The sequence below is a fragment of the Pseudomonas azerbaijanoccidentalis genome, assembly GCF_019145495.1.
Taxonomy (GTDB): Bacteria; Pseudomonadota; Gammaproteobacteria; order Pseudomonadales; family Pseudomonadaceae; genus Aquipseudomonas; species Aquipseudomonas azerbaijanoccidentalis.
Genome location: NZ_JAHSTU010000004.1, coordinates 566,050 through 623,720, shown reverse-complemented (window position 1 = coordinate 623,720; position 57,671 = coordinate 566,050). Strand labels below are relative to the sequence as shown.

The following is a 57,671-nucleotide window of genomic DNA, read 5'->3' as shown; positions in this document are numbered from 1 at the left end:
TGATGTTCTGCGAGGACGCGGCCCGACGCTTGAACATCGCCCTGAAACGCTCTCCCGGCATCAACGGCTTTCACATTCGCGTGATTCACGCGGAAAGTTTGCATGCCCACGATGCCGTCGCCGAAAGCCGCTGGCGTCGGGAGGACGTATGATCAACTGTCAGGCATTGCGTTGGGGTGCGCCGGGGCAGCCCCTGACACCGCCCCTCGATATCCAACTGCAACAGGGCAGTTTCACCGCCGTAATCGGTGCCAACGGTTCCGGTAAAAGCAGCCTGTTGAAAGTGATGGCCGGCCTGCAAAAACCGCTCTCTGGAAACGTTGCGCTCAAGGCACCGCGTAAAAGTGGGTTGTCGTTCCTGCCTCAACAACAGCACCTGGACCGCCAGTTTCCCATCAGTCTCCAGGAGCTGGTCGCTGCGGGTTTCTGGGGCAGTCAGCAGTCGGCGGAGCAGCGTCGCCAACGTCTTCACACCGTGCTGGAAAACTGGTGCTTAAGCGGCCTGGAACAACGTCCGCTGATGGCGCTTTCCGGTGGTGAATTGCAACGTGCCCTACTCGCTCGATTGAGCTTGGCCGATGCGCCCTTGCTGTTGCTCGACGAACCCCATGCGGCGCTCGACGAGCTCGGCCAAGCGCTGCTGTGGAAGCATCTGCACGCGTGGCATGCCGAAGGCCGAACACTGGTTGTGGTGTGCCATGACCTGACAGCCGTGCGCCAACACATTGCACAAACACTGCTGATAAAAAGCAGTGGCTGCCTCTTTGGATCGAGTACAGATCTCATACGCCAACAACCCCTCACGCAGGTGGCGTGATGCTCGTCGCTGCTCAACTTTGGCAACCGTTCCACGAGTTCGTGTTCATGCGCAGGGCCCTCATCGGTGGCCTGGTCCTGGCATGCGCCACAGCTCCGTTAGGCGTATTTTTGATTCTGCGAAGAATGAGCCTGATCGGTGATGCGGTAGCTCACGGTATTCTTCCAGGTGCTGCATTGGGTTTCTGGTTCGCAGGTTTGAGTCTCCCCGCATTGACCGTCGGCGGCCTCGGAGCCGGTCTGGGCATGGCCGGTTTGGCGGCCTGGATTACTCGCCGCACCGGCCTGCGGGAGGATGCCAGCCTCGCTGCGATCTACCCGATTTCCCTGGCCGCCGGGGTGCTGATACTCGGCTTGGCGGGTAAACGTCTGGACCTGTTACACCTGCTCTTTGGCTCGGCACTGGCAGTCGACGGCCCGACACTGACCGGGATGCTGTGGGTCTGTGGGGTGAGCCTCGTGGCCATGCTGCTGATCTACCGACCCTTGCTCCTGGACACCCTCGATCCGCTTTTCCTGCGAACCGTCAGCCGCCTCGGACCTGTCGCCCATGGCGTTTTCCTGACGCTGGTGGTGCTGAATCTGGTGATTGGATTCCAAGCCATCGGCGCCTTGATGGTGGTGGGCCTGATGATGCTGCCCGCTGCTGCCTCACGTTTCTGGAGCCGTCGTTTGCCGGTGCTGATTGCGATCGCTGCGTTGCTGGGCAGTCTTTCGGTGTGGCTTGGCTTGCTGCTGTCGTTCTACTACTCGCTGCCCAGTGGCCCGGCCATCGTGCTGGTGGCTGGCAGTTTGTACTTGCTGTCGGTGGTGTTCGGGCCGGTGCACGGTCTGCTGCGCCGCCCTCCTTCGCTCACATCCCCATGAGGTGTTACCCGATGCGCGCTTTATTCGTGCTGTTCAGTTTGATGTTGTCCATGTCACTGTCCGCGGCGGAAAAACTTCAGGTGGTCACCAGTTTCAGCATCCTCGCCGACATGACCCTGCAGGTCGGTGGCGACCACGTCCAGATCACTAACATGGTGGGGCCCGACGCCGACGCTCACACCTACGAGCCGACGCCGGACGACGCCCAGGCGCTGCTCAAGGCAAAACTGATCATAAAGAATGGCCTGGGTTTCGAGCCTTGGCTGGATAGACTGGTGACCAGCACCGAAACCAAAGCGCCAGTAATGAGCGCCAGCCGCGGTGTTATTCCAAGAGACCTGGATGAAGACGGCGAGACCATTCCCGACCCCCATGCCTGGCACAATCTGGCGAACGCCGAGTTGTACGTCAGCAACATCACAAAAGCGCTTATCGCTGCAGACCCTGCGAACCAGGCCGACTATCAACGCAACAGTGCCGCCTACCTCAAACAGATTTACACCCTGCTTGCCGAAGCCAAAACCAAACTCGGCGCGCTTCCTCCAGGCAACCGCAAGATCGTCACCTCACACGATGCCTTTGGCTATCTCGGCCAAGCCTACGGGATCGACTTCATGGCCCCACAAGGGTTGTCCACCGAGCGTGAGCCTTCGGCCGCGGAAGTCGCTGCGCTGATCACCCAGATTCGACAGGCCAAGGTCAAAGCCGTGTTCATGGAAAACATCAAAGACGCACGCCTGCTCAAACAGATCGCCGACGAAAGCGGCGCAAAGATTGGCGGCACGCTGTACTCCGATGCGCTCGCAGCAAGCGGTCCGGCGAGTACCTTTACCGGGCTGTTCGAATACAACCTGAACACCCTGTACAACGCGTTGAGCAAACCATGATCCGCAAGAATCCCTCGGGGGATTTACCGCGGATAGCCGAGTCCGCCTATGTGGATAAAACCGCAATCATCTGCGGCAAAGTGGTGATCGGCGAGAACGTATTCGTCGGTCCCTACGCAGTGATTCGCGCCGATGAAGTCGACGAGACCGGGGACATGCAACCCATCACCATTGGCGCCAATTCGAATATCCAGGACGGTGTGGTCATCCACTCCAAATCCGGTGCAGCGGTGACCATCGGCGAGTTCAGTTCCATCGCCCATCGCTCGATCGTTCATGGCCCCTGCACCGTCGGCAATCGGGTGTTCATCGGCTTCAACAGCGTGTTGTTCAATTGCCACGTTGGCGATGGCTGCGTGGTACGCCATAACTCGGTGGTCGACGGGCGAGACTTGCCCAAGGCGTTCTACGTGCCCTCCACCACACGCATCGGGCCGAACACGGACCTGTCGCAATACCCGCCGGTGAGCGTCAGCGCCTCGGAGTTTTCCGAGGACGTGGCGCGTACCAATGTCGACCTGGTACGTGGTTATAAAGCCCTGCAAAACGAGTTTTGAAATGCCTCGACAAATGTCTACATGACAGCGGACCGGGTTTGGTTCTATGGTTTATCCGCTAGCGCGTGTGATCGAAGCATTCGAGAACAACAATCATGATCCAGATCACCCTGCCCGATGGTTCATTGCGTGAGTACGACCAATCACTGACCGTGCATGAAATCGCCGCGAGTATTGGCCTGGGGCTGGCCAGTGCGGCGGTGGCAGGACGCGTCAACGGTGTGTTGGTGGATTGTGAATACATGGTCCAGGCCAATGCCCGGGTCAGCATCGTGACGCCGCAGGAACCAGACGGCCTGGAGATCCTGCGCCGCTCCTGCACGCTGATGCTGGCGATGGCCGTCAAGCAACTGCACCCACACGCACAGATGCGTGTGGGCTCGGCATTGGGTGACGGGTTCTTTTGCGAGTTCGCTGTCGAGCGCGCCTTGGCAGCGACCGACCTGCCGCTCATTGAAGCGCGCATGCAATCGCTGGCGGCGACCAACCACTCAATCCGACGCCGCGCGACATCCTCCTCTGAAAACCTCTCGCTCTATCGCCTCGGTGACACCGAGTACTGGACCACTGGCCCGCATGTGCCCACTACCAAGGTGTTACAGGCATTCGCCCTTGATCACATCAGCGGCACCCTGCAGCAACGGGTCTATGGAACCTGCTGGTCCAGCCACCAGGAGCTGCAATATTGGCGTTTGCCGGCGCATGTCATGGTCGTCAGCATGGATGACCGCCAGGCAACCTACGCACACGCGGTCACCGAGACCTTACGTCGTGGCGGCGTTCGCGCCCTGGCAGATCTGCGCAACGAAAAGGTCCGCTACAAGATTCGCCAGCACAGCCAAACGGTGCCGTATCTGGTCGTGGTTGGGGAGAAGGAACAGGCCGGCGGATTTGTCAGTGTGCGCAGCAACAGCGGGGAGGATTTTGGCAGGATGAAGGTCGAGGCAGTGTGTGAGTGGTTGAGTCAGCCGGGGATAGCCGGGGTCTGAATGGAAACCTTCGCAGGCAAGTCGGCAACCCGGCTTGCCTGCGAAGCGTTTTAAGCCCGTGGTTTGACGGTGCCGCAATCCTGCCCTAACCACACGGCGCGTGTATCGAGGCTGCCCTTCTGCTGAATGCCGGTGGCATTGAATGTGCCGTTGACCTTGGTGGTGAACTCACGGTCACTCAGGAACGTAGCAACACCCGCACCTTGCGCTTTCGGGCAGCTGAAACGGAATTTCCACTGATTGCCGGTGCGCTCGGTAATTTCCTGTTTGCAGCCCGATTGCGGGTCGGTCAGCGGAATGTTATCGGACTTGACCTGCTCCGGCGTCAGGCATGCGCGAATGCCTTTGCCCCCCATGGTGATGCCCTGTTTTTCCAGCTGCGCGCGCTGTTCAGGGGTCATCTGGCTTTGTATCTGACCGAGGATCAATTGCAGATCCGGCAGGTTCTGGTCATCAACCTTCATGTTGCTTGAGGTCAATTCCCACAAACCCGGCTGCAGCATCTGCGCCTGAGCGGCCACAGGAAGTGCCAAACCCAGCGTAATGGCCAAACCCAGCAGACGAACGTTCATCGTGTAACTCCTGATCAGTAGTGGCCGTTAGACGTCAGCCGCGCGCTTCGGTTCATGGGCCAATTAAATAGCGACATTCTGCCCGGAACATGGTCTGTTACACATTGAATCTTCAGGAGCAAGGCTACCCTCCATGGATTATTTCGGACCGCATATTTTCGGCTACACCATCGCCCTGCTGCACTCCTTGGGCACCATCGCAGCAATCCATGCCGTGTTGACCGTTCGAACCGCCCAAGGCTCGATCGCCTGGGCGCTGTCACTGGTCTTCATGCCCTACCTGACCCTCATTCCCTATCTGGTGTTCGGCAGCAGTACCTTCGATGGTTATATCAAGGCCCGGCGCCAGGCCAACGAAGAAATGCGCAAAGCCATCTCCGAGCTCAACTGGCGGCCGTGGGTCGAAGAAGCACTTACCGCTCGCGCCTCCACCGCCTACGCGTCATTACGCGCCATGCCGAAGCTCGGACGCATGCCCTGCCTGGCCAACAACGACGTGCGACTGTTGATCAATGGCCGGGCAACCTTCGACGCGATTTTCGATGCCATCGGCCAAGCCAAAGAAGCGGTACTGATTCAGTTTTTCATCATTCACGACGACCGCCTCGGCCAGCGCCTGCACAAACTGTTGCTGGAAAAAGCAGCCGAAGGCGTGGCGATCTACCTGCTCTATGACCGAATCGGCAGCCACTCCCTGCCCCACAGCTATGTGCAGTCACTGCGCGATGGCGGTGTCGAGGTCAAAGCCTTCGCCACCCGCAGCGGCTGGTGGAACCGCTTCCAGGTCAACTTCCGCAATCACCGCAAGATCGTCGTGGTCGATGGCATTGTGGGCTTCGTAGGCGGGCACAACGTGGGCGATGAATACATGGGGGAGAAACCACCCCTGGCGCCCTGGCGCGATACCCATGTGCAAGTGCGCGGGCCGGTGGTGGCTTGCATGCAGGAATCCTTTGCCGAAGACTGGTTCTGGGCGGCGCGTTCTTTACCGCCATTGATCCTGCCGGAGGAGTACCCGGACGACGGCGTACTGTGCCAAATGCTCGCCAGCGGTCCGGCGGATTCCTACGAGACCTGTTCGCTTTTCTTCGTCGAAGCCATCTACGCGGCGACTGAACGCGTATGGATCACCAGCCCCTATTTCATTCCTGACGAGGCTGTACTCGCGGCCCTGCGTCTGGCGGTCCTGCGCGGGGTGGATGTACGGATTCTGCTGCCGTCGCGGCCCGATCATCGCATCGTCTACGCCGCGTCCAGCCTTTATGCCTTCGAAGCCGTGCGCGCCGGTGTGCGGGTGTTCCGATACCAGCCCGGTTTCCTGCATCAGAAAGTGGTGTTGATCGACAGTGAGATCACCGCCATTGGCAGTGCCAACATGGATAACCGCTCGTTCCGATTGAATTTCGAAGTGATGTTGCTGACGGTCGACAGTGCATTTGCCGCGCAGGTGGAGCAAATGCTCAACGACGACTTCGCCCAGGCCCACGAAATCGCCAAAGAAGAAGGCCGGGAAACCCACCGCCTGCAACAGGTCGGCATGCGGGTTGCCCGGCTTATTTCACCCATCCTTTAAGGGGTGTAGATATCGTCCCGCGTCCATGGCAGTTCATGACTGCCGTCGGCGTGGGCCTTCACCGCGAGAATCTGGTGCAGGTTGATCCAGCCCCGGGCGAAGGCGTAGGCGCATCCCGCCAGGTACAGGCGCCAGATACGCAAGGCCTGTTCCGGCACGAGTTTGCCGGCCGCTTCAAGGTTGTCTTCCAGACGTTCGCTCCAGTGATCCAGCGTGCGCGCGTAATGCAGGCGCAGGCTCTCGACATCGACGATTTCCAGGCCTGCCTCACTGATCTCTGCAGAGATCATCGACAGGTGCGGTAGCTCGCCGTTGGGGAACACATATTTCTCGATGAAATCCCCTGCACCGCGTCCCACTGGCCGACCGTCAGTGTGTTTGGCGGTGATCCCGTGGTTCATCACCAGGCCGCCCTCTTTCACCGCGCCGAAAAGGGTTTTGCAGTACTCGGGAAGGTTGGCGTGACCAACGTGCTCGAACATGCCAACGCTGACGACTTTATCGAAACGACCGTCCTGCGGCAGATCGCGATAATCGAGCAATTGCAGTTCGACCAGATCCTCCAGACCTTCAGCCTTGACGCGCTCCCTGGCCAGCGCAAGTTGTTCCTTGCTGAGCGTAATGCCAAACACTTTCGCCCCGAACTCACGGGCCGCATAACGCGCCAACCCACCCCAACCGCAGCCGACATCCAGAAGATAGTCGCCGGGTTGCAGTCGTAACTTACGGCACAGATGGCGAAATTTGGCTTGCTGAGCCTGCTCCAGGGTTTCACTGCCGGTTTCGAAGTAAGCGCAGGAATACGCCATGTCGCTGTCGAGCCACAGCTGATAAAAGGCGTTAGAGAGGTCGTAATGGTAGGAAATCGCCTTGGCGTCGGTTTCCTTGTCGTGGACGGTACGGACAGGCTGGCTGTCGTCGTCTTCATCCAGCAACGCCTGACTCCATTCATCGCAGACGCGGATCACGTCACTGATGGAGCCCTCCAGCTCCAGTTTGCCCTCGACGAACGCTGCTCCAAGCGCGTCCAGGCTGGGATGGGTGAACTGGGTGACCATTTGTGGGTCCTTGACCACAATCGTGACGCTGGGCGTCGGCCCCAGATTGAATTCATGGCCGTCCCAGAGTCGCAGGCGTAGCGGTAACTGCAGATTCTGTAAGGCCGGTGGAAGTTGCGCGAGCATGGAGAATCCCCCTTGTTTCAGACGTCTGATCAGAGGGTAGACCATCTTGGAAAAATAGCAGGCTATCGAATTAATAGCCGTTTTCTATGATTCGCGTTGTACCAACTCACACGCCGCGAATACACAAAATGCCGTGCCCTCACCTTAGATGACTGCGGACACGGCAGACAGTTCTAACGATCTAGCGACACCACAGCGCAGCGGTTTAGAGCCGTTTGCGGCGCCAGACTCAATTCTCATCCTTCAGTTTCAGCAACGGCTCCTGAAATCGCAGCAAGCGCCCGGCGTTGCCCAGCACCAGCAATGTGCTGAGGTTATGCAGCAGCGCCGCAATCATCGCGCCTGCCGCACCGAGCCAGCCGAAGGCGGCGAAGGCCACGATAGCCAGCCGAAGGCGGCGAAGGCCACGATAGCCAGCGTCCAGCCCAAACCAATGATCACATTGACCTGTAACGTCTGCCGGCACTGGCGACTCAAACGCACGCAGGTCCCGAGCCGGCGCAGGTCGCTGCCGATCAACACGATGTCGGCCGACGCCAGGGCAATGTCCGCCCCGCCCGCGCCCATCGCCACCCCGACCACGCCGGCCTTGAGGGCCAGGGAATCGTTGATGCCGTCACCTACCACCATTGGCCGAAAGCCGCTGTCGATTTCCTTGAGCACGCGATTGAGTTTGTCCTCGGGCAAGGCTTGCGCTTCAACGTCGCGAATACCGACTTCCCGCGCCAAAGTCTGCGCAACGCTTTTGCGGTCGCCGGTGAGCAACAGTTGTCGCCCCAAACCCAGCTCGCGCAATTCACTCAGGGCAAACTTCGCTTCCGGTTTGACGCTGTCAGCAAGCAACAACCAAGCGAGGAACTCGCCGTTGAGCGCCAGCCCGGCAATCGGCCCGTCGTGCTCGGGAACCGCTGACGTGCTAACGCCCAGATGGGCGAACAATTCAGGCCGCCCGAGCGCGGCTTCGCCCTGCTCGGTCATCGCCACCACGCCGAGCCCCTGGCGCTCGTGAATGTCCGAAAGCAGCACAAAATGCTCCTGAGTCACCAATCCGGCCAGCGCACGGCTGACCGGGTGGCTGCTGGCCGAACCGAGACTGGCCGCCAGTTTCAAGACATGGCTGCGATCCTCAATCGGGCTCGCGATCGATTGCAGGCGCAAGGTGCCGAAGGTCAGGGTGCCGGTCTTGTCGACCACCAGTGAGGTCAGGTCCGCCAGTTCTTCAAGAAAGGCCGAACTGCGGATCAGGATTCCATGCCGTGCGGCCACCGCCACACCGGCAATAGCCGTGGCGGGCGCCGACAGCACCAAAGCACAAGGACACGCCGCCACCAACACCGCGAGCATGGCCTGGGCATCATTGGTGATGAACCAGGTTACCGCCGCGAGCAGCAACACCAACACCATGTAACTGCCCGCGTAACGCTCCAGCAATCGCGTGATCGGTGGCTTGGAACGTTCGGCGTTTTGCATCAGCGCGATAACTTTGCCGAGGGTCGAATCCTGCCCGGTCCGGGTGACCTCGATGCGCAGCAAGCCATCGAGGTTGATCGCCCCGCCGAACACCGACATACCGACGCCCGCTTCTATCGGTACTGACTCACCGGTAATCGATGCCGTGTCCAGGCTCGCCTGCCCGGACAACACTCGACCATCCGCCGGCACACGATCACCGGCGCGCACCTCCACCACGTCGCCCGCATTGAGCGTGCCGTTGTCGACCTCGATGATGGCGCCATCGGCCTGCACCTTGCGGGCGTGGCTGCGCGTCAGTTGGCCGAGGGCATGAATCGCCTCCTGAGAACCGATCACGCTGCGCTCTTCCAGCACGTGGCCAAAGATCATGATGATCGGCAGCAACGCCGCCGTCAGCAAATCACCAGTGGCCCAGGCACCGAGCATGGCCAATGCGATCAACTGATCGGTGATGCCATGCAGGCTCGGATAACGCAGGCTGTACCACGCCGATCGCATCACCGGCACGGCCACCAGCAACGAAGCGAAACCCAGCAGCAATTGGCTGACACCGATTTGCTCTGGCGACAACCAGCGCCAGACCAGCCCAAGCGCGAGCAAGCCGAGTGCAAGCATCGCCAGCGTCAACTGGCGGGCAGCGCTGCGTTGTTCGGCCGAGGACAACAGGCTCGGTGCAGCGGCAGTTTGCGCAGTCATTGTGCAGCTCCCTGAATGATCAGGCGGGAATCGTCTTTGGGGTTGACCGTGGTCACCGACCCCGCCTGACCGAGAATCTTCGGCATCCGCTCGCGGTAGATCCGCAGCAGCATTTGCGGGTCGGTGCCCTGTTGTTGCGCCTTGGCCAGGCTCAACACCGTGGCGGTGTCAGCCGACGCTTTAGCCAACCGTTCACTGGCCTGAGCATGAGCAACTTGCAGCGCGCGGTCGGCTTGCTCGTTGGCAGACTGGTTCAGTTTCTCGGCGTCGGTGCGCGCGTTGGCGACGGCTTTGTCGGCCTGCTGGCTGGCGGTCAGTACGGCGTTGAAGGCATTGACCGCAGGCCCGGGCAAACTCGACTGAACGTCGACGCGTGCGACTTCTATCCCCAACCCTTGGCCGGTCGAACTCAGTTCTGCCAAGCGTTGATTGATCCCCTGCACCAGATCACCCCGCAGGCGCTCGCGTCGTTCGGCCGCTTGGTTGTCAGCTCCGATCAGCTCTGGACGGGCAACCAGAATGGTATCCAGATCGCGGGCAGCGGTCAGTGCGACGGCACTGCGGGTCACCAGTCGATCCAGTGCCGGCAGCATATGTTCACCTTGCAGCACGAAAGCGTACGGCTCGGTGACCTTGTAGAAAACCCGCACATCGAGTTGCACCACCCCGGCATCACCGGTCAGCAAATAGCCGGAGCCGGCCAGCGCATCGCTGATTGGCGTGGCGAAACTGGCCACGCGATCGGCCTGTAACGCCGCATCACTGCGCAGCAGACTTTCCACCCGACGCTCAATGACTCGATCCGCAGCCGGTAATAAAACCACCTGCTCAAACGGGCGCGGCCAAGCCAACAATAACCCGGCGTTCTGAATGCGATCCAATGCGCCGAAGTGCAAAATCACTGCACGATTCTGTGGATCGATTTGACGCACGTTGGAAAACGCCCATGCCAACGCAGCGAGAACCGTCACCGCGTACAACGCCAGAAATGCCAAGCGTCCTGCCTGAATCCAGGGGCTGCTCAACTCATTTGTTCCACGTGGAACCACACTCATGGTTGCGACCCAGATTTGGTTTCGAGGGTGGGCGGCCCATCGACCAGCACGCGGAATGGCGCCGCGTCAGTGCGCAGGATCAGCTTTGTCCCCGGCGTGACCACGGTGCCCAAGGTGTCGAGTGAACGCAGCAGGTTGTAAAGCTGTGGCGAACCGGCGTATGCACGACCATAAATCTGCGCCGCTTCAACGCGAGACTGCGCTTCGATGTCCGCCGCTTTCACCGTGGCATCGGCTTGTACGATTCGCGCATCACGTTCTGCAGCCGAGCGAATTTGCGCCGCTTCACGCTTGCCGATGGCCGTGCGTTCGGTGGCGATGGTTTCGCGCTCGGCGCGCATGCGATCAACCGTCGCCGTGAGCGTCACCGAGGGCAAGGTCAGCCGCTCAATGCCGACTTGCAGAACGCGAACACCATAGGTGGTGAGCAACTGTTGATCGATTTGCTGACGCAGTTGCGTTTCGAAATCGGCGATATGCACTTGATTGGCGTCGGTGTTCACCAAGTTGGCCAAGTCGAAACTGCTGGCGGTGGTTTCCAGTGCAGAGCCAATAAAAGTCCGAATTTGTCGCGCGGCTTCATCGGGTTGATTCTGCACGGCACGCATGAAGCGCTGCACGTTGTCCGGGTCGCCTTGCACCTGCCAGGCGACATACGCCTGAACGATGATGCGCAAGCCATCCCGTGTGCCCACGTCCTGCAAACCGCTGGAGGTAGTCCGCAGTCGCAGATCTACCGGGATCGCCGCTTCGAAGGGTGCAGGCCAGCGCCAGCCAAGGCCTGGCTCCAACAAGACCCGCGCCGGGTTGCCGAAGCGCGTGATGACGGTGGCTTCCCCCGAACGCACCTGCACCAGGCTGGCGGCCGCCACAGCAAACGCCACGAGCAACGCAGCCCAGCCCATTCGCCGCCACGGAAACGGGCCCGCCTCTTGTGGGTCTCCATGGTGGTGGTGATGATGCCCGTGATGGTGCCCGCCATGGCCGTGGTCGTGGCCGGTGTGATCCGCGTGATCGTGGGTGTGCGACTGGCTCAATTGGCAGCTCCTGGCTGAGCGGATTTATGCGGCGGCACGGGATCAGCCGGCAACGTGAAAGGACGAAGGTCGATGGTCGGTGCATTGCTGCTGCCGCCCAGACGATGATCGAGCACCAGCAACCTGGCGTTGGCCAACCCTTGGGAAAGTTGACCAAGGTACTGCTCCAGCACGAAGGCCTGGCCGGCGCTGGCATAAGCCTTCTGCTCGGCGCTGAACTTCAGGTCCGTAGCTTGGGCACTCGCGTTGATTTCTCGCGCGCTGGCCGTGGCTTGATCGCGGGCAACACTGGCCTGCAATTGCGCCTGGTTGGTCGCTTCAGCGGCGGCGCCACGTTCACGGGCGATCAATGCCTGCACGCCAATCTGTGCCGCTTGCACTCCGTGATAAGCGTTGGCTGCACCGGCAGGCGGATGAATCGCTTCGACTACCGTAGCAAGGATTTCCACGCCACTGTCGAGCCGTTGCAGATCCGCCTGAACCGCACGGCCAATCTCTTGTGCCAGCCCTACCCTGTCTTCACCGAGCAGACCATCGAGCGTGCGCGAGGCGAAGTCGTGCACCAGAATCCGGCTGGCAGTGCTGCGGATCAGCGTCGGCACATCCGCGCTGTTATAGGTGGCTGCCAACGCGGCTTGATCGGTCAGGCCAATGCGGTAAACGAAGCGCACGTCCATGTTGACGATCTGGAAGCTCTGCTTGTCGGCGCGACTGCTGGCAATCACTTGGGACTTGTCGTTCACATGGCTGGCATCCCACAACCGATTGGCCGTGATTGGTGCTGGCCCTTCGGCCGATGCTACCTGTGTCGGGGCGGAGGTATCGCCGACGCTGGTGGCCAACTCATGCACCACACCGTTTTCAACATTCAGGACCCGCCCCAACGGCCAAGGTAAGCCGGCGTGCAAACCGGGACCGAACACCTCTACCGGTTTGCCAAAACGCTCGTAGATACCACGGCCTTGCAGCGGTATTTCGTGAATACCGGTCAGTGACCAACCCACCACCGCTACAACACCCAGCACTGGCAAAAACGCCCGGCGCATAAAGGTGAACGCCCAGATTTGCCGCAGATCGATGCCAAAGCGGTTATGCAGTTCGTGCTGCAACGCCAGCAAAGGCTGTGGCGGCCAACGCAGCAGGTCGGCGATAAAGCTGTGCGCCAGCAGCGCGGGTTCGACTTGCTCGCGGCGCGGGCTGAACAACGACAGCACTGCACGCAGCAACAACTCCACCGCGACGAGCCCAGGCAACAGGCCGATCAATACCGCCAGGCGCACAGGCCATACAGAAGTGTCATTGCCAAACAGCAGGCATAACGCACCCAGCACCAAACTAATGATGGCTACCCGCGTCAGCTGCGATAACACTACGGCTTCAGGCCATTGCGCAGTGTTTTCCTGGGCCAGATGACGCTCAAGCACCAGCAAACCAAACGCCAGCAGCAACGCCAGGGAGGCACCAACGGTGGCCGACAAGCCCAGCGCGGCCGGTGGCAAGCTCAGGTTCCAGGCTTGTTCCACGCAGAACAAACTCAACAACGCCCAACCACCCAGCCACAACGTGGGTGCACCGATCTGCTTGAGTGTCATCGACCCGCGCTGACTGATCTTTTCCAGTAGTCGCTCATACCAACCCGTCGCCGGGTCGGTGTCCTGGACGACAACTTCTGCGACTGGTGGATTGATCGCCCGTGCACGCCATTGCGTCACCCACCAAGCGGATTGCAGGCCCGCCACCACCACCAGCAAGGCCGCGCTCTGATTGAACAGCAACGCAGGCCAAAGCGATTGCGGTGCAAATAACCCGACAAAAAACCCGCACAACACCCCTGCCGCTGCCAGCACACCCAAGCCCATCGCAAGCTGGCGCAATCGCCGCCCTTGAATCAGCGCCTGCTGAAAGCGTGGTAGCCCTGCAACCTGCGCCCCACCTACATCGAGATCGACTTGCATAGCACCCCAGTGATTATCTTTGCTCGCGCCGAATTTCGTTACCATATAACGAAACTGGTGAAATTTTCGTACTAATTCGCAGTATCTAAAGACGCTCAACCTGTCGCTTGGCTGAAGCCTTGACCGAAATGCCTCGGAACGCACATATTACGTTCGTAATTTTATTCAAAGGCTACGTTTATCCATCCGGTTCCCTCTTTCAATCCAGGAGAAAATCCATGAGCACTTACGACGTCGTGATACTCGGCGGTGGCCCCGGCGGTTACAACGCAGCGATCCGCGCGGGTCAACTGGGTTTGAAAGCGGCTTGCGTAGAAGGACGCGCCACCCTCGGCGGCACCTGCCTGAATGTGGGTTGCATGCCGTCCAAGGCATTGCTGCATGCCTCCGAGCTTTACGACGCAGCCATGGGCGCGGAATTCGCCAACCTGGGGATTGAGGTCAAACCCAGTCTCAATCTCGCGCAGATGATGAAGCAGAAAGATGAAAGCGTGACCGGACTGACCAAGGGCATCGAGTTTCTCTTTCGCAAAAACAAGGTCGACTGGATCAAGGGCTGGGGGCATATCGACGGGCCTGGCAAAGTCAGCGTCACTGACGCGGCTGGCGGCAAGACTGAGCTGAGCGCCAAGGACATCATCATCGCCACAGGCTCCGAGCCGACTCCCCTGCCCGGTGTGAACATCGATAACCAGCGCATTCTTGACTCCACCGGCGCCCTGTCACTGACAGAAGTGCCAAAGCATCTGGTGGTCATCGGCGCTGGCGTGATTGGCCTGGAGCTGGGTTCGGTCTGGCGGCGTTTGGGCGCGCAGGTCACGGTGGTCGAATTCCTCGACCGCATCTGCCCTGGCGTGGACGGTGAAGCCGGTAAAACCCTGCAACGCTCACTGAGCAAACAAGGGATCAGCTTCAAATTGAGTTCGAAAGTGACCAGCGCAACGACTTCCGCCACAGGCGTGCAGCTGAGCGTCGAACCCGCTGCCGGTGGTACGGCCGAAATGCTCGAAGCCGATTATGTGTTGGTGGCCATTGGACGCCGCCCTTATACAAAAGGCCTGGGGCTGGAGAACGTTGGCCTCGCCACGGACAAACGCGGCATGCTCGCCAACAAGGGTCACCGTACCGAAGCGGCGGGTGTCTGGGTCATCGGCGACGTGACGTCAGGGCCGATGCTCGCGCACAAGGCAGAGGACGAAGCCATGGCGTGTGTCGAGCAGATCGTCGGCAAGGCCGGTGAGGTCAATTACGATCTGATCCCCAACGTGATCTACACCAAACCGGAACTGGCCAGCGTTGGCAAAACCGAGGAACAACTCAAAGCCGAAGGCCGCGCCTATAAGGTCGGCAAGTTTCCCTTCACCGCCAACAGCCGGGCGAAGATCAATCACGAGACCGAGGGCTTCGCCAAAGTCCTGGCCGATGAACGTACCGACGAAATCCTCGGCGTGCACTTGGTTGGCCCGAGCGTCAGTGAAATGATCGGCGAATACTGCGTGGCCATGGAGTTCAGTGCCTCTGCCGAAGACATTGCCCTGACCTGTCATCCGCATCCGACCCGTTCCGAAGCGTTGCGTCAGGCGGCGATGAATGTGGAGGGGATGGCGACCCAGATGTAGCCACAGCAAAAGAACGCAGTCTGTCGCAGGCTGCGTTCTTTTCCCTTTAGGCAGGCAAGTGTTCCAGCGGCAACGACCCCGGCGACTTCACCGTGTGAATCGCAAAGTTGCTGCGGATATCGCTCACGCCCGGCAACTTCAACAAACGACCTGTGAGAAACCTGTCATAGGCGCGCAGATCCGGCACCACCACCTGCAACAGAAAATCTGATTCCCCTGACACCAGAAACGCCGAAATAACCTCCGGCAATGCCGTCACCGCCAGACGAAAAGCCTCGGCCTGCTCGTCGTTGTGGCGCTCGACTTTGACGCCAACGAACACCGTCAATCCGAGCCCGACTTCGTCGCGGTCCAGGTTGGCCTGATAACCGCGAATCACCCCGGCCTCTTCCAGCATTCGTACCCGACGCAAACAAGGCGACGCCGACAGGCCGATCTCTTCAGCCAGTTGCACATTGGTCAGGCGACCGTCCCGCTGCAGCGCAGCGAGAATCTTGCGGTCGTAGGCATCCAGTTTCATGGTTTGGCAGATCCCGATGGTCGAGTAGTCAATTAATGGCAGATTATGCCAAGCCTACCGGTTTTAGAAGCGAACTACGCAAGCACCTGCTCCGCCCTTGCCCCCTAAACTGACCCTACCGAATCGACAACGAATGGGGTGCAACATGGCGGGACTCTGGCTGTTTTTCATGGCGCTGGCAGTGGTGTTCCTGTTGCCGGGGCCTGACATGATCCTGCTGTTGCAGACCGGCGCTCGCCAAGGCAAAGGCGCGGCACTGGCCACCGCGGCAGGGCTGGCCATCGCCCGGGGCTGTCATGTTGCATTGGCGGCGTTGGGGTTGGCGGCGCTATTCAAAGCGGCGCCCTGGACGTTTGACGTGGTGCGCCTGGCGGGTGCCGCGTACCTGCTATGGATCGGCATTCAGTGCCTGCGAACAACCTTGCTGCCAAACCTCGACAGCGATCAACCTGTCGAAAAAGCCCGTTGGCGTGAAGCGATCCGCCGAGGTTTGTTGACCAACCTGCTCAACCCCAAAGCGCTGCTCTTTTGTTCGGTACTGCTGCCCCAGTTCATCAACCCACAGGCAGGGTCGGTGCTCGCGCAGTTTGCCGTGCTGGGCGTGGTGTTGGTCGGGGTGGGTTTATTATTCGACAGCGCTTACGCCTTGCTCGGCGCAGCGCTGGGCCGCTGGTTGCAACGCAGCCCTTCAGCCCAACGTTTGCAGCAATGGTTGTTCGGTAGCCTGTTGATTGGGTTCGCCGTGCGGCTGACCTTTGTTCAACAGGCTTGAACCTTACTGCGCTTTGCGGCGGCGGCGATTGATCAGCAACAGCGCCGCTGCCGTGACCGCAACAACGCTACCTACCTGCAACGACGTCTTGTACGGCCGCAAGGATGAGCGAGCGGCATCGGTAACCTGGGTGACGTAGCGTTTGTCGGCGTTATCGAAATCGGGGTACGGGCATTGATGGCCAAAGTCCGCCGCCCATTCCACAAACGGTCCTTCTTTGACATAGCGTTGGTAGAGCGCACTTTGATCTTCAAGGCTGCTGTTCCACCCCGCCGCCTCACACAGCACAGCGGCAAAAGCCTGGCTGGTATGTGGCAGGTGGTCCGCAGCACGATTGGCCAACTGCGTGGCGACAAACCGATAGTGATAACGCTGATCAGGCTGGGCAGCACTGGCTTGCTGGCGTTTCACCTCGTCTTCGGCCATCAGCGGCCCCACTTTGAGCTCGGTGCTTTCAAGGCTGTAGTTGCCCGCGAAAGTGGCGTAATCCGGAGCCATTTCGTAGCCGAGAATATCCATCCCCCACTCACGTGCGGTCCAGGCGGCGTTGAACAGCGCGGCGGCGCGGCGGGTCGGCCACCACGCGGCATCGGCCTTCAAGCGTTGCTGACCATACAACCTGGCTTTGTTGCGCAACCCGTCGTTATCGAAATAGGCCGGGGCTTCTTCATAATGCCCTTCGCGCAACAATCGCCGTCCGAGCAAATTGCGCAGGCTCGCCGCCACTGGCAACGGCACGTAATTTTCGCGGTCATGCTGGCTGAGCGGTGGTGGCGCGGGCACTTGGGTGTCGACGTAATGCTTGAGCTCGTCGAGTGTCAGAACGCGCTCGGCCACCGTTGCCGCGTCGAACCAATAAATACTTTGGCTGCGATAAAGCTGATCAAAAGCTTGTAGATAATCCCCGCGTTGCAAAGCCAGAATCGCGCTTTCGCCCTCAACCCGACACTTGGGTTGAAGCGTTTCATAATCGAAGTCCGGAGTTCTGCGATCACCCCAGGATTCATTCTGCGGAAAAGCCTGCGCCGCTTTGGCATACGCCGCAGCCGCAGCGGTTTTGTCGCCCTCTCGCAGCGCCAGCTTGGCGCGTAACCACCAGGCCAGTCCGCCGTCGCCGGCGTGTTCAAGGAACGCCTTGGCGCTGGCGTAATCGCCCTGTTGATAGTTCACCGCGGCCAGACGATCCGCGTTATCGAGGCTGCCGCGCGTGCTGTTTTGCAGCGATTTGATCAGCTTCAGTTCGTTCGCCGGTTGTTCACCGAACGACCAGCCCAGCCGGCTGATCAATGATGCCGTCACCAACTGCTGCACCGGTTTGTTCTTGAGCAATTCAGCCAGTTCCGCCTCGGGCATTACCGACAGATCGGCCATCAACACCTTCAACGAGGTGTAACCCACCGCTGAACCGTGAAGGTTTTGCGTGGCATAAAGTTCGATGGCGCTGTTCCAGTCACCCGCTGTGCGGGCAACGCGGGCCTCTTCACCGAGACTGGCGACGCCCAGTTCCAACGGGTCACTGAAGCCGTCGATACTTAGCTGCCGGGTTTGCTCGTAGGCCTTGCGCGCTTGCGTCAGCAGCCCGGGGGTTGCGCCCGCCTCCGAGCTCATGGCGAACAGCGCCCGGCCCAAGGAGTACGCAGCCCAAGTGCTGCGCAGCGCCCGTTGGTCCGCAGGTAACGCGAGCACTTTCTGAAAGTACTCTGCCGCCAAGCCATGATCATCGACTGCAAATGCCACGGCACCGGCCAGATAAAGTCTGACCTCGGTCGGCAGACTTGCGCCTTGCTCTTCGACATGGCGAGCATCGGTAAGCCCGCGCAGCTGTTTCACCAATGCCCGCTGTTCAGCGGTCAAGCCGCTTTGTTCGGCCTGGCTGCGCTGTTCTGCGAGTTCAGGGTCTTCCATGCCGTAAGTGGTAGCGCTGACATTTTTCAACCCCGAAATGGCATGCCCGAGGCGACTGACTTCAAAGTTGAAATTGCCTTCCGGCAGCTCCGCCAGCGACTGCCCACGATTGTCCAACAGGCGCATGGGGAAATCCGGCCCGCACGCCAACGCCGAACCCAGCGGCAAGCTGAGGCTCAGGCAAAGCAGATGACGCGGCCAGTTACGGGTGAACATTCGAAGCTCCTTGATCAATATTCGCGCAGCGAGCCCAACCGATGGCGCGCTGCCCACCGGCCGCGATCCGACCGTCACGCAGGCGAGTGAAGGTAAGCAGATCCGGGCTCTGTTGCAACGCATATCCGGCAAGCGCATCGGCGCCTTCGCAGCCCTGCACCGCCAGCGTCAAACGCTCGGGCCAGGCATTGTCGAGGTTGCCCTCATTGGTGAGGACAATGTCATGGAGACCTTGCTGCTCCGAGAGTTTCAGCGCTAACCGGCTATTGAGCGAATCTCCCCGCGCAACCGCGCCCAGGGTGGTCAGGCTCCACGCCCGGCGATCGCTGGCCAGTGGCAGGCGAAACCAGATCAGCCCCGCCAGATGTGCCGGTGGATCATTGCGCAATTGGGTCGCAAGCTTACTCAGCTGCTGCGGATCGGCCAGCAACTCCCGACGCTCGCCATCACGTTCAATGCGTATTTCGCTCTCAACAACGGGTGCACCGCTGGCGTCGGGCAACAGCGCCACACCATAGGCCGGCAACGCCAGATAGAAGGTTCTTTGGGTGACACGGCTCCAGGCCTGTGCCCATTTCCGGGCCTGATCGGGATCAAACAGGCCACGACGCGGATCACTCACCGCATGCACCTGTAATACGCTGCTGTCGACTGTGGATAACAGCGCCGGCAACTCCGGACTGTCGAGCCAGGCCGGCAATGCGGTGATGCTCAACGGCAAAGCCGTCGGCAGCAGCGTGCGCAAGTGCGCTAGAAATTCGCGGTAGGCCGGCAGCCGGGCGTTGCCCGCGTCGTGGTCTATTTCCACGCCGGTAAGGTTCAGGCCTTGTGCCTGCCAATCAATGATCAGCTGTTGAATCTGCAGCGTGACTTCATCCTGATTCAACGACTTGAGCTGACCATCGAGGCGAATCACCGCGATCAGCGGACGACCATCACGCTTGAGCAACAGCGGATCGATTCGCGCCCGACTCCAACCCGTCTTAGGAAAGGCCTGCAACGCCAGCACGCGCAAGGTAGAGAAGTCTGCACGACTGTCTTGCAGGGCAGAGTCATGGGCCGGGGTCCATTGCCGCTGCCAGATGTAGAGCTGTTGGTCGAGTGGTGCAGAATCTTGGCGTTCGCAACCCATAAGAAGCGTCCACGCAGTAAGAAAAACCGCCAGACGAACGAAAAAATACATAAAGCTCCCAGAGTTGAATCAGACCCTTCGTAGCAGCTGCCGAAGGCTGCGTTCGGCTGAGCAGCAGTCGTCAATGCTGACGGATCGCGGTGTCTGATTCTACGTCTGCTTCGCAGTCGAACGCAGCCTTCGGCAGCTGTTACAAATCCAGGACCAAAGGCTGCGAGCCCTGAGCCGGAATCGCGCAGCAAATCAGCACCTCCCCTTCCTCCGGAATCTCTGCGGGTGGTTGTGGATAATGCACCTGACCGCTGACCAGACGCGTTCTACAAGTACCGCACGAGCCGCCGCGGCAACTGAACTCGGGGTTTAAGCCACGACTTTCTGCCAACTCCAACAAACTGCCCCCCTCGGGTTGCCAACGTGCTTCTTTGGCTGACCGCTGGAACACCACCGGCACTGAAGAGGTGGCGGCCGGTGGTTGCTCGATCACGATAGCATCCGGGTCGGGCTGTCGACGCAGCGTTGATGGGCCAAAGGTTTCGGCGTGAATTCGCACATCGCGGATGTCCAGTTCGCGCAGGCCGTCGTACAGCGCCTGGGTAAAACTGCCGGGGCCACACACAACGAAATCCAGCTGATCGTAGTCCTCAACGTCGAGCAGTTCCGTGAGCCTTGCGACATCGATTCGACCGGTAAAGTCAAAGTCTTCACCCTCTAGGGCCTCCGACTCCGGTTGGCTAAGCAAACGCACCACCTTGACTGCGTCACCGGCGCTCTCAAGCAAGCGATCCACCTCGGCCCGAAACGGTTGATCTGCCAACGTACGCGAACTCTGCAAAAACAATGTCGGACGAATTCCACGGGTGCGCAGGCCTTGATAGACCACCTCGCGCAACATCGACAACAGCGGCGTGATCCCTACGCCGGCAGCCAGCAACACCAGCGGCCGACGCTCATGGGGCGCCACGGTGAAATGGCCTTGAGGCGCTCGGGCTTCGAGCAAATCACCCACGCGAATCTGCTCATGCAGGTGCGAAGACACTCGCCCGTCACGTTTCACGCTGATGCGGAAGAAGTCGTCCGACGGTGCGCTCGACAAGCTGTACGTGCGGATATGCACGTCGCCATCAATGTTGAATCGCAGCGGTAAATGCTGGCCGGCTTGAAACAATGGCAATCCTGCACCGTCGGCGGGCTCCATATAAATCGAGCGGATGTTGTGGCTTTCCGCTTCGATTCGTACGACTCGTAATGGCCGCCATTGATCGCCCAACGCCTTGGCTTGCATGCGGGCTTTGGCTTGCTGCCAGGTGCCGGTTAGCAAACTGGTGGGTGACACACCGTCGAAGCGCCAGCGCAAAGCCAGCGCAGCAGGTCTGCGAACGACATGTTCCACGTGGAACGTCCACAAACGTTCGGCACCTTGAAAAGCTTCTATCTCCGGTCCTTCGAGGATGATATCGGCGCGCCCGCTGAGATGAAGCAGGTCGCCGGAGTTGAAATCGATGAACAGTAACCCGGCCCGAGGATTGACCCGCAAGTTACCCAGCGTGTTGAAAAACAGGTTCCCGGCAAAGTCCGGAATAGTCAGGCAATCGCCTTCCACGTGAACGAAACCCGACTGACCACCGCGGTGTGAAACATCCACCGAGCGCACGCCATCGACGTCCACATAGCTGGCGACAAAGAAGGTGTCGGCGTCGGCGATCAACGCTTTGGCTGCATCATCCAGTTCATTGAAATACTGTGCGGGACGCGTTGCAGCATCCGCCAGCGGCACCGAGCGAAACTGCCTCAACTGAATGTACTGCGGGCAATTGCCATAAGACTGATCGACCGTCACAGCAAAACCGCTCGCAGTCATCGCACCGATATGACCATTGATGCGGTTGCGACGCCGGGTATGCAGTTCGATACCCAGCAGGCCGATTGCCGCGCCGTCACTCAATTGCGCTGGATCGTCTGCCGCCGGCACGCTGCTGAACTGCAACAGTTGAGGTTCAGGCGAATCAACGAAACCCGGCAGCCCTTCAAGCACACTGGCCCACGGGTTTCCGTTGCCATCCACCGCGCCGTATAACATGAACGGCAATTGCTCATAGAACGAGCGGTGCTGGTCCGGCATGTAATCGCGGATGACCCTGCGACCGACGACCTCCATGCGTTCGTCAACCCCGATGTGCGCCTGCAACTCTCTCTCGCCAGCATGCCACGGTGAACGATCCATTACGGCATCTCCCCTGCGCCAATGGCACAGCGTGAAGGGCCCGATAAACTCGGGCCATAAACGTCAGGCAGTTTTTTGCAGACCGGCAACAGTGCGCGGCATGCCGACAAAACCAGGCAGGGCTTCGACGCGAGCCAACCAGGCGCGGATATTAGCGTAGTCGTCCAGCGAGACATTGCCTTCCGGTGCATGGGCGATATAGCTGTAGGCCGCAACGTCAGCGATGGTAGGTTCGCTGCCAGCGAGGTATTCAGTGTTGGCCAATTCTTGATCAATTATTTTGAGCACAGTGTGTGCGTAAGGGATTACTTCGTCGGCGTTGTAAGGCGCACCAAACACAGTGATCAACCGCGCTCTGGCTGGGCCAAAAGCGATAGGACCCGCAGCGGCCGACAACCAGCGCTGCACTTTGGCGGCGCCGACCGGATCGGCAGGTAGCCAACGACCGTTGCCGTATTTTTGCGCCAGATACACCAGGATCGCGTTGGAGTCCGCCAACACCACACCTTGATCATCCAGTACCGGCACCTGACCAAATGCATTCAGCGCCAGGAACTTAGGCTTCTTGTGCTCGCCTTTGGCAAGGTCAACAAAAATCAGCTCGGTCGGCAGTTGCAGCAGGGAGAGCATCAGCTCCACACGGTGAGCGTGGCCAGAACGGGGAAAGTTGTAGAGTTTGATGGCTTGCATGATCGACTCCGCGCTTGAGTGGTGTTGTTCAGGGAGATCAGCACCGTTGGGGAAGCCATCTTCCATCACTCACCAAAACAACAGAATAACCAGCAAACGCAATCCATTATTTCAGCCAGCGCAATAACGCATCAGACCTAAAAGGCCGGATGTTCCCTCAGTGCTGTGACGGTAAAATCGACAAAACTGCGCACCCGCGCCGCGGCCTTGCGCCCCCCCTGATACACCACATGGATTGGCAAGGGTGGCATTTCGAAATCCGCCAGGACAATCTCCAACTCCCCGGCCGCTATCTTGCTCGCTACCTGGTAGGACAAAACCCGGGTGTATCCCAAACCCAGGCAAGCCGCAGTAATCGCCGCCTGATTCGCTGTGACCACCAATCGTGGATCAGTGCGCACGGTGATGGGTTCGCCCCCGTCCAGAAACGGCCAACTTTTCAATTGGCCGGTAGCAGATGTGGCGATCAACGGTTGTTGAGCCAGTTCTTGCGGATGGGTTGGCCGCCCATGGTCGGCCAGAAACGCTGGTGATACACAGACCACTCTGCGCACTTCGCCCACACGGATCGCGTGCTGATTACTGTCGGGCAACTCACCGATGCGCACCGCCACATCAATCCCCTCCTCCACCACGCTCACAATCCGGTCAACCAACAGCGCATTGATCGTGACGTCCGGAAATTGCGTAAGAAAACTCACCATTAACGGTGTAACGAAGAGCTCACCAAATAACACCGGCGCCGTAATCGTCAGTTGCCCACGAGGCTGGGCATGGCTTCCGGCTGCCGAGTCTTCAGCTTCCTGCACCTCAGCAAGAATTCTCCGACAGTCTTCAAGGTAACGCTGACCTGCTTCACTCAAATGCACGCTGCGCGTAGTACGCGTGAGCAAAGGTGTGCCAATACGTTTCTCCAGCGCCGCCACCGCTCGGGTGACACTCGCCGCCGACAAACCCAAACGCCGCGCCGCCGCCGAAAAACCCTGGTCTTGGGCGACGGCGGTGAAGACCTGCATTTCCTGAAAGCGGTCCATTGGCGTGTCCTCGATTCAGATAAAAAAATCGCAACCCGTGGGCTGCGATTTTTTGAGGTTAGATCAGCTGTGGATAACTTATTCCACAGTCACCGATTTCGCCAGGTTGCGTGGCTGATCAACGTCAGTGCCTTTCAGCACGGCAACGTAATACGACAGCAATTGCAGCGGGACGGTGTAGAGAATCGGCGAGAGGATATCGTGGATGTGCGGCATCTGCACAACGTGGGTGCCTTCACCGTTGGTCATGCCTGCCTTCTCGTCGGCGAACACGATCAGCTCGCCACCACGGGCGCGGACTTCCTGCAGGTTGGATTTCAACTTCTCCAGCAACTCATTGTTCGGCGCCACGGTGACCACCGGCATGTCGTTATCCACAAGCGCCAACGGGCCGTGTTTCAATTCACCTGCCGGGTATGCTTCGGCGTGGATGTAGGAGATTTCTTTGAGCTTGAGCGCTCCTTCCATCGCCACCGGGAATTGCGCACCACGACCGAGGAACAGCGTGTGGTTCTTCTCGGCGAACAGTTCGGCGATCTTCTCCACTGTACTGTCCATCGCCAGCGCTTCGCCCAGGCGAGTCGGCAAGCGACGAAGTTCTTCGACCAACGTGGCTTCGACGCCAGCGGCCAAAGAGCCTCGAACCTGACCCAGCGACAGGGTCAGCAACAACAGGCCAACCAATTGTGTGGTGAACGCTTTGGTCGACGCCACGCCGATTTCGCGACCGGCCTGGGTCAGCAGGGTCAGGTCGGATTCCCGCACCAGCGAGCTGATGCCGACGTTGCAGATCGCCAGGCTGGCGAGGAAACCCAGCTCCTTGGCATTACGCAGCGCGGCCAAGGTGTCGGCGGTTTCGCCGGACTGGGAGATGGTCACGAACAGTGTGTCTGGCTGAACCACGACTTTGCGATAGCGGAACTCGCTGGCGACTTCTACCTGGCAAGGGATGCCGGCCAACTCTTCCAGCCAGTAACGGGCGACCATGCCAGCGTGATAACTGGTGCCGCACGCCACGATTTGCACATTGCGGACTTTGGCGAACAACTCGGCCGCTTGCGGGCCGAACGCCTGTACCAGCACTTGGTTCTGGCTCAAGCGACCTTCCAGCGTGCGCTGCACCACGGACGGTTGTTCGTGGATTTCCTTGAGCATGTAGTGGCGGAACTCGCCTTTGTCGGCCGCTTCGGCACCGTCACTGTATTGCACGGTCTGACGCTCGACCGCTTGGCCAGCCACGTCCCAAATCTGCACGCTGTCACGACGGATTTCGGCGATATCGCCCTCTTCCAGGTACATGAAGCGGTCGGTGACCTGACGCAGGGCCAACTGATCAGACGCCAGGAAGTTCTCCCCCAGGCCAAGGCCGATCACCAGCGGGCTGCCGCTGCGTGCTGCAACGAGGCGATCCGGTTGTTGCGCACTGATCACTGCCAGACCGTAAGCGCCGTGCAGCTCTTTAACGGTTGCCTTAAGGGCAACGGCCAGGTCGCGCAGGTCCTTGAGTTTGTGATTGAGCAAGTGGGCGATGACTTCGGTGTCGGTGTCCGAGGTGAACACGTAACCCAGAGCCTTGAGCTGTTCGCGCAGCGCTTCGTGGTTTTCGATGATGCCGTTGTGCACCACCGCCAGGTCACCGGAAAAATGCGGGTGCGCATTGCGCTCGCACGGTGCACCGTGAGTCGCCCAGCGGGTGTGGGCGATGCCCAGACGACCGACCAGCGCCTCTTCGGCCAGGGCCTGCTCAAGCTCGCTGACCTTGCCCGGACGGCGCAGGCGCTCAAGCTTCTCGTCATTGGTATAGACCGCCACACCGGCGCTGTCATACCCACGGTATTCCAGACGCTTCAGGCCTTCGACCAGGATGGCGGTGATGTTACGTTCTGCGACTGCGCCAACAATTCCACACATGCTATTTCTCCTGACTGACAGCCGCGCAAATCAAAGTGATGCCGCGGGCCTGAATCTGATTGCGTGCCTCCAGCGGCAGGCGATCATCGGTAATAAGGGTATGTACGCTGCTCCAGGGCAGTTCCAGGTTGGGAATCTTGCGGCCGATCTTGTCGGCTTCCACCATCACGACAACTTCGCGGGCGACTTCAGCCATGACTCGGCTCAGCCCCAGTAACTCATTGAACGTAGTTGTACCGCGAACCAGATCGATGCCATCGGCACCAATGAACAATTGGTCAAAGTCGTAAGAGCGTAGTACCTGCTCGGCAACCTGCCCCTGAAAGGACTCGGAATGCGGATCCCAGGTGCCGCCCGTCATCAACAACACTGGCTCGTGTTCAAGTTCGCTAAGTGCGTTGGCGACATGCAGGGAATTGGTCATGACTACCAGACCCGGTTGTTGACCGAGCTCAGGAATCATCGCCGCCGTGGTACTGCCGCTGTCGATGATGATGCGCGCATGCTCGCGAATCCGCGAAACGGCGGCACGGGCAATGGCTTGTTTGTATTTGGAGACTGGCTGACCGATGTCGGCCACTAATTCCTGAGGCATGGTGATAGCGCCGCCGTAACGACGCAGCAACAGCCCGTTGCTTTCGAGTGCGGCAAGATCCTTGCGAATCGTAACTTCCGAAGTTTCGAAGCGTTTGGCCAGTTCATCCACACTGACTTCGCCCTGCTCATTGAGCAAAGCAAGAATGTTGTGACGGCGTTGAGGAGTGTTGCGCTTCGACATGGCTTGGTAAGTTTCGATTCGAAAGATAACGGAAGCAATCAAAACCTATCGGTGAACCTTCGTCAAGCGTGGGCGTTAAAAAAGATCTGTGGATAAACCAAAAAGATCGCAGCCTCCGGCAGCTCCTACACGGGATTTGTAATCACCCTGTAGGAGCTGCCGAAGGCTGCGATCTTTTGATCTGACGAATTGTGGATAACTCAGCTCTTCTTGATCTTCACTGGCCGCTTCCATCCGTCGATGTTTTTCTGCCGAGCACGCCCTACGGCTAACTGGGATTTATCCACAGTTGAGGTAATGGTCGAACCGGCTGCAGTGGTTGCGCCATCGAGGATATCCACAGGCGCCACCAACGAATTGTTGGAGCCGATGAACACATCTTCTCCCAACGTGGTTTTCCACTTATTGGCGCCATCGTAGTTGCAGGTGATCGTGCCGGCGCCGATGTTGGTGCGCGCGCCAATTTCAGCATCACCCAAGTAAGTCAGGTGGCCAGCCTTGGCACCTTCGCCCAAGTGCGCGTTTTTCAGTTCGACGAAGTTACCCACATGCGCTCGGGCTTCCAGCACGGTGCCCGGGCGAAGACGTGCGAACGGGCCAGCATCGCTGCCTTCACCCAGAATCGCACCTTCGATATGACTGTTTGCCTTGATCACCACGCCTTTGCGCAACGTGCTGTCCTTGATGACGCAGTTCGGGCCGATGACCACGTCGTCTTCGATGACCACTTTGCCTTCGAGGATCACGTTGATGTCGATCAGCACATCGCGGCCGACCGTCACTTCACCGCGCACATCGAAACGTGCCGGATCGCGCAGGGTCACCCCCTGAGCCATCAAACGGCGGCCGGCGCGCAGTTGATAATGACGCTCAAGCTCGGAAAGTTGCTTGCGGTCGTTGGCGCCCTGCACTTCCATCGCGTCGTGCGGTTGCTCGGTGGCCACCACCAGACCATCGCTGACCGCCATGGCGATCACGTCGGTCAGGTAATACTCGCCCTGGGCGTTATTGTTAGAGAGGCGACTCATCCATCCGCCAAGGCTTTCGAACGGCAGCGCCAGAATGCCGGTGTTGCCCTCAGTGATCGCGCGCTCGGTTTCGTTGGCGTCTTTTTGCTCGACGATGGCGGTCACCTTGCCGTCAACGTCGCGCACAATTCGGCCGTAACCGGTCGGGTCGTCTAGTTCTACCGTCAACAGACCCAATTGCTGCGGCGCCACTTTCTTGAGCAAGCGTTGCAGGGTTTCGACTTCAATCAGCGGTACGTCACCGTAGAGAATCAGCACGGTGTCGGACTTGATGAACGGTACAGCCTGGGCCACGGCATGGCCGGTGCCCAATTGTTTGTCCTGAAGAACGAAGTTCAGGTCGTCAGCGGCCAAACGCTCACGTACCGCATCGGCACCGTGGCCAATCACCACATGGATGCGCTGTGGATCAAGTTGTCGGGCGCTGTGGATAACATGGCCGAGCATCGAGTTGCCGGCAATCGGGTGCAAGACTTTCGGTAAGGCCGAACGCATGCGCGTGCCTTGGCCGGCAGCGAGAATAACGATTTCAAGAGACATGACTGGCTACCAATCCTGGGTGGTCAGCGGCTGCGACCATCGTGGTGAACGTCGGAAAAGAAAAAAGGGTAGCCGAGGCTACCCTTTTTAATCAATCACACAACAAGCGCAACCTTAGTGGCCGAACTTCTTGCGGATCTGCTGGACGGTGCGCAGCTGAGCTGCGGCCTCGGCCAGACGTGCGGCAGCAGAACCGTAATCGAATTCCGCGCCCCGCTCATGCAAGGCCTTCTCGGCAGCCTTAACGGCTTCCTGAGCGGAGGCTTCGTCCAGGTCGGCAGCACGTTGCACGGTGTCGGCAAGAACCTTGACCATGTTCGGCTGAACCTCGAGGAAACCACCGGAGATGTAATACACCTCTTCTTCCCCGCCCTGCTTGACCAGGCGGATCGGGCCCGGCTTGAGATTAGTGATCAGCGGCGCGTGACCCAGAGCGATACCAAGATCACCCAGTGCACCGTGCGCAATCACCATCTCGACCAGACCGGAAAAGATTTCCCCTTCCGCGCTGACGATATCGCAATGGACTGTCATAGCCATCTGATTGCCTCAAACTAAATTAGCGCCCGTTGCCGGGCGCCGGGATTACAGTTTCTTGGCTTTCTCGATCGCTTCTTCGATGCCGCCAACCATGTAGAACGCTTGTTCTGGCAGGTGGTCGTAGTCACCGTTGAGGATGCCTTTGAAGCCAGCAATGGTGTCTTTCAGGGAAACGTATTTACCCGAAGCACCGGTGAAGACTTCAGCCACGAAGAACGGCTGCGACAAGAAACGCTGGATCTTACGAGCACGGTTTACCAACTGCTTGTCGGCTTCCGACAGCTCGTCCATACCCAGGATCGCAATGATGTCCTTCAGTTCTTTGTAACGCTGCAGAACGTACTGAACGCCGCGAGCGGTGTCGTAGTGGTCCTGGCCGATTACGTTCGGGTCCAGCTGGCGCGAAGTCGAGTCGAGTGGATCGACCGCTGGGTAGATACCCAGGGAGGCGATGTCACGGGACAGAACGACAGTAGCGTCCAAGTGGGCGAAGGTGGTCGCTGGCGACGGGTCGGTCAAGTCGTCCGCAGGTACGTATACCGCTTGGATCGAAGTGATCGAACCTTCCTTGGTCGAAGTGATACGTTCTTGCAGAACGCCCATCTCTTCAGCCAGGGTCGGCTGGTAACCTACTGCGGAAGGCATACGGCCCAGCAGTGCGGATACTTCAGTACCGGCCAGGGTGTAACGATAGATGTTGTCGACGAACAGCAGAACGTCGTTACCTTCGTCACGGAACTTCTCGGCCATGGTCAGGCCGGTCAGTGCTACGCGCAGACGGTTACCCGGCGGCTCGTTCATCTGACCGTAAACCAGTGCCACTTTGTCCAGAACGTTGGAATCCTTCATCTCGTGGTAGAAGTCGTTACCCTCACGAGTACGCTCACCCACACCGGCGAACACGGAATAACCGCTGTGCTCGATGGCGATGTTACGGATCAGTTCCATCATGTTTACGGTTTTGCCTACACCGGCACCACCGAACAGACCGACTTTACCGCCTTTGGCGAACGGGCAAACCAGGTCGATAACCTTGATGCCGGTTTCCAGCAGGTCGTTGCCGCCTGCTTGCTCAGCGAACGAAGGCGCTGGACGGTGAATGCCCCAACGCTCGTCGGTATCGATTGGACCTGCTTCGTCGATCGGGTTGCCCAGAACGTCCATGATCCGGCCCAGAGTTGCTTTACCAACCGGTACGGAGATGGCTGCGCCAGAGTCGACAACGTCCAGACCGCGCTTCAAGCCTTCGGTGGAACCCATCGCAATGGTACGAACCACGCCGTCGCCCAGCTGCTGCTGAACTTCCAGGGTGGTCCCGGCCGCGCTTTGTACAGTCAGCGCGTTGTAGATGCTCGGTACGCTGTCGCGTGGAAATTCCACGTCGATAACGGCGCCGATGATTTGAACGATACGTCCGCTACTCATAGCTGGATCCTCTGAATATTTGAACCGTTAAACCGCGGCAGCGCCGCCGACGATTTCCGAGATCTCTTGGGTGATCGCAGCCTGACGCGCCTTGTTGTAGACCAGCTGCAAATCGCTGATCAAATCACCGGCGTTGTCGGTAGCGTTCTTCATCGCGATCATCCGCGCAGCTTGTTCAGCCGCGTTGTTCTCGACCACCGCCTGGTAGACCTGCGACTCCACGTAACGGACCATCAAGCCGTCCAGCAGCTCCTTGGCATCCGGTTCGTAGAGATAGTCCCAGTGGTGCTTGAGGTCTTGATCCGGGGTTGCCACCAGTGGAATCAATTGCTCCACGGTAGGCTGTTGCGTCATGGTGTTGATGAACTTGTTGGACACCACGGACAGGCGGTCAATACGGCCGTCCAGGTAGGCATCCAGCATCACCTTGACGCTGCCGATCAGATCATTGATCGACGGCTCTTCACCCAGGTGGCTGATAGCTGCAACGACGTTACCGCCGAAGTTGCGGAAAAAGGCCGCACCCTTGCTACCAACGACACACAGATCGATCTCGACGCCGTTTTCGCGGTTTACCGCCATGTCCTTGACCAGGGCCTTGAACAGGTTGGTGTTCAAGCCGCCGCACAGACCACGGTCACTGCTCACTACGACATAACCCACACGCTTGATTTCGCGGTCGATCATGAACGGGTGGCGGTATTCCGGGTTGGCGTTGGCCAGATGCCCAATTACCTGGCGGATACGCTCCGCATAAGGACGGCTAGCAGCCATGCGCATTTGTGCCTTGCGCATTTTGCTGACCGCCACTTTTTCCATGGCGCTGGTAATCTTTTGCGTGCTTTTGATGCTCGCAATCTTACTGCGAATCTCTTTTGCGCCTGCCATGTAACACCTATCAGGTTAGCAAGCGGGAGCCTTGCGGCTCCCGCTGCGGCTTACCAGGTTTGGGTGGCCTTGAACTTCTCGATACCGGCTTTCATGCCAGCGTCGATTTCGTCATTGAAGTCACCTTTCACGTTGATCTTCGCCATCAAATCGGCGTGATCGCGGTTGAAGAAAGCAATCAGCGCTTGCTCGAAGCTGCCGATCTTGGCGATTTCAACGTCAGTCAGGAACCCACGCTCAGCGGCATACAGCGACAGCGCCATGTCAGCGATCGACATTGGTGCGTATTGCTTCTGCTTCATCAGCTCGGTAACGCGCTGACCATGCTCAAGTTGCTTACGGGTCGCTTCGTCCAGGTCAGAAGCGAACTGGGCGAATGCCGCCAGTTCACGGTACTGAGCCAGAGCGGTACGGATACCACCGGACAGCTTCTTGATGATCTTGGTCTGAGCGGCACCACCCACACGGGATACCGAAACACCGGCGTTCACTGCAGGGCGGATGCCCGAGTTGAACATGGCCGATTCCAGGAAGATCTGACCGTCGGTGATGGAAATCACGTTGGTCGGAACGAACGCGGAAACGTCGCCAGCCTGGGTTTCGATGATCGGCAGTGCGGTCAGGGAACCGGTTTTGCCGGTCACTGCGCCGTTGGTGAACTTCTCTACGTATTCTTCCGAAACGCGGGATGCGCGCTCCAGCAGACGGGAGTGGAGATAGAACACGTCGCCTGGGTAAGCTTCACGGCCTGGTGGACGGCGCAGCAGCAGGGAAATCTGGCGGTAAGCCACTGCTTGCTTGGACAGATCGTCATAAACGATCAGCGCGTCTTCACCGCGGTCGCGGAAGAATTCACCCATGGTGCAACCGGAGTACGGTGCCAGGAATTGCAGCGCAGGAGATTCCGAAGCACTGGCAGCCACGATGATCGTGTTGGCCAGGGCGCCGTTTTCTTCCAGCTTGCGAACCACGTTGGCGATGGTCGATTGTTTCTGACCGATAGCTACGTAGACGCAGAAAATGCCGCTGTTCTTCTGGTTGATGATCGCGTCGATCGCCAGAGCGGTTTTACCGATCTGACGGTCACCGATGATCAGCTCACGCTGGCCACGGCCGACAGGGATCATGGCATCGACAGCCTTGTAGCCAGTCTGTACAGGCTGGTCTACCGACTTACGCCAGATCACGCCTGGAGCAACTTTCTCGACCGCGTCGGTCTCGGTGTTGCCCAGTGGACCTTTGCCGTCAACAGGGTTACCCAGTGCGTCGACTACGCGACCCAGCAGTTCCTTACCAACCGGAACTTCCAGGATACGGCCGGTGCACTTGGCGCTCATGCCTTCAGCCAGAGACTGGTATGCGCCCAATACAACGGCACCTACGGAGTCTTGCTCCAGGTTGAGGGCCATACCGAAGACGCCGCCCGGAAACTCGATCATCTCGCCGTACATTACGTCGGCCAGACCGTGAATCCGCACGATACCGTCAGATACGCTGACGACAGTGCCTTCGTTACGGGCTTGGGAGGTCACATCGAGCTTGTCGATGCGGCCCTTGATAATTTCACTTATTTCGGAAGGATTGAGTTGCTGCATTGCTCTGCTGCCCCTTCAAACTCAAGATTTCAATGCTTCGGCAAGTTTCGCGATTTTGCCGCGAATCGAGCCATCGATAACCAGGTCGCCGGCGCGGATGACAACACCCCCAATAAGGGATTTATCTTCCTCGACTTGCAGGCGCACTTCCCGGTTGAGTCGTGCACTGAGAACCTTGGCGAGTTTGTCTTGCTGTTCTTGGTTCAATGCGAAAGCACTGGTCACTTCTACGTCTACCGACTTCTCTTGTTCGGCCTTGTACAGGTCGAACAGAGCGGCGATCTCCGGCAACAGCGGGAGACGGTCGTTTTCGGCAACGACGTGGATGAAGTTCTGTGCCTTGGCATCAAACTTGTCGCCGCACACGTCAATGAACGTGGCGGCCTTTTCTGCGCTCGTCAGTCGCGGGGCCTTGAGCACGCGCTGCATGGTGTCGTCTTCCGACACCGCTGCAGCCAGGCCGAGCATGGCTGACCAATTGGCCAGTTGCTGGTGGGCCTGAGCGTGCTCGAAGGCCGCCTTAGCGTAAGGTCGGGCCAACGTGGTCAGTTCTGCCATGATCGCCCTCGCTTAGATTTCAGCAGCCAGTTGGTTAACCAGCTCTGCGTGCGCGTTTTGATCGATTGTGGCACCCAGGATCTTCGCAGCACCGCCAACGGCCAGGCTACCCACTTGGGCGCGCAGCGCGTCTTTGACGCTGTTCAGTTCCTGTTCGATCTCGGCCTGAGCCTGAACCTTCACACGGTCAGCGTCGATACGGGCTTTTTCAACAGCCTCTTCAACAATCTGATTACCGCGTTTCTTGGCTTGCTCGATGATTTCAGCTGCCTGAGCTTTCGCTTCGCGCAGTTGCTGACCCGCTTTCTCTTGGGCCAACTCCAGGTCGCGAGCTGCTCGGCTGGCAGCGTCCAGACCATCAGCGATCTTCTTTTGACGTTCGTGCAATGCCGCAATGACCGGAGGCCATACGAACTTCATGCAGAACAGTACAAAAATCAGGAACGCAACGGACTGGCCAATCAGGGTCGCATTAATGTTCACGCCAACACCTCGCAGTTACGTTGTCCATCACACCAAATTACCCGGAAGATCCGAGTAATTAGCCAGCGATCTGACCAACGAACGGGTTCGCAAAGGTGAAGAACAGAGCGATACCAACACCGATCATGGTTACGGCGTCGAGCAGACCGGCAACGATGAACATTTTAACTTGCAGCATTGGAACCATTTCTGGCTGACGCGCTGCGCCTTCCAGGAACTTGCCGCCCAGCAGGCCGAAACCAATTGCGGTACCCAGTGCGCCCAGGCCGATCAACAGTGCAACAGCGATAGCGGTTAGACCAACTACAGTTTCCATCTTTCCTCCCGACTTTTACGTCGTATGGTTTAGGTTTTTTTAATTTAAAGCGGTAAAACAAATCGTTTCAGATGCCCCGTCAGGAGCACCTTCCCGTTTTACCGGGAAGGACATCAGACTAGTCGAGACTGGTCTTAATGGTTTTCTTCGTGCGCCATCGACAGGTAAACGATGGTCAGCATCATGAAGATGAACGCCTGCAGTGTGATGATCAGGATGTGGAACACAGCCCACGCCCACTGCAGAACAACGCCCAGGCCACTAAGCCAGAGCAGACCGCTGCCGAACATCACAGCAATCAGAATGAAGACCAGCTCGCCGGCGTACATGTTGCCGAACAGACGCAGTGCCAGAGAGATCGGCTTGGCGATCAGGGTCACGAATTCCAGCAGGAAGTTCACCGGGATCAGCAGAGCCTGAACGAAGATGTTCTTGCTGCCGAACGGGTGCAGGGTCAGTTCGCCGATGAAGCCGCCGATGCCCTTGACCTTGATGCTATAGAAAATGATCAGTGCGAAAACCGAGAGTGCCATGCCCAGGGTCGCGTTCGGGTCGGTAGTCGACACGGCGCGGAACGGGATGTGTGCATCGCCGGAGATCAGGATGGCCAGCTGAGGAATCCAGTCGACCGGTACCAGGTCGACAGCGTTCATCAGGAACACCCAGACGAAGATGGTCAGTGCCAGCGGTGCAATCACCGGGCTACGGCCATGGAAGCTGTCTTTCACGCTGCCATCGACGAATTCGACCAGTACTTCAACGAAGTTCTGCAAAGCACCTGGCTGACCGGAAGTCGCTTTCTTGGCCGCCATGCGGAAAAGAAGAACGAAGATCAGACCCAATGCGACCGACCAGCCGAGGGTATCGACGTGGAAAGCCCAGAAGCCCATTTCTTTGGCTTCTGCTGCGGTGTGGGCAAAGCCCCAGCCGCCGGTAGGATGCTGACCGAAAGTCAGGTTCTGCAAGTGGTGCTGGATATAGCCCGAAGCGGTTGTTTCTGCCATGGTTGCCTCAAACGCCCTAAGGTCTCGAAAGTCTTGTTCTCATCAGCAGGGGAGCGAACCAGCTGACTGACTGAGTCAGCACGAAGGCACCGAATACTGCTATCGGTGCCAGTGGCTTCACACCTGCAAACACCAGTGCAAACAGCACTGCCGTCAAAATCAGTTTCCCCGCCTCGCCGGCATAAAACGACCGGACGATGGACTGGGCTGCTCGGGCGCCGGAAAACCGAAATGCCCTGTGAGCGAAATACACATTGGGCAGCAAGGCTATCAGACCTCCGCAAAGTCCCGAGTATCCGGCAACGACTCCGTGCCATTGCCAGAGCGCCAAAGCGGCAATGAGCAAGACGACGAATTGAGCCATTAACACCGGAAAAACTGCCAGGCGATGGAACGGCAAGCGGTTTGGCGTGCGGGTTTCCATCACTATTGCTCTCCAATGGTCGGCTGCCGAAATTCAATAACTTGGCATAATTTGTGCCGACAAAATGCGCGCAGAGTATAGGGGCGGTTCTGCCCCTATTCAACTGTCAGGTAGTGATTTCCGACTGCGCGCTACATGAGGAAATGTTTCAGCGAATATGTGCGAGTACGCCTTGAAGCTCATCCAGGGAGTTGTAGCCAATCACCAACTGCCCTTTTCCCTTCTTACCGTGGCGGATCTGCACCGCAGAGCCTAGGCGCTCGGCCAGGCGCTGTTCCAGCCGTGCGATATCCGGGTCCGGTTTTGCCGCTTCCACAGGCTCCGGTTTACCACTCAACCACTGGCGAACCAGTGCCTCAGTTTGGCGCACAGTCAGCCCGCGTGCGACAACATGTCGCGCCCCTTCAACCTGTTGATTGTCCGGCAAACCAAGCAAAGCACGGGCATGACCCATTTCCAGGTCGCCATGGGACAACATGGTCTTGATGACTTCAGGCAGCGAGATCAGGCGCAACAGGTTGGCCACCGTCACCCGGGACTTGCCCACCGCTTCAGCCACTTGTTGCTGAGTCAGCTGAAACTCCTGCTGCAAACGCTGCAAGGCCACGGCTTCTTCGATCGGGTTGAGGTCTTCGCGCTGGATGTTTTCGATCAGCGCGATGGCAATGGCGGTCTCATCCGGTACATCGCGCACCATCGCCGGGATGGTTTCCTGGCCAGCCTGCTGGCTGGCGCGCCAGCGGCGTTCGCCGGCAATGATCTCAAAGCGGCCACCGCCGATCGGACGAACCACGATCGGTTGCATCACGCCTTGGGCCTTGATCGACAGCGCCAGCTCTTCGAGAGCCTGAGGGTCCATATCGCGACGCGGCTGATACTTGCCACGCTGGAGCAAGTCCAGTGGCAGGTGTTGCAGCTCACGGTGATCGGCTTGCGCGGCTTGCTCTTCCAGAGAGCTGACGGTCGGACCACTCAGCAGTGCATCCAGTCCACGTCCGAGACCTCGTTTCTTGACGGCCATGGGGATTCCTTAAGTTGCCTGAGCAGCGGCGATGCGTGAGTTTTTGCGCTGACGACGAACCATTTCGCCCGCCAGAGCCAGATAGGCAACAGCGCCACGCGATGCTTTGTCGTAAGCCAGCGCCGGCATGCCGTAGCTTGGCGCTTCGGCCAGTCGGATGTTGCGTGGAATGACCGTGTCGTAGAGTTGCTCGCCGAAGTGTTCCTTGAGCTGGGCCGAAACATCGTTCATCAGGCTCAAGCGCGGGTCGTACATCGTCCGCAGCAAGCCTTCGATCTTGAGGTTCGGGTTCAACAATTCAGCGATGCGCTTGATGTTATCCACAAGGTCGCTCAAACCTTCGAGCGCAAAGTACTCGCACTGCATGGGGATAATTACGCCATCGGCGGCAACCAAGGCGTTCAGCGTCAGCATCGAAAGCGACGGCGGGCAGTCGATCAAAATGTAATCGTAGTTTTCACGAATCGGCGCCAGCGCACTGCGCAGACGGCTTTCCTTCATCTGCATTTCCAGCAGAACCACTTCCGCGGCCGTCAGGTCACGGTTGGCCGGCAACAGTTGGTAACCGCCATGCTCGGAGTAGTGCATGGCCTGCGCCAGGTCACACTCACCGATCAACAGGTCGTAGACCGAGTTTTCCAGGCCGTGTTTATCCACACCGCTACCCATGGTGGCGTTGCCCTGTGGATCGAGATCGATCAACAACACCCTGCGCTTGGTGGCGACCAGGGATGCTGCGAGGTTGATGCAGGTGGTGGTCTTGCCCACACCACCTTTCTGGTTCGCTATCGCGAATACCTTAGCCATTCTTGCTTGTGTTCCCAATCATGCCGTGCGGCGCAGTATCAGCAGATGGCGTTGGCCTTGGCAACCGGGTACGGCCAGGGCGTGTTCGCTATCGAGGTGGAAGTCTGCCGGCAATGCTACCAGCTCATCGGCGGGATGAACGCCCTTCATTGCCAGCCAACGCGTATCGGTGTCGCCAAGGTGACGAGTCCAGTTGGTGAAGTTTTCCATGCTGCTGAAAGCCCGGGAGATGATCCCGTTGAAGGGCTGGGCAGGCTGGAACGCTTCAACACGACTGTGGATAACTTGCAGGTTATCCAGTTTAAGTTCGAGTTTGACCTGGGTCAGAAACCGCGTTTTCTTGCCGTTGCTGTCCAGACAGGTCACTTGCGACTCTGGAAACAGGATGGCCAGTGGGATGCCGGGCATGCCGCCGCCGCTGCCAACATCCAGCCAACGACCGTTTTCGATGAACGACATCACGCTCAGACTATCGAGCAAATGACGCGAGACCATTTCATCGGGATCACGGACGGCGGTCAGGTTGTAAGCCTTGTTCCATTTGATCAACAGGGCCAGATAGCCCAGCAGCTGCGCGTGCTGGGTTTCAGTCAGCATGACACCTAGTTGGCCGGCACCTGTGGATAACTCTTCTGCGTGTTGCGAAGTGACCAACGAACTCAAGCGCTTTGCTCCAACTGACGGCCCGCGCCGCGTTTTTTCAAATGAATCATCAACAGCGAAATGGCTGCCGGCGTAACGCCCGGAATCCGCGACGCCTGGCCCAGGGTTTCTGGACGGGTCGCACCGAGCTTGCTCTGGATCTCTTTGGAGAGACCGGAAATGTTCGTGTAATCGATATCCACAGGCAGTTTGGTGTCTTCACTTGCGCGCAGACGGGCGATTTCATCCTGTTGACGATCGATGTAGCCCGCGTACTTGGTTTTGATTTCGACCTGTTCGGCGACCTGTGGATCTTCTGCGCCACCGCCCGTGACGGAGATCAGACCAGCGTAGTCGATTTCCGGGCGGCTCAAGAGATTGAGCAGGTTGTATTCGTGGGTGAGCGGCGTACCGAATTTTTCGGCAATCGCATCGCCTTGTTCCGTACCCGGGCGGACCCAAGTGCTCTTCAGACGCTGCTCTTCCAGTTCGATGCTCTCGCGTTTTTTGCAGAAAGCCGCCCAGCGCGCGTCATCCACCAGACCCAGTTCACGACCTTTTTCGGTCAAGCGCAGGTCGGCGTTGTCTTCACGCAGGATCAAACGGTATTCGGCACGGGAAGTGAACATCCGGTACGGCTCTTGGGTGCCCAAGGTAATCAGGTCGTCAACCAAAACGCCGATATACGCTTCATCGCGACGCGGACACCAGGCGTCTTTGCCCTGAGCACGCAGTGCGGCGTTGGTTCCGGCGAGCAAACCCTGGGCGCCGGCTTCTTCGTAACCGGTGGTGCCGTTGATTTGCCCAGCGAAGAACAAACCGCCGATGACTTTGGTTTCCAGGCTGTACTTCAGGTCGCGCGGATCGAAGTAGTCGTACTCGATGGCGTAGCCCGGACGCACGATATGCGCATTTTCCATGCCGCGGATCGATTGCACGATCTGCAACTGCACATCGAACGGCAAGCTTGTGGATATCCCGTTCGGATACAGCTCATGAGTGGTCAAACCTTCCGGTTCGATGAACACCTGATGGCTTTCTTTGTCAGCAAAGCGATGGATCTTGTCTTCGATCGACGGGCAATAACGCGGACCGATGCCTTCGATCTCACCGGCAGCGGAATACATCGGCGAACGGTCGAGGTTCGCGGCAATGATTTCGTGGGTACGCGCATTCGTGTGAGTGATCCAGCAACTGACCTGCTGCGGATGCTGTTCCTTGTTGCCCATGAATGACATCACGGGAATCGGCGTATCGCCCGGTTGCTCGGACATCACAGAGAAATCCACAGAACGGCCATCGATACGCGGTGGGGTACCGGTTTTCAGGCGACCCACGCGCAATGGCAGTTCACGCAGACGGTGAGCCAGCGCGATCGATGGCGGATCACCGGCGCGACCGCCGGAAAAATTCTGCAAACCGATGTGGATAAGTCCACCGAGGAATGTGCCGGTGGTCAACACCACGGAATCTGCGAAGAAGCGCAGGCCCATTTGGGTGACAACACCACGTACTTGTTCCTGCTCGACGATCAGATCGTCTGCCGCCTGTTGAAATATCCACAGGTTTGGCTGGTTTTCCAGGATTTCGCGGACAGCGGCCTTGTACAGAACCCGGTCTGCCTGAGCCCGGGTTGCACGCACGGCTGGGCCTTTACGGCTGTTCAACACACGAAACTGGATGCCGCCTTTATCGGTGGCTATCGCCATCGCGCCGCCGAGGGCGTCGATTTCCTTGACCAGGTGGCTTTTACCGATGCCGCCAATGGCCGGGTTGCAACTCATGGCGCCGAGGGTTTCCACGTTATGCGTCAGCAACAGGGTTTTAACCCCCATACGTGCTGAGGCCAGTGCTGCCTCGGTACCGGCATGACCGCCGCCGATGACGATCACTTCAAAACGGGAAGGGAAATCCACCACGCACCTCGTGCCTGCTTAAGTAGGTAATTCAGGAATAGTTTGAGCTCAGGTTTTTGGACCTGGTCGACAAGTATAGGGACTTCGCCCTTCCTAAAGAACCCTCTGCACAAAATTTAACCAGCTGTGGAGAAGTCGAGGTTATAGAAATTAAAAAGAGAGAAATTTATTAAATCTTTGTTTTTATGTTTATTTCTACTGACCCTCTTTTCTGTGGATAGATCTCTACAGGCCTTTATTTTCAATATGTACAGAGTTTCAAAACCCTGTGATCATGTGCCAATGAGGCCCTTGGATAACCGGTGTAAGCCTGTGGATGAAAGTGCCTGTTATCCACAAGGGGGATTATCTTCAGTTTTCAGGCCCTGTTATCAACTGCCCTTAGCCGTGGTTATTCACAGGGCTTAATCCACAGAAAAGCGCCTAAAGGAGTAAAAAGCAGGCACGCGAATGCCGCTCAAGCAGGAAGAATTTGCTCAGCGCTGGAGGATATTCAGGAGAAAGAGAAAACAGACAGGCGCGAATGGCCTGTCTGTGGACAACGAAGGGCGTTATTTACCGATGCAAAAGCTGGAAAAGATTCGACCCAACAGGTCATCGGAGCTGAACGCGCCAGTGATTTCGCCGAGGGATTGTTGAGCCTGCCGTAGATCTTCGGCGAGCAATTCACCTGCACCCGCCAGTGTCAGCTGCGCGCGACCGTGCTCAAGCGCTGCACTGGCATGGCGCAGAGCCTCAAGGTGTCGCCTGCGTGCACTGAAACTGCTTTCCGAAGTCTGTTCGTAGCCCATGCAGGCCTTGAGATGTTCACGCAGAAGATCCAGGCCATTGCCGGCGGATTTTGCACTCAGGCTGATCGTGACATGACCATCCTCACTAACCTCCAATGCAATCGCCTCCCCCGTTAGATCTGCCTTGTTGCGGATGAGCGTCACTTTCGCCGGGTCTGGCCGTGTTTCGAGAAATTCCGGCCATAAAGCAAACGGATCAAGGGCTTCGGGGGCGGTAGCATCTACCACCAACAGCACGCGGTCGGCCTCGCCGATGGCTTTCAACGCTCGTTCAACACCAATTTTTTCCACATGGTCATCGGTGTCTCGCAAACCCGCTGTGTCGACCACATGCAGCGGCATGCCATCGATGTGGATATGTTCGCGCAGTACATCCCGCGTGGTGCCGGCGATCTCGGTCACAATCGCCGCTTCCCGGCCTGCCAAGGCATTGAGTAGGCTGGACTTCCCGGCATTCGGACGGCCGGCAATCACCACGGTCATGCCGTCACGCAGTAAAGCGCCTTGCCCGGCTTCGCGCATCACGGTGGATAACTCGTCGCGAACCTTATCGAGCATGCTCAATACGTGGCCATCGGCGAGAAAGTCGATTTCTTCTTCCGGGAAATCGATTGCAGCCTCGACATAAATCCTCAGACCGATCAATTGCTCTGTGAGGTTATGCACACGTGCGGAAAATGCGCCTTGCAAGGAGCGCAGGGCATTTCGGGCAGCCTGTGCAGAACTGGCTTCAATCAGGTCGGCAATGGCTTCGGCCTGTGCCAGGTCGAGTTTGTCGTTGAGGAATGCGCGCTCGCTGAATTCTCCTGGTCGGGCAAGTCGGCAACCCAATTGCAGGCAACGCTGCAGCAGCATATCCAGAACAATCGGCCCGCCATGTCCCTGGAGTTCCAGGACATCTTCACCGGTGAACGAGTTTGGGCCGGGGAAATACAAAGCAATGCCCTGGTCCAGCACTTCTTCGTGTTCACTGAGAAAAGGACCGTAATGAGCGAATCGCGGTTTGAGCTCGCGACCACAGAAGGCCTTGGCGGCAATGCCGGCCAACGGCCCGGAAATACGAACGATGCCAACCCCACCTCGACCTTGAGCAGTGGCGACAGCGGCGATGGTTTCACGCGGAGCGTTCATAAACCGGTATCCAGACAAAAGTGACAGATAGCAAAACGCCCCACTAGGGGGCGTTTTGAGTGGTTATCCACAGTGTAAATCAGGCAGCTGCTTTGGTAGCTGCTTCGATCTTACGAGTGATGTACCACTGTTGGGCGATCGACAGGCAGTTGTTCACTACCCAGTACAGCACCAGACCGGCCGGGAACCACAGGAAGAAGAAGGTGAAGATGATCGGCATCATTTTCATGACCTTCGCTTGCATCGGATCTGGAGGTGTCGGGTTCAGCTGCTGCTGGATGAACATGGTTGCACCCATGATGATCGGCAGAATGAAGAACGGATCCTTGATCGACAGGTCAGTGATCCACAGCATGAACGGCGCTTGGCGCATTTCAACGCTTTCCAGCAGAACCCAGTACAGCGAGAGGAAAACCGGCATCTGCACGAGGATTGGCAAGCAACCACCCAGCGGATTGATCTTCTCTTTCTTGTACAGCTCCATCATGGCTTGCGACATTTTCTGCCGGTCATCGCCATGCTGCTCTTTCAGGGCTGCCAGTTTCGGTGCCACTGCACGCATACGGGCCATGGATTTGTAACTGGCGGCCGACAGAGGGAAGAAAATCCCTTTGATCAGCATGGTCAGGAAGATGATCGACCAGCCCCAGTTACCCACAATGGCGTGGATGTGTTGCAGCAACCAGAAGATCGGTTGAGCGATGAACCACAGAATGCCGTAGTCGACAGTCAGTTCCAGACCTGGGGACAACTCTTTCAATACGGCCTGGCTTTTCGGACCGGCGTACAGAATGGCGCTGGTTTCAGCTTTGGCACCCGGTGCAACGGTCACCGAAGGACCGGTGTAGCCGATGATGTAGTTGCCTTTGCTGTCTTTGCGGGTCTGGACGACATTGTTTTCGCCCTTCGCCGGAATCCACGCGGTCACGAAGTAGTGTTGCAGCCAGGCTACCCAACCACCGGTGACGGTTTCTTTCAGCGCAGCCTTGTCCATGTCCTTCATGGACACTTTCTTGTACGGCTCGGAACTTGTCCACAGGGCGGCGCCCAGGTAAGTCGCAGTGCCGGTGGCGGTGCTGGAAGACGGATCGGAGCTGGCGTCACGCTTCAATTGCGCGAACATTGCACCGGACCAGGGCTGAGCGCTCTGGTTATCGATCAAGTAGGAAACGGTTACGTCATACAGGCCACGTTTCAGGGTGAAACGCTTGATGTAGTTGACGCCGTCCTTGCTGAACTTCAGGTCTACGACCAATTGGTCCTGACCGTCAGCCAGTTGATAAATCTTCTTCTCTGCCGAGTAAACCGGACGACCGGCAGGACTTGCGTCCGGACCGTTGGTGCCGATCAGGCCACTTTGTGCCAGATAAGTCCGCTCGTTGCCGTTATCGAACAACTGGAACGGAATTTCCGGATGGTCCTGGCGGCGTGGATACAACGGCAATTTCAGCTGGGCAACATCACCACCTTGTGGATCGACAGCCAGGTCGAGCACATCCGTTTTGATCTGGATGAGATCGGTACTTGCTGCTACCGGAGTTTCGGCCGGTGCGCTGGTATCGTTTGCGGCGTGTGGAATGTCGTCACTGACGGACGCTTTATTGCCAGTTGCCGTATCCGGGAGGCCCGGTGCGGTAGTACTGGAAGCAACATTCTGAGTCGGCAGGGCAGCCTGGCCATAGTCCTGGTTCCATTTAAGAACCATAACGTAGGACACGATTGCCAGGGCGACGATCAGGATCGTGCGTTTGATATCCATGATTACTCGGCCATCGAAGAAGAACGGGAGGTAGGGATAGGTGGAACCGGGTCATAACCACCGGGATTCCACGGATGACAGCGACCTAAACGACGAAAGGTCAGCCAGCCACCGCGAAGAAGGCCATGATTTTCAATGGCTTCTAACGCGTAGCAGGAACAACTGGGGTAGAAACGACAGTGACTGGCCATCAGGGGACTAATGGCATAGCGATAAAACTGGATCGGAACGAGTGCCAGTTTACGCATCTGGACTGTCTACCCCTACAGTTTCGGTTTTGACTGCTGGTACCGGCGTGCTGCGTGCCAGACGCTTCCAGAGTTTGCCGAAATGCTGAATCAATTCGGGGTTTTCTACGTCACCCAAACCTTTGCGCGCGACGATAACAATGTCCCAACCGACCAGTAGATCCTGGTTCAGGCGAAACGATTCGCGCATCAGACGTTTGAGGCGATTGCGCTCGACGGAGAGCTTTACGCTCTTTTTCCCGATAACCAGCCCTAGACGGGGGTGATCAAGATCGTTGTTGCGCGCAAGGAGCAGGAGATTTTTCCCCGGAACCTTGCCGGTAGGGGAGTCAAAGACTGCCTTGAAATGCCGGGGGGTAAGCAGACGCTTTTCCCGACTGAAGTCCTGACTCACCTCCAGTGCCGGCTTATCAAACTGCCAGACGCGCACGACCTTTGGCGCGACGACGCGACAGAACGGCGCGGCCATTCTTGGTAGCCATGCGAGCACGGAAACCGTGGGTACGAGCGCGTTTGATAGTGCTTGGTTGGAAAGTACGTTTCATTGTCGTGTTACCTGGTTCGTCCACAACGGGCCGGAATGGCCCCCGTTTTAAGAGACCGGGGATTCTAGAGAAAGCAAGCCTCTAGGTCAATTTCCAACCAGCGTTTCCTTATAAATAGATCTCCAGAGGTTTGGTCTGCACGAATCCACCGTTAAACATAAAAATAAAGAAGGAGAGTATTTAAAGCTTTTCTGTAAAGCTTATAAAAGCTTAGGAAGCGATTATCTGTGGATAACCACGTTGAGGCCTTGTATCTCGTGATGTACAGAGAATGACAACTACGGTGGAAAACCGTGCTCAGCCTGTGCTGCGCTGTCGGATAACCTGTGTGTGAAAGCGCGCTTTATCCACAGGCCGGTTACCCACAGAGTTTCACCCCCAGTTGTGCAACGAGCTCAGACCCGGTTATCCACAGAGCTTATGCACAGACCGCTGGTCGTCTTTTTTGCGTATAAATCGTTGATTCTTCTTGTTCGATGAACCACCTACGTGTGGATAAGTCAGCGTCTGGTCGCTACAATGGCCGCTTGTTTTTGCCTCACCGGCTTTCAACTTAGGGGATATCCGTGTCAGTGGAACTTTGGCAGCAGTGCGTGGAGCTTCTTCGCGATGAGCTGCCTGCCCAACAATTCAACACTTGGATCCGTCCACTACAGGTCGAAGCCGAAGGCGACGAGTTGCGTGTTTATGCGCCCAACCGTTTTGTCCTGGACTGGGTCAATGAGAAATACCTTGGCCGCGTCCTGGAATTACTGGACGAGCACGGCAACGGAATGGCGCCAGCGCTTTCCTTATTAATAGGTAGCAAACGCAGCTCAGCTCCGCGCGCCGCACCGAATGCTCCGTTGGCCGCTGCCGCAGTCAACCAGGCGCAAGCCTCTTCGGCACCGGCCAGCGCGCCAGCACCAGCGCCATCGGCCACATCGACCAAGCGAGCCACTCAAAAAGTTGCCGACGTCACCGAGGAAGAGCCCTCCCGTGACAGCTTCGATCCGATGGCCGGCGCCAGTTCGCAACAGGCCCCGGTTCGCGCCGAGCAACGCACCGTGCAGGTGGAAGGTGCGCTCAAGCACACCAGCTATCTGAACCGTACCTTTACCTTCGAAAACTTCGTTGAGGGTAAGTCCAACCAACTGGCCCGGGCCGCAGCCTGGCAAGTGGCGGATAATCCTAAACATGGTTACAACCCGCTGTTCCTGTATGGCGGCGTAGGTCTGGGTAAAACCCACTTGATGCATGCTGTGGGTAACCATCTATTAAAGAAGAACCCGAATGCCAAGGTCGTGTACCTGCATTCCGAGCGGTTCGTGGCTGACATGGTCAAGGCTTTGCAGCTGAACGCGATCAATGAGTTCAAGCGTTTCTACCGTTCGGTGGATGCGTTGCTGATCGATGACATTCAGTTCTTCGCCCGCAAAGAGCGCTCCCAGGAAGAATTTTTCCACACCTTCAACGCCCTGCTTGAAGGTGGCCAGCAGGTCATTCTCACCAGTGACCGCTACCCGAAAGAGATCGAAGGACTTGAAGAACGCCTGAAATCCCGCTTCGGCTGGGGGCTGACGGTTGCCGTCGAACCGCCGGAACTCGAGACCCGTGTAGCGATCTTGATGAAGAAGGCCGACCAGGCCAAAGTTGAGTTGCCACACGACGCGGCGTTTTTCATTGCCCAACGCATTCGCTCCAACGTCCGTGAGCTGGAAGGCGCGCTCAAACGCGTGATCGCCCACTCGCACTTCATGGGCCGTGATATCACCATCGAGTTGATTCGCGAATCGCTGAAGGACCTGTTGGCGCTGCAAGACAAACTGGTCTCTGTGGATAACATTCAGCGCACCGTCGCTGAGTATTACAAGATCAAGATCTCCGATTTGCTGTCCAAACGCCGCTCGCGTTCGGTCGCTCGGCCGCGTCAGGTTGCCATGGCATTGTCCAAGGAACTGACTAACCACAGCTTGCCGGAAATCGGCGATGTGTTTGGCGGACGTGACCACACGACGGTTTTGCACGCCTGCCGCAAGATCAACGAACTTAAGGAATCCGACGCGGACATCCGCGAGGACTACAAGAACCTGCTGCGTACACTGACCACTTGATGAACACCAGCGCAGCTTATTAAGGCAAGGGACTAGACCATGCATTTCACCATTCAACGCGAAGCCCTGTTGAAACCCCTGCAACTGGTCGCAGGCGTTGTCGAACGCCGACAGACCTTGCCGGTGCTCTCCAACGTGCTGTTGGTTGTCGAAGGCCAGCAACTGTCGCTGACCGGTACTGACCTGGAAGTCGAGCTGGTCGGTCGTGTTCAACTCGAAGAGCCAGCCGAAACAGGTTCCATCACCGTGCCTGCGCGCAAGCTGATGGACATCTGCAAAAGCCTGCCCAACGATGCGCTGATCGACATCAAGGTCGACGAGCAAAAGCTCGTGGTGAAGGCTGGGCGTAGTCGCTTTACCCTGTCGACGCTGCCGGCCAACGATTTCCCGACGGTGGAAGAAGGCCCTGGCTCGCTGACCTGCAGCCTGGAGCAGAGCAAACTGCGGCGCTTGATCGAGCGCACCAGTTTCGCCATGGCTCAACAGGACGTGCGTTACTACCTCAATGGGATGCTGCTGGAAGTGTCCGCCGGTATCATCCGCGCTGTGGCCACCGACGGTCATCGTCTGGCGATGTGCTCGATGCAGGCTGATATCGGTCAGCCAGATCGTCACCAGGTCATCGTGCCGCGCAAAGGTATCCTTGAATTGGCACGCCTGCTGACTGAGCCGGACGGTATCGTCAGCATCGTCCTGGGCCAGCACCACATCCGCGCCACCACCGGTGAGTTCACGTTCACCTCGAAACTGGTCGACGGTAAATTCCCGGACTACGAGCGCGTACTGCCGAAGGGCGGCGACAAGCTGGTGCTGGGCGATCGTCAGGCACTGCGTGAAGCCTTCAGCCGTACCGCCATTCTGTCCAACGAGAAGTACCGCGGTATCCGTCTGCAACTGGCCAATGGTCAGCTAAAAATCCAGGCGAATAACCCGGAGCAGGAAGAAGCGGAAGAAGAAGTGGGCGTGGAGTACAACGGCGGCTCTCTGGAGATCGGCTTCAACGTGAGCTATCTGCTCGACGTCCTGGGCGTGATGACCACCGAACAGGTTCGTCTGATCCTGTCCGACTCCAATAGCAGCGCGCTGGTGCAAGAGTCCGACAACGACGATTCGGCTTACGTCGTCATGCCGATGCGTCTGTAATCATGCTCAGCAGAAGCTAGATGTCCTTAAGTCGCGTCTCGGTCACCGCGGTGCGCAATCTGCACCCGGTGACCTTCTCCCCCTCTCCCCGAATCAATATTCTTTACGGCGCCAACGGCAGCGGCAAAACCAGTGTTCTGGAAGCCATTCACCTGCTGGGGCTTGCCCGTTCGTTTCGTAGCACCCGTCTGTTGCCGGTCATTCAGTACGAACAGTTGGCGTGCACAGTGTTTGGCCAGGTTGAACTGGCTGAGGGTGGGCAGAGTGCGTTGGGCATCTCTCGGGATCGCCAGGGTGAATTCCAGATCCGCATTGATGGGCAAAACGCGCGCAGTGCAGCGCAGTTGGCTGAGATCCTGCCATTGCAGTTGATCAACCCGGACAGCTTCCGCTTGCTGGAAGGTGCGCCGAAGATTCGCCGGCAGTTTCTCGATTGGGGGGTGTTCCACGTGGAACCCCGTTTCATGTCGACCTGGCAACGCTTGCAGAAGGCGCTGCGCCAGAGAAACTCCTGGCTGCGGCATGGTACACTTGACGCCGTTTCGCAAGCGGTTTGGGACAGGGAACTGTGTCAGGCCAGCGCTGAAATCGATGAATACCGCCGCGCTTACATCAAAGCCTTAAAACCAGTCTTTGAACAGACTTTGAGCGAGTTGGTTGAGCTTGAGGGCTTAACGCTCAGCTATTACCGAGGTTGGGACAAAGACCGTGAGCTGAGCGCTGTGCTCGCCGGGTCCCTGCAACGGGATCAGCAAATGGGTCATACCCAGGCCGGACCTCAACGCGCTGATTTGCGTCTCAGATTGGGCGCTCACAATGCCGCGGACATCTTGTCTCGTGGACAGCAAAAGTTGGTGGTTTGTGCTTTGCGGATTGCTCAAGGGCACTTGGTGAGCCAGGCACGACGCGGTCAGTGTATTTATCTGGTGGATGACTTGCCGTCTGAGCTGGACGAGCAGCACCGCCGCGCGCTTTGCCGCTTGCTGGAAGACTTACGCTGCCAGGTGTTCATCACCTGTGTAGATCACGAATTATTGAGGGAAGGCTGGCAGACGGAAACGCCAGTCGCTCTGTTCCACGTGGAACAGGGCCGTATCACCCAGACCCACGACCATCGGGAGTGAAGGCATTGAGCGAAGAAAATACGTACGACTCAACGAGCATTAAAGTGCTGAAAGGCCTGGATGCCGTACGCAAACGTCCCGGTATGTACATTGGTGACACCGACGATGGCAGCGGTCTGCACCACATGGTGTTCGAGGTGGTCGATAACTCGATCGACGAAGCGCTCGCCGGCCACTGCGACGACATCAGCATCATCATTCACCCGGACGAATCCATCACCGTTAAAGACAACGGCCGTGGCATCCCGGTAGACGTGCATAAAGAAGAAGGCGTTTCGGCAGCTGAGGTCATCATGACCGTACTGCACGCCGGCGGTAAGTTCGACGATAACTCCTACAAAGTATCCGGCGGTCTGCACGGTGTAGGTGTTTCGGTTGTGAACGCCTTGTCTGAAGAGTTGATTCTGACCGTTCGCCGCAGCGGCAAGATCTGGGAACAGACTTACGTTCACGGCGTTCCGCAAGAGCCGATGAAAATCGTTGGCGATTCAGAAACCACCGGTACGCAGATCCACTTCAAGGCTTCCAGTGAAACCTTCAAGAACATCCACTTCAGCTGGGACATCCTGGCCAAGCGGATTCGTGAACTGTCCTTCCTCAACTCCGGTGTCGGCATCGTCCTCAAGGATGAGCGCAGCGGCAAGGAAGAACTGTTCAAATACGAAGGCGGCCTGCGTGCGTTCGTTGAATACCTGAACACCAACAAGACCCCGGTCAACCAGGTGTTCCACTTCAACATTCAGCGCGAAGACGGCATCGGCGTAGAAATCGCCCTGCAGTGGAACGACAGCTTCAACGAGAACCTGTTGTGCTTCACCAACAACATTCCACAGCGCGATGGCGGTACTCACCTGGTGGGTTTCCGTTCCGCACTGACGCGTAACCTGAACACCTACATCGAAGCCGAAGGCCTGGCGAAGAAGCACAAAGTCGCCACCACCGGTGACGATGCCCGCGAAGGCCTGACCGCGATTATCTCGGTGAAGGTTCCAGATCCGAAGTTCAGCTCCCAGACCAAAGACAAGCTGGTTTCTTCTGAAGTGAAGACCGCGGTTGAACAGGAAATGGGCAAGTACTTCTCGGACTTCCTGCTGGAAAACCCGAACGAAGCCAAGCTGGTTGTCGGCAAGATGATCGACGCCGCCCGTGCCCGTGAAGCGGCGCGCAAGGCCCGTGAGATGACTCGACGCAAAGGCGCGCTGGACATCGCCGGCCTGCCGGGCAAACTGGCGGACTGCCAGGAAAAAGACCCTGCCCTGTCCGAACTGTACCTCGTGGAAGGTGACTCTGCTGGCGGTTCCGCCAAGCAGGGACGTAACCGCAAGACTCAGGCAATTCTGCCCCTCAAGGGTAAGATCCTGAACGTCGAGAAAGCACGTTTCGACAAGATGATCTCTTCCCAGGAAGTGGGCACCTTGATCACCGCGCTGGGTTGCGGCATCGGCCGCGAAGAGTACAACATCGACAAGTTGCGCTATCACAACATCATCATCATGACCGATGCTGACGTCGACGGTTCGCACATTCGTACCCTGCTGCTGACCTTCTTCTTCCGTCAGTTGCCGGAGCTGATCGAGCGTGGCTATATCTACATCGCTCAGCCGCCGTTGTACAAGGTCAAGAAAGGCAAGCAAGAGCAATACATCAAAGACGACGACGCCATGGAAGAGTACATGACGCAGTCGGCCCTGGAAGATGCGAGCCTGCACCTCAACGAAGAAGCGCCGGGCATCTCCGGTGAAGCCCTTGAGCGTCTGGTGAATGACTTCCGTCTGGTCATGAAGACTCTTAAGCGTCTGTCGCGCCTGTACCCGCAGGAACTGACCGAGCACTTCATCTACTTGCCGGCTGTCAGCCTGGAGCAACTGTCCGATCACGCAGCGATGCAGGATTGGCTGGCTCAGTACGAAGTCCGTCTGCGCACCGTCGAGAAGTCGGGCCTGGTCTACAAGGCCAGCCTGCGTGAAGACCGCGAGCGTGGCGTGTGGCTGCCAGAAGTTGAACTGATCTCCCACGGTTTGTCGAACTACGTCACGTTCAACCGCGACTTCTTCGGCAGCAACGATTACAAAACCGTTGTTTCCCTGGGGGCGCAACTGAGCACCCTGCTGGACGACGGCGCGTACATCCAGCGTGGCGAGCGTCGCAAGGCGGTCACCGAGTTCAAGGAAGCGCTGGACTGGCTGATGGCTGAAAGCACCAAGCGTCACACCATCCAGCGATACAAAGGTCTGGGTGAGATGAACCCGGATCAGCTGTGGGAAACCACCATGGACCCAAGCGTACGCCGGATGCTCAAAGTGACCATCGAAGACGCCATTGGCGCGGACCAGATCTTCAACACCCTGATGGGTGATGCGGTCGAACCACGTCGTGACTTCATCGAAAGCAACGCCCTGGCAGTATCCAACCTGGACTTCTGATCCCGGTCGGTGCCAACGAAAAGGCCAACGCATTTGCGTTGGCCTTTTTTATTCCCTGCGATTTACTCGGCTGCCGGCGCCACACTCTCCAACCGATACCCGTACCCATATATCGTCAGCAACTGCCAGCCGCGATCCGCTGTCAGCCCGAGCTTGTTACGCAGGCGATAGATGTGGGTGTCCAGCGGGCGCGATGAGGACATCTCTTCATGGGGCCAGAAGCGTTCATACAAATAGTCTCGCGACAGCGGGCGCCCCAGGTTGCTGAACAGACAGTGGGCCAGGCGATACTCGCGTTCGGTCATTGCAATGGGTTTGCCATCTCGCGTGACGGTCAGTTCGGCATCGTCGAATACCAGGTCGTTGAAGCTCAACGCTTCTGACGCTGATCGCTGCTGGCTGTGCCGACGCAATACCGCACCCACCCGGGCTTTCAGTTCATTGGGTCGAAACGGTTTGCTGACGTAGTCGTCGGCGCCGGCATTCAGGGCCTGGACGATATCGTTTTCGCCGTCACGGCTGGTGAGCATGATGGCGGCCGGAGGCGCTTCCATGTGTTCCCGGGACCAGCGCAGCACCTCTAAACCGCTAACATCCGGCAGTTGCCAGTCGAGGATCAGCAAGTCGAACGTTTCCCGGCGCAGTTGCCGCAGCAGGTCTTCCCCGCGTTCGAAGCTGTGCAATGACCAAGGCTGCTCAGCAGCATCCGCCATTTGCTGAAGGGTTTGTTCGACCCGGCGCAATTCGGCGGGCTCATCGTCCAGTATCGCAACACGCATACGCGCAGGTTCCTTGCACGGGGCCGTTAAAGTAAGCGGTCCGCCGTTGTGGACGTCCGCTATGATTCTTGGATCAAGGTTCTCAGATCGGAGATCTATGAAACCATTCACCCCGCCCTGCCCTTTTCGCCATGAATAGCCCACGCCCTCAGGAGAATCGTGAGCCTAGTCAGGTTGAGCGATTGTTTCGGCAATTGGTGCGTCAGTGGGTTTGGATCAGTCTAGTGCTCCTGCCGCTGACTGCACTGTTGTCCTATCGGCTTCAGATGAACCTGAACGATGCATCGCCCGGCTTGAGCGCGCTATTGTCGGTTGGCCTGGTTACCAGTGTGCTCGGTCTGCTGCTGTGGCGTCCGCGTCTGGCGCTTTGGCTGACGTTGCTTGGCATGCTGTGTGCGTTGTTGGCGAGTGCCGGCCTCGCCGAGTGGAGCAAATGGTGGTCGCCGACGCCGGCCCTGCTCAGCATGCTGTTGGCTTATCTGATCTGGAACTGGCGACGTCTGAGTGTAGTACTGACTTATTTCGGTTGGGAACTTGCACGCCTGGACAGCGAGCCGAAAGTGTTTCCGGAACGCCGTCGCACCGACTTCCCAAGCGGGGATCGTTTGCAGAAGCAAGTCATGGCACTGGAACAAGCCGTGAGCCGAACCCGCGATACCCACCGTTTCATCGCTGATGGGCTGGAATATCTGCCTGTCGCCACATTGATCAGTGATCCCAGCGGACAGATTTTGCTCAGTAACCGCAAAGCCCGGGAGCTGTTTGGGGGAAGCTTGGTGGGTGGTGGTGTGCTCGAACAGTTGGTACAGCTCGGCTACCCGGGGATGAGCCATAGTCCGGCCTCGCATTTATCCACATTGCCGATGTTGGAGTTTCGCGACGTCAAAGAACGCAGCCTGCGGCTGGAACGCGCTGCGCTGTTACCGGTAGACGGCGAAACCCCCGCCGGTTGGCTTTGGAACCTGACGGACCTGAGTATCGAGCGCGAAGCGCAAGAGCAGCGGGCCGTGATGTTGCGCTTCCTGTCCCACGATTTGCGGGCACCGCATTCAGCCATCCTCGCGCTGCTGGATGTGCACCGTCATCAAGTGGGCGGTGACACACAACTCTTCAATCAGATCGAGCTGCAGGTGCGCCGGGCTCTGGATCTGACCGGTGGGTTCGTGCAACTGGCCAAGGCTGAGTCTGACGCCTATCACTTTCAACCCAGCCTGTTTGCGATGCTGGTACTGGACGTGTTCGATCAAGCGCTGCCACTAGCCCAGCAAAAGCAGATCCAGTTGGTGCAACAGGTGGAAGATGAGGCTCAGGAAAGTCTGCTGATGGCGGATCAGGCATTGTTGACCCGAGCATTGTTCAATCTTTTGGAGAATGCGATCAAATACAGTGCTGCGGGTTCGCGTGTCAGTTTGCAGGTCAGGCACAACGGCGATTGGTTGACCTGTGAGCTCATCGATCAAGGCAAAGGCATTGCCGCCGAGGAGTTGCCCGAGCTGTTCAGTCAGTATCGGCGTTTCTCGTCCGCGCAGGGGATTGACGGAGTGGGCTTGGGTTTATCGATGGTAAAGGCCGTTGTCGATCGCCATGGCGGGCGAATCGAATGCTCCAGCGTGGTGGGCGAAGGCACGTGTTTCCGGCTCGATTTCCCGCTGTTGGAGGAGTGAATGACGGGCATAAAAAAACCGGCTATATCAGCCGGTTTTTTTGCGTCCGAAAAAAACTTATGCACGATTTCATGATTTTTATCATTTTTTAAAATATGCAATAAAATCATGAGGTTACTAAGGATTAACGACGCTTTTAAAGAAAATGGTACACAGCTTATCCACAGAATCTCAGACAGCCACCGAGTCCGTGGAAACCGGTGCTTTCGGCGTTGGTGGCAGCGAGCCCATTTCGCGCTGCATCTGCTCGTTCCAGGCTTGCACCCGATCGTTCAAATCAGCGATGGCGCGCGGTCCGCTGCCTTCGGCGTACATTGGCTCGCCGATGATCACGGTGATCACCCCCGGTTTTTTCGCCCAACCGCTTTTCGGCCAGAACTTGCCGGCGTTATGCGCAATCGGCAGTACCGGTAGTTCGGCGTTGACTGCCAATGCAGTCCCACCCCGGGAGAATTTGCCAATGGTGCCGTAAGGGACGCGTGTGCCTTCGGGGAAGATCAGCACCCAGACGTTGTCCTTGAGCAGCTCGTCGCCCTTTTTGGCTACGTGCTTGAGCGCGGCTTTCGGGTTGTCACGGTCGATGGCGATCGGACGCAGCATGGCCATGGCCCAACCGAAGAACGGCACATAGAGCAGTTCACGCTTGAGCACCTGGCTCAGCGGTGAGAAATAAGCGGAGAGAAAAAACGTCTCCCAGGTACTTTGGTGGTTCGACTGAATCACGCACGGGCGATCCGGCACATTTTGCGCGCCCTTCACTTCGTAGCGAATTCCCAGGAACACCTTGCTCAACCACAAGGCGCAGCGGCACCAATAGACGTTGATGAAGCGATAACGCGCCTTGAACGGCAAAAAGGGCGCGATGAAAAAACTCAGGCTGCACCACAGCAAAGAGCTGGTGCCCAGCAGCAGGTAAAAGAGAAAGGTTCTGATGGCCTGCAATATCGACATGGTGACGTTTACCGTTGCGGGCAACACCCGCCTGTATAAAGCGCACTCCTGATCAATCCTTTATCAGGAAATTTCAGAAGCACTCTAATTGTGGATAAGTTCTGCGGCAATCGCCGCCAGATCGTCAAAAATCAATGTGCCTACCGGAAGGGTTTTACCCAAAGTCTTTTCGCCTTTCCCGGTCTTTACCAAAACTGGCTGTGAATCGACGGCTTTGGCGGCTTCCAGGTCACCAAGGCTGTCGCCGACGAACCAGAGATTGGTCAGCGACACGTTGTAATGAGCGGCGATGGTTTTCAGCATCCCGGGTTTCGGCTTGCGGCAATCGCAGCCTTCGTCCGGCCCGTGCGGGCAATAGACGATCAGGCCGACTTCACCGCCCTGCTCTGCCACCAGCGCGCGTAAACGCTCGTGCATGGCATCCAGGGTGGCGATGTCGTAGTAGCCACGAGCGATGCCCGACTGGTTGGTAGCGACTGCTACCGTCCAGCCGGCCTTGCTCAACTGCGCGATGGCTTCGATCGAACCGGGAAGTGGATTCCACTCCGCCACCGACTTGATGTAAGCGTCGGAGTCGTAATTGATCACTCCGTCCCGATCGAGAATCAGCAGTTTCAACAGCAGCCCCTTAGCCCAGCAGCGAAATGTCAGCGACGCCGAGGAACAGGCCGCGCAGGCGTGCCAGCAACGCATAACGGTTGGCGCGAACGTTGGCATCTTCAGCGTTGACCATCACCGCCTCGAAGAACGCATCCACCGGCTCGCGCAAGGCGGCCAGACGTGCCAGCGACTCGCTGTACTGACGGGCGGCAGCCATTGGCTGAACAGCCTGGTCGGCTTGCTGGATCGCCGAGTACAGAGAGAACTCGTTGGCGTTGTCGAAGTACTTGGCTTCGACGACGGTCGGAACGGAGCCCTCAACCTTGCTCAGCAAGTTCGATACGCGCTTGTTCACCGCTGCCAGGGCCGCGGCTTCCGGCAATTGACGGAAGGCCTGCACGGCTTGCACGCGCTGGTCGAAGTCCAGGGCCGAGCCTGGTTTCAGGGCACGCACCGACAGGTAGGTCGCCACGTCGACGCCTTCGTCCTCATAACGGGCACGCAGACGATCGAAGATGAACTCCAGCACCGACTCGTTCAGACCGGCAGCCTTGACCTTGGCACCGAACGCGGTCACGGCGAAAGCCACGGCGTCGTTCAGGTCCAGATCCAGTTTTTTCTCGATCAGGATGCGCAGCACACCCAGCGCTGCACGACGCAGGGCGTACGGGTCTTTGCTGCCGGTTGGCAGCATGCCGATACCGAAGATACCAACCAGGGTGTCGAGCTTGTCGGCGATAGCGACGGCCGCACCGGTCAGGGTGGCAGGCAGTTCAGCGCCAGCACCGCGTGGCATGTACTGCTCGTTCAGTGCCAGTGCGACGTCTTCCGGCTCTCCGTCATTGAGGGCGTAGTAGTAGCCGGCGACACCTTGCATCTCCGGGAACTCGCCGACCATTTCGGTCGCCAGGTCGCATTTGGACAGCAAGCCTGCGCGAGCCGCCCACGAAGCGTTGCCGCCAATGCGCGCGGCGATGTACGCAGCCAGCTTGGAAACACGTTCGGCCTTGTCGTAGACGCTGCCGAGTTTTTCCTGGAACACCACGTTTTGCAGGCGCAGGTTGAAGTCTTCGAGTTTCTGCTTCTTGTCTTGCTTGAAGAAGAACTCGGCGTCGGTCAGGCGTGGGCGAACCACTTTCTCGTTACCGGCGATGATCTGCTGCGGGTCTTTGCTTTCGATGTTGGCCACAGTAATGAAACGTGGCAGCAACTTGCCGTCGGCATCCAGCAGGCAGAAGTATTTCTGGTTGTCCTGCATGGTGGTGATCAGGGCTTCTTGCGGCACATCGAGGAAACGCTCTTCGAACGAGCACACCAGCGGCACCGGCCATTCGACCAGCGCGGTCACTTCGTCGAGCAGGTCCGGTGGCACGATCGCGGTGCCTTCCTGACGGGTTGCCAGTTCTTCGGTGCGCTTGCTGATGATTTCGCGACGCTCATTGGCATCGGCCAGGACATAAGCGGCACGCAGGTCAGACAGGTAGCTCGATGGCGAACCGATGCGCACGTTTTCCGGGTGATGGAAGCGGTGGCCACGGGAGTCGCGGCCGGCCTTCTGGGCGAGGATGGTGCAGTCGATGACCTGGTCACCGAGCAGCATCACCAGCCATTGGGTCGGACGCACGAACTCTTCTTTGCGTGCACCCCAACGCATGCGTTTCGGGATCGGCAGGTCGTTCAGCGAATCTTCGACGATGGTCGGCAGCAGGCTCGAAGTCGGCTTGCCGGCGATGCTTTGGCTGTAGCGCAGTTTCGGGCCGCTCTGATCGATTTCGCTCAGGTCGACGCCGCATTTCTTGGCAAAGCCCAGTGCCGCTTGGGTCGGGTTGCCTTCGGCATCGAACGCGGCCTGACGTGGCGGGCCATCGAGATTGATGCTGCGATCCGGCTGCTGGGTGGCCAGAGCGGTGATCAGCACGGCCAGACGGCGCGGCGCGGCATACACGGTTTTGGTCTCGTAGTTCAGGCCGGCAGCTTGCAGGCCCTTGTCGATACCGGCGAGGAACGCCTCGGCCAGAGTATTCAGGGCCTTGGGTGGCAGTTCTTCAGTACCCAGTTCAACCAGAAAATCCAGAGCACTCATTGTGCAGCCTCCAGCTTGGCCAGTACTTCGTCACGCAGGTCCGGGGTCGCCATCGGGAAGCCCAGCTTGGCGCGAGCCAGCAGGTAGGCTTGCGCAACGGAACGCGCCAGGGTGCGTACACGCAGAATGTATTGCTGACGCGCTGTTACCGAGATCGCCCGGCGCGCATCCAGCAGGTTGAAGGTATGGGAAGCCTTCAACACCATTTCGTAGCTCGGCAACGGCAGCGGCTGGTCGAGTTCGATCAGGCGCTTGGCTTCGCTTTCGTAGAAATCGAACAGTTCGAACAGTTTGTCGACGTTGGCGTGTTCGAAGTTGTAAGTGGACTGCTCCACTTCGTTCTGGTGGAACACGTCGCCGTAGGTCACTTTGCCGAACGGACCGTCAGCCCAGACCAGGTCGTAGACCGAGTCGACGCCTTGCAGGTACATGGCCAGACGCTCAAGACCGTAGGTGATCTCGCCGGTCACCGGGTAGCACTCGATGCCGCCCGCTTGCTGGAAGTAGGTGAACTGGGTTACTTCCATGCCGTTGAGCCAGACTTCCCAGCCCAGACCCCAAGCGCCGAGGGTTGGCGATTCCCAGTTGTCTTCGACGAAGCGGATGTCGTGGACCAGCGGGTCCAGGCCGACGTGCTTGAGGGAGCCCAGGTACAGTTCCTGGAAGTTGTCCGGGTTTGGCTTGAGCACTA

Annotated in this window: 51 protein-coding genes and 1 pseudogene (2 of these 52 only partly in view); 14 read left to right on the top strand and 38 right to left on the bottom strand. The window is 58.2% G+C overall.

Going from position 1 to position 57,671, the window contains the following annotated elements:
• From folE2 to KVG88_RS17060, 6 genes are all read left to right on the top strand, one after another.
• A protein-coding gene (gene folE2 / locus KVG88_RS17085; RefSeq protein ID WP_217872089.1) for a GTP cyclohydrolase FolE2 crosses the window boundary here: on the top strand, positions 1 to 152 show its final stretch. The gene continues 745 nt to the left of window position 1, outside the view; only the last 152 of its 897 coding nucleotides appear in the window; its start codon lies off the left edge, out of view; it ends in the stop codon at positions 150 to 152.
• Entirely contained in the window at positions 149 to 817 is a 669-nt protein-coding gene (locus KVG88_RS17080; protein ID WP_217872088.1) for a metal ABC transporter ATP-binding protein, read from the top strand. The genes folE2 and KVG88_RS17080 overlap by 4 nt, the downstream gene beginning before the upstream one ends.
• The gene (locus tag KVG88_RS17075; RefSeq protein ID WP_217872087.1) at positions 817 to 1,683 is read left to right on the top strand and encodes a metal ABC transporter permease; all 867 of its coding nucleotides are present in this window, start codon (positions 817 to 819) and stop codon (positions 1,681 to 1,683) included. The genes KVG88_RS17080 and KVG88_RS17075 overlap by 1 nt, the downstream gene beginning before the upstream one ends.
• An 11-nt stretch (positions 1,684 to 1,694) precedes the next feature.
• Positions 1,695 to 2,570 (top strand): metal ABC transporter substrate-binding protein, encoded by an 876-nt coding sequence (locus KVG88_RS17070; protein ID WP_217872086.1) that lies wholly within the window; start codon positions 1,695 to 1,697, stop codon positions 2,568 to 2,570.
• Positions 2,567 to 3,127 carry a gamma carbonic anhydrase family protein gene (locus tag KVG88_RS17065; RefSeq protein WP_217872085.1) on the top strand — a complete coding sequence of 187 codons (561 nt, stop codon included), beginning with the start codon at positions 2,567 to 2,569 and terminating at the stop codon, positions 3,125 to 3,127. The genes KVG88_RS17070 and KVG88_RS17065 overlap by 4 nt, the downstream gene beginning before the upstream one ends.
• A gap of 95 nt (positions 3,128 to 3,222) precedes the next feature.
• A complete protein-coding gene (locus tag KVG88_RS17060; protein ID WP_217872084.1) occupies positions 3,223 to 4,116 on the top strand; it encodes a His/Gly/Thr/Pro-type tRNA ligase C-terminal domain-containing protein in 894 nt (297 codons plus the stop codon).
• Positions 4,117 to 4,166: 50 nt separating this feature from the next.
• On the opposite strand, the gene KVG88_RS17055 is transcribed toward KVG88_RS17060, so the two are convergent.
• A complete protein-coding gene (locus KVG88_RS17055) occupies positions 4,167 to 4,688 on the bottom strand; it encodes a DUF3617 domain-containing protein (RefSeq protein WP_150704996.1) in 522 nt (173 codons plus the stop codon).
• Positions 4,689 to 4,821: 133 nt separating this feature from the next.
• On the opposite strand from KVG88_RS17055, the gene cls reads away from it, so the two are divergent.
• Positions 4,822 to 6,261 carry a cardiolipin synthase gene (gene cls / locus KVG88_RS17050; RefSeq protein WP_150704997.1) on the top strand — a complete coding sequence of 480 codons (1,440 nt, stop codon included), beginning with the start codon at positions 4,822 to 4,824 and terminating at the stop codon, positions 6,259 to 6,261.
• Here the strand turns inward: cls and cfaB are convergent.
• The 5 genes and pseudogenes from cfaB to hflK (KVG88_RS17025) all read right to left on the bottom strand — a co-directional run bounded on the left by cfaB (position 6,258) and on the right by hflK (KVG88_RS17025) (position 13,661).
• Positions 6,258 to 7,445: a C17 cyclopropane fatty acid synthase CfaB gene (cfaB, locus tag KVG88_RS17045; protein ID WP_150704998.1), complete on the bottom strand. Its 1,188-nt coding sequence runs from the start codon at positions 7,443 to 7,445 to the stop codon at positions 6,258 to 6,260. The genes cls and cfaB overlap by 4 nt on opposite strands.
• Positions 7,446 to 7,674: 229 nt before the next feature.
• Positions 7,675 to 9,584, bottom strand: a pseudogene (locus KVG88_RS17040) (heavy metal translocating P-type ATPase); the annotation flags it as partial.
• Positions 9,585 to 9,610: 26 nt separating this feature from the next.
• The gene (gene hflK, locus KVG88_RS17035; protein WP_217872083.1) at positions 9,611 to 10,669 is read right to left on the bottom strand and encodes a protease modulator HflK; all 1,059 of its coding nucleotides are present in this window, start codon (positions 10,667 to 10,669) and stop codon (positions 9,611 to 9,613) included.
• Positions 10,666 to 11,706 (bottom strand): protease modulator HflC, encoded by a 1,041-nt coding sequence (hflC, locus tag KVG88_RS17030; RefSeq protein WP_217872082.1) that lies wholly within the window; start codon positions 11,704 to 11,706, stop codon positions 10,666 to 10,668. Before hflC ends, hflK (KVG88_RS17035) begins: the two co-directional genes overlap by 4 nt.
• Positions 11,703 to 13,661, bottom strand: a complete 1,959-nt coding sequence (gene hflK / locus KVG88_RS17025; RefSeq protein WP_217872081.1) for a protease modulator HflK — start codon at positions 13,659 to 13,661, stop codon at positions 11,703 to 11,705. The genes hflC and hflK (KVG88_RS17025) overlap by 4 nt, the downstream gene beginning before the upstream one ends.
• Positions 13,662 to 13,879: 218 nt before the next feature.
• On the opposite strand from hflK (KVG88_RS17025), the gene lpdA reads away from it, so the two are divergent.
• Complete coding sequence (lpdA, locus tag KVG88_RS17020) at positions 13,880 to 15,280, top strand: dihydrolipoyl dehydrogenase (RefSeq protein ID WP_217872080.1); 1,401 nt, start codon at positions 13,880 to 13,882, stop codon at positions 15,278 to 15,280.
• A gap of 46 nt (positions 15,281 to 15,326) precedes the next feature.
• On the opposite strand, the gene KVG88_RS17015 is transcribed toward lpdA, so the two are convergent.
• A complete protein-coding gene (locus tag KVG88_RS17015; RefSeq protein WP_150705004.1) occupies positions 15,327 to 15,800 on the bottom strand; it encodes an Lrp/AsnC family transcriptional regulator in 474 nt (157 codons plus the stop codon).
• A gap of 145 nt (positions 15,801 to 15,945) precedes the next feature.
• Between KVG88_RS17015 and KVG88_RS17010 the strand changes: the two genes are divergently transcribed.
• The gene (locus KVG88_RS17010; RefSeq protein ID WP_217872079.1) at positions 15,946 to 16,572 is read left to right on the top strand and encodes a LysE family translocator; all 627 of its coding nucleotides are present in this window, start codon (positions 15,946 to 15,948) and stop codon (positions 16,570 to 16,572) included.
• Positions 16,573 to 16,575: 3 nt separating this feature from the next.
• Here the strand turns inward: KVG88_RS17010 and KVG88_RS17005 are convergent, their stop codons facing one another.
• The 26 genes from KVG88_RS17005 to rpmH all read right to left on the bottom strand — a co-directional run bounded on the left by KVG88_RS17005 (position 16,576) and on the right by rpmH (position 44,120).
• Positions 16,576 to 18,693, bottom strand: coding sequence for a hypothetical protein (locus KVG88_RS17005; protein WP_217872078.1), 2,118 nt, complete (start codon positions 18,691 to 18,693; stop codon positions 16,576 to 16,578).
• A complete protein-coding gene (locus KVG88_RS17000) occupies positions 18,680 to 19,876 on the bottom strand; it encodes a DUF3142 domain-containing protein (protein WP_217872077.1) in 1,197 nt (398 codons plus the stop codon). The genes KVG88_RS17005 and KVG88_RS17000 overlap by 14 nt, the downstream gene beginning before the upstream one ends.
• Positions 19,877 to 20,015: 139 nt before the next feature.
• Positions 20,016 to 22,046, bottom strand: a complete 2,031-nt coding sequence (locus KVG88_RS16995; RefSeq protein ID WP_217872076.1) for a 2Fe-2S iron-sulfur cluster-binding protein — start codon at positions 22,044 to 22,046, stop codon at positions 20,016 to 20,018.
• A gap of 63 nt (positions 22,047 to 22,109) precedes the next feature.
• The gene (locus KVG88_RS16990) at positions 22,110 to 22,736 is read right to left on the bottom strand and encodes a glutathione S-transferase family protein (protein ID WP_217872075.1); all 627 of its coding nucleotides are present in this window, start codon (positions 22,734 to 22,736) and stop codon (positions 22,110 to 22,112) included.
• A 137-nt stretch (positions 22,737 to 22,873) separates the two neighbouring features.
• Positions 22,874 to 23,770 (bottom strand): LysR family transcriptional regulator, encoded by an 897-nt coding sequence (locus tag KVG88_RS16985; protein ID WP_217872074.1) that lies wholly within the window; start codon positions 23,768 to 23,770, stop codon positions 22,874 to 22,876.
• Positions 23,771 to 23,848: 78 nt separating this feature from the next.
• The gene (gene glmS, locus KVG88_RS16980) at positions 23,849 to 25,681 is read right to left on the bottom strand and encodes a glutamine--fructose-6-phosphate transaminase (isomerizing) (protein WP_150702271.1); all 1,833 of its coding nucleotides are present in this window, start codon (positions 25,679 to 25,681) and stop codon (positions 23,849 to 23,851) included.
• Between the two features lies 1 nt (position 25,682).
• Positions 25,683 to 26,459 carry a DeoR/GlpR family DNA-binding transcription regulator gene (locus tag KVG88_RS16975; protein ID WP_150702272.1) on the bottom strand — a complete coding sequence of 259 codons (777 nt, stop codon included), beginning with the start codon at positions 26,457 to 26,459 and terminating at the stop codon, positions 25,683 to 25,685.
• 200 nt (positions 26,460 to 26,659) lie between these two features.
• On the bottom strand, positions 26,660 to 28,027 hold the full coding sequence (glmU, locus tag KVG88_RS16970) for a bifunctional UDP-N-acetylglucosamine diphosphorylase/glucosamine-1-phosphate N-acetyltransferase GlmU (RefSeq protein WP_217872073.1): 1,368 nt from the start codon (positions 28,025 to 28,027) through the stop codon (positions 26,660 to 26,662).
• Positions 28,028 to 28,141: 114 nt separating this feature from the next.
• The gene (locus KVG88_RS16965; RefSeq protein ID WP_007969909.1) at positions 28,142 to 28,567 is read right to left on the bottom strand and encodes a F0F1 ATP synthase subunit epsilon; all 426 of its coding nucleotides are present in this window, start codon (positions 28,565 to 28,567) and stop codon (positions 28,142 to 28,144) included.
• Positions 28,568 to 28,612: 45 nt separating this feature from the next.
• Positions 28,613 to 29,992 carry a F0F1 ATP synthase subunit beta gene (atpD, locus tag KVG88_RS16960; RefSeq protein ID WP_060540274.1) on the bottom strand — a complete coding sequence of 460 codons (1,380 nt, stop codon included), beginning with the start codon at positions 29,990 to 29,992 and terminating at the stop codon, positions 28,613 to 28,615.
• A gap of 27 nt (positions 29,993 to 30,019) precedes the next feature.
• Positions 30,020 to 30,880, bottom strand: a complete 861-nt coding sequence (atpG, locus tag KVG88_RS16955; protein ID WP_008045673.1) for a F0F1 ATP synthase subunit gamma — start codon at positions 30,878 to 30,880, stop codon at positions 30,020 to 30,022.
• Between the two features lie 50 nt (positions 30,881 to 30,930).
• On the bottom strand, positions 30,931 to 32,475 hold the full coding sequence (gene atpA, locus KVG88_RS16950; protein ID WP_030132553.1) for a F0F1 ATP synthase subunit alpha: 1,545 nt from the start codon (positions 32,473 to 32,475) through the stop codon (positions 30,931 to 30,933).
• Positions 32,476 to 32,496: 21 nt separating this feature from the next.
• Positions 32,497 to 33,033 carry a F0F1 ATP synthase subunit delta gene (locus KVG88_RS16945; protein ID WP_056854268.1) on the bottom strand — a complete coding sequence of 179 codons (537 nt, stop codon included), beginning with the start codon at positions 33,031 to 33,033 and terminating at the stop codon, positions 32,497 to 32,499.
• A 12-nt stretch (positions 33,034 to 33,045) separates the two neighbouring features.
• Positions 33,046 to 33,516: a F0F1 ATP synthase subunit B gene (locus KVG88_RS16940; protein WP_060540276.1), complete on the bottom strand. Its 471-nt coding sequence runs from the start codon at positions 33,514 to 33,516 to the stop codon at positions 33,046 to 33,048.
• Positions 33,517 to 33,574: 58 nt separating this feature from the next.
• Positions 33,575 to 33,832, bottom strand: coding sequence for a F0F1 ATP synthase subunit C (atpE, locus tag KVG88_RS16935; protein WP_003097235.1), 258 nt, complete (start codon positions 33,830 to 33,832; stop codon positions 33,575 to 33,577).
• A 134-nt stretch (positions 33,833 to 33,966) separates the two neighbouring features.
• Positions 33,967 to 34,836, bottom strand: coding sequence for a F0F1 ATP synthase subunit A (gene atpB, locus KVG88_RS16930; protein WP_150702274.1), 870 nt, complete (start codon positions 34,834 to 34,836; stop codon positions 33,967 to 33,969).
• Positions 34,837 to 34,852: 16 nt separating this feature from the next.
• Positions 34,853 to 35,260 carry a F0F1 ATP synthase subunit I gene (locus tag KVG88_RS16925; protein ID WP_056854266.1) on the bottom strand — a complete coding sequence of 136 codons (408 nt, stop codon included), beginning with the start codon at positions 35,258 to 35,260 and terminating at the stop codon, positions 34,853 to 34,855.
• Positions 35,261 to 35,408: 148 nt separating this feature from the next.
• Positions 35,409 to 36,281, bottom strand: coding sequence for a ParB/RepB/Spo0J family partition protein (locus tag KVG88_RS16920; RefSeq protein ID WP_150702275.1), 873 nt, complete (start codon positions 36,279 to 36,281; stop codon positions 35,409 to 35,411).
• Positions 36,282 to 36,290: 9 nt separating this feature from the next.
• Positions 36,291 to 37,088 (bottom strand): ParA family protein, encoded by a 798-nt coding sequence (locus tag KVG88_RS16915; protein ID WP_150702276.1) that lies wholly within the window; start codon positions 37,086 to 37,088, stop codon positions 36,291 to 36,293.
• Positions 37,089 to 37,106: 18 nt separating this feature from the next.
• A complete protein-coding gene (gene rsmG, locus KVG88_RS16910) occupies positions 37,107 to 37,751 on the bottom strand; it encodes a 16S rRNA (guanine(527)-N(7))-methyltransferase RsmG (protein ID WP_217872072.1) in 645 nt (214 codons plus the stop codon).
• Positions 37,748 to 39,646, bottom strand: a complete 1,899-nt coding sequence (gene mnmG / locus KVG88_RS16905; protein ID WP_150702278.1) for a tRNA uridine-5-carboxymethylaminomethyl(34) synthesis enzyme MnmG — start codon at positions 39,644 to 39,646, stop codon at positions 37,748 to 37,750. Before mnmG ends, rsmG begins: the two co-directional genes overlap by 4 nt.
• A 551-nt stretch (positions 39,647 to 40,197) precedes the next feature.
• The gene (gene mnmE / locus KVG88_RS16900; RefSeq protein ID WP_217872071.1) at positions 40,198 to 41,568 is read right to left on the bottom strand and encodes a tRNA uridine-5-carboxymethylaminomethyl(34) synthesis GTPase MnmE; all 1,371 of its coding nucleotides are present in this window, start codon (positions 41,566 to 41,568) and stop codon (positions 40,198 to 40,200) included.
• Between the two features lie 79 nt (positions 41,569 to 41,647).
• A complete protein-coding gene (yidC, locus tag KVG88_RS16895) occupies positions 41,648 to 43,327 on the bottom strand; it encodes a membrane protein insertase YidC (RefSeq protein WP_150702280.1) in 1,680 nt (559 codons plus the stop codon).
• 2 nt (positions 43,328 to 43,329) lie between these two features.
• On the bottom strand, positions 43,330 to 43,575 hold the full coding sequence (yidD, locus tag KVG88_RS16890; RefSeq protein ID WP_010207715.1) for a membrane protein insertion efficiency factor YidD: 246 nt from the start codon (positions 43,573 to 43,575) through the stop codon (positions 43,330 to 43,332).
• Entirely contained in the window at positions 43,568 to 43,969 is a 402-nt protein-coding gene (gene rnpA / locus KVG88_RS16885) for a ribonuclease P protein component (protein ID WP_197677877.1), read from the bottom strand. The genes yidD and rnpA overlap by 8 nt, the downstream gene beginning before the upstream one ends.
• A gap of 16 nt (positions 43,970 to 43,985) precedes the next feature.
• On the bottom strand, positions 43,986 to 44,120 hold the full coding sequence (rpmH, locus tag KVG88_RS16880) for a 50S ribosomal protein L34 (RefSeq protein WP_003213577.1): 135 nt from the start codon (positions 44,118 to 44,120) through the stop codon (positions 43,986 to 43,988).
• 566 nt (positions 44,121 to 44,686) lie between these two features.
• On the opposite strand from rpmH, the gene dnaA reads away from it, so the two are divergent.
• Genes dnaA through gyrB form a run of 4 tightly spaced genes read left to right on the top strand, consistent with a single transcriptional unit; the run spans position 44,687 to position 50,903 of the window.
• Positions 44,687 to 46,213: a chromosomal replication initiator protein DnaA gene (dnaA, locus tag KVG88_RS16875; protein WP_150702282.1), complete on the top strand. Its 1,527-nt coding sequence runs from the start codon at positions 44,687 to 44,689 to the stop codon at positions 46,211 to 46,213.
• Positions 46,214 to 46,252: 39 nt separating this feature from the next.
• Positions 46,253 to 47,356: a DNA polymerase III subunit beta gene (gene dnaN / locus KVG88_RS16870; RefSeq protein WP_075946944.1), complete on the top strand. Its 1,104-nt coding sequence runs from the start codon at positions 46,253 to 46,255 to the stop codon at positions 47,354 to 47,356.
• Between the two features lie 20 nt (positions 47,357 to 47,376).
• Positions 47,377 to 48,480 (top strand): DNA replication/repair protein RecF, encoded by a 1,104-nt coding sequence (gene recF / locus KVG88_RS16865; RefSeq protein WP_150702283.1) that lies wholly within the window; start codon positions 47,377 to 47,379, stop codon positions 48,478 to 48,480.
• A 5-nt stretch (positions 48,481 to 48,485) separates the two neighbouring features.
• The gene (gene gyrB, locus KVG88_RS16860) at positions 48,486 to 50,903 is read left to right on the top strand and encodes a DNA topoisomerase (ATP-hydrolyzing) subunit B (protein ID WP_150702284.1); all 2,418 of its coding nucleotides are present in this window, start codon (positions 48,486 to 48,488) and stop codon (positions 50,901 to 50,903) included.
• Positions 50,904 to 50,965: 62 nt separating this feature from the next.
• Here the strand turns inward: gyrB and KVG88_RS16855 are convergent, their stop codons facing one another.
• Positions 50,966 to 51,682: a response regulator transcription factor gene (locus tag KVG88_RS16855; RefSeq protein WP_217872070.1), complete on the bottom strand. Its 717-nt coding sequence runs from the start codon at positions 51,680 to 51,682 to the stop codon at positions 50,966 to 50,968.
• Between the two features lie 131 nt (positions 51,683 to 51,813).
• Between KVG88_RS16855 and KVG88_RS16850 the strand changes: the two genes are divergently transcribed.
• Positions 51,814 to 53,346: a sensor histidine kinase gene (locus KVG88_RS16850; RefSeq protein ID WP_217872069.1), complete on the top strand. Its 1,533-nt coding sequence runs from the start codon at positions 51,814 to 51,816 to the stop codon at positions 53,344 to 53,346.
• Positions 53,347 to 53,517: 171 nt separating this feature from the next.
• Here the strand turns inward: KVG88_RS16850 and KVG88_RS16845 are convergent, their stop codons facing one another.
• From KVG88_RS16845 to glyQ, 4 genes are all read right to left on the bottom strand, one after another.
• Positions 53,518 to 54,297: a lysophospholipid acyltransferase family protein gene (locus KVG88_RS16845; protein ID WP_217872068.1), complete on the bottom strand. Its 780-nt coding sequence runs from the start codon at positions 54,295 to 54,297 to the stop codon at positions 53,518 to 53,520.
• A gap of 84 nt (positions 54,298 to 54,381) precedes the next feature.
• Positions 54,382 to 54,921, bottom strand: coding sequence for a D-glycero-beta-D-manno-heptose 1,7-bisphosphate 7-phosphatase (gene gmhB / locus KVG88_RS16840; RefSeq protein ID WP_191630479.1), 540 nt, complete (start codon positions 54,919 to 54,921; stop codon positions 54,382 to 54,384).
• 4 nt (positions 54,922 to 54,925) lie between these two features.
• The gene (gene glyS, locus KVG88_RS16835) at positions 54,926 to 56,980 is read right to left on the bottom strand and encodes a glycine--tRNA ligase subunit beta (protein WP_217872067.1); all 2,055 of its coding nucleotides are present in this window, start codon (positions 56,978 to 56,980) and stop codon (positions 54,926 to 54,928) included.
• Positions 56,977 to 57,671 carry the 3' portion of a glycine--tRNA ligase subunit alpha gene (glyQ, locus tag KVG88_RS16830; protein ID WP_003187265.1) on the bottom strand. Its footprint extends 259 nt past the window's final position, so the window shows 695 of its 954 coding nt (coding positions 260–954); its start codon lies beyond the right edge, outside the window; it ends in the stop codon at positions 56,977 to 56,979. Before glyQ ends, glyS begins: the two co-directional genes overlap by 4 nt.

Coding starts and splice junctions, on each gene's coding strand:
- KVG88_RS16850 (WP_217872069.1), top strand. CDS start 51,814: ATGAATAGCCCACGCCCTCAGGAGAATCGTGAGCCTAGTCAGGTTGAG.
- KVG88_RS17060 (WP_217872084.1), top strand. CDS start 3,223: ATGATCCAGATCACCCTGCCCGATGGTTCATTGCGTGAGTACGACCAA.
- KVG88_RS17075 (WP_217872087.1), top strand. CDS start 817: ATGCTCGTCGCTGCTCAACTTTGGCAACCGTTCCACGAGTTCGTGTTC.
- lpdA (WP_217872080.1), top strand. CDS start 13,880: ATGAGCACTTACGACGTCGTGATACTCGGCGGTGGCCCCGGCGGTTAC.
- KVG88_RS16945 (WP_056854268.1), bottom strand. CDS start 33,033: ATGGCAGAACTGACCACGTTGGCCCGACCTTACGCTAAGGCGGCCTTC.
- KVG88_RS17065 (WP_217872085.1), top strand. CDS start 2,567: ATGATCCGCAAGAATCCCTCGGGGGATTTACCGCGGATAGCCGAGTCC.
- KVG88_RS16920 (WP_150702275.1), bottom strand. CDS start 36,281: ATGGCCGTCAAGAAACGAGGTCTCGGACGTGGACTGGATGCACTGCTG.
- KVG88_RS17005 (WP_217872078.1), bottom strand. CDS start 18,693: ATGTTCACCCGTAACTGGCCGCGTCATCTGCTTTGCCTGAGCCTCAGC.
- KVG88_RS17010 (WP_217872079.1), top strand. CDS start 15,946: ATGGCGGGACTCTGGCTGTTTTTCATGGCGCTGGCAGTGGTGTTCCTG.
- KVG88_RS16855 (WP_217872070.1), bottom strand. CDS start 51,682: ATGCGTGTTGCGATACTGGACGATGAGCCCGCCGAATTGCGCCGGGTC.
- cfaB (WP_150704998.1), bottom strand. CDS start 7,445: ATGCTCGCGCAACTTCCACCGGCCTTACAGAATCTGCAGTTACCGCTA.
- yidD (WP_010207715.1), bottom strand. CDS start 43,575: ATGCGTAAACTGGCACTCGTTCCGATCCAGTTTTATCGCTATGCCATT.
- KVG88_RS17080 (WP_217872088.1), top strand. CDS start 149: ATGATCAACTGTCAGGCATTGCGTTGGGGTGCGCCGGGGCAGCCCCTG.
- rpmH (WP_003213577.1), bottom strand. CDS start 44,120: ATGAAACGTACTTTCCAACCAAGCACTATCAAACGCGCTCGTACCCAC.
- KVG88_RS17000 (WP_217872077.1), bottom strand. CDS start 19,876: ATGTATTTTTTCGTTCGTCTGGCGGTTTTTCTTACTGCGTGGACGCTT.
- atpG (WP_008045673.1), bottom strand. CDS start 30,880: ATGGCAGGCGCAAAAGAGATTCGCAGTAAGATTGCGAGCATCAAAAGC.
- KVG88_RS16965 (WP_007969909.1), bottom strand. CDS start 28,567: ATGGCTATGACAGTCCATTGCGATATCGTCAGCGCGGAAGGGGAAATC.
- glmU (WP_217872073.1), bottom strand. CDS start 28,027: ATGTCTCTTGAAATCGTTATTCTCGCTGCCGGCCAAGGCACGCGCATG.
- KVG88_RS16925 (WP_056854266.1), bottom strand. CDS start 35,260: ATGGAAACCCGCACGCCAAACCGCTTGCCGTTCCATCGCCTGGCAGTT.
- dnaN (WP_075946944.1), top strand. CDS start 46,253: ATGCATTTCACCATTCAACGCGAAGCCCTGTTGAAACCCCTGCAACTG.
- glmS (WP_150702271.1), bottom strand. CDS start 25,681: ATGTGTGGAATTGTTGGCGCAGTCGCAGAACGTAACATCACCGCCATC.
- KVG88_RS17015 (WP_150705004.1), bottom strand. CDS start 15,800: ATGAAACTGGATGCCTACGACCGCAAGATTCTCGCTGCGCTGCAGCGG.
- recF (WP_150702283.1), top strand. CDS start 47,377: ATGTCCTTAAGTCGCGTCTCGGTCACCGCGGTGCGCAATCTGCACCCG.
- cls (WP_150704997.1), top strand. CDS start 4,822: ATGGATTATTTCGGACCGCATATTTTCGGCTACACCATCGCCCTGCTG.
- KVG88_RS17070 (WP_217872086.1), top strand. CDS start 1,695: ATGCGCGCTTTATTCGTGCTGTTCAGTTTGATGTTGTCCATGTCACTG.
- KVG88_RS16845 (WP_217872068.1), bottom strand. CDS start 54,297: ATGTCGATATTGCAGGCCATCAGAACCTTTCTCTTTTACCTGCTGCTG.
- KVG88_RS16975 (WP_150702272.1), bottom strand. CDS start 26,459: ATGTCGAAGCGCAACACTCCTCAACGCCGTCACAACATTCTTGCTTTG.
- KVG88_RS16995 (WP_217872076.1), bottom strand. CDS start 22,046: ATGGATCGTTCACCGTGGCATGCTGGCGAGAGAGAGTTGCAGGCGCAC.
- glyS (WP_217872067.1), bottom strand. CDS start 56,980: ATGAGTGCTCTGGATTTTCTGGTTGAACTGGGTACTGAAGAACTGCCA.
- atpB (WP_150702274.1), bottom strand. CDS start 34,836: ATGGCAGAAACAACCGCTTCGGGCTATATCCAGCACCACTTGCAGAAC.
- atpD (WP_060540274.1), bottom strand. CDS start 29,992: ATGAGTAGCGGACGTATCGTTCAAATCATCGGCGCCGTTATCGACGTG.
- hflK (WP_217872081.1), bottom strand. CDS start 13,661: ATGCAAGTCGATCTCGATGTAGGTGGGGCGCAGGTTGCAGGGCTACCA.
- KVG88_RS17055 (WP_150704996.1), bottom strand. CDS start 4,688: ATGAACGTTCGTCTGCTGGGTTTGGCCATTACGCTGGGTTTGGCACTT.
- KVG88_RS16915 (WP_150702276.1), bottom strand. CDS start 37,088: ATGGCTAAGGTATTCGCGATAGCGAACCAGAAAGGTGGTGTGGGCAAG.
- atpA (WP_030132553.1), bottom strand. CDS start 32,475: ATGCAGCAACTCAATCCTTCCGAAATAAGTGAAATTATCAAGGGCCGC.
- atpE (WP_003097235.1), bottom strand. CDS start 33,832: ATGGAAACTGTAGTTGGTCTAACCGCTATCGCTGTTGCACTGTTGATC.
- KVG88_RS16985 (WP_217872074.1), bottom strand. CDS start 23,770: ATGGACCGCTTTCAGGAAATGCAGGTCTTCACCGCCGTCGCCCAAGAC.
- KVG88_RS16990 (WP_217872075.1), bottom strand. CDS start 22,736: ATGCAAGCCATCAAACTCTACAACTTTCCCCGTTCTGGCCACGCTCAC.
- mnmE (WP_217872071.1), bottom strand. CDS start 41,568: ATGAACGCTCCGCGTGAAACCATCGCCGCTGTCGCCACTGCTCAAGGT.
- yidC (WP_150702280.1), bottom strand. CDS start 43,327: ATGGATATCAAACGCACGATCCTGATCGTCGCCCTGGCAATCGTGTCC.
- hflK (WP_217872083.1), bottom strand. CDS start 10,669: ATGAGTGTGGTTCCACGTGGAACAAATGAGTTGAGCAGCCCCTGGATT.